The following is a 56,858-nucleotide window of genomic DNA, read 5'->3' as shown; positions in this document are numbered from 1 at the left end:
CCCTACGCAGTGGCCAGCGTGGTGCCAATGTAATGACCCTGATCCAGTCGGCGAAGATCAACGGTCTGGACCCGCAGGCTTACCTGCGTGACGTCCTGGCGCGCTTGCCGAGCGCGCGGCAGTCAGACCTCGATGATCTGCTGCCGCATAACTGGGCACCTGGGATCAAGGTGTAATCACCGGACGCATACCAAAAAGCTTCGGGTTCCCAAACCCCACCTGGCTATTGAGCCAAGATCAAAGCCGGAAAACGGCTACGAAGGGCATTACTGAAGGCATTCAGCGAACAACTCATCGAACGCCGGAAACGAAAAGTCTGACAGACGCAGATAAAACGGGACTTGGTCAGATTGTCGCCGCTAAAGGCGTTAACTTTAACCGCTCAAAGCCTACCTCTCGCCGTTGAATAGGTTTCCAAATGAAATAATAATCCCTAGCCGAGAAACTTTTATTCTCTGTCCGGGGCTTTGCTGGCGGACACTCCGGCTCTCAGTCATCTGGACCAAAGAACGTTTTCTGTACAAAGGCAACTACATTTAAGAGCCGCTTCTCAACACCTACGGGTTCCCTGCCGAGTATCGTTGACCGGTCAATCGAAAAATTAGCGCCAATTAGAGCAGCAGCAACTACGTGGGCCCGCACGATGTTCCCCGAGGCGGCGCCTCCCTCGTCCAATATTGCACGCGTAAGGGCCAATTGGTATTTTGATTGAATCCTCAGCATGCCAGCCTCAAGCACCTCTTCGCTGTAGATCATGCCTCTTATTTTGTTCTGGTCAGGTGAGGTTAGCTTCCCCGCCTGTTCAGCAACATGCCTTTCCCAGACTTTCACCGCTGGCACGCCTGGTTCTCGCGTTTCCAATAGCACCATGAATTCTCGCAGACCGAGTTCGTATCGCCAAAGCATCAGATCAGCCTTAGAGGGAAAGTAACGGAGGAGCGTGCGCTTGTGTATTCCCGCCGATTCGGCGATTTCCTCCAGAGTCACGCCGTGGAAACCTCGGTCTAGGAACGCATTGATCGCCGCATCCTCTATTTTTTGCTGGGTGTGCGCTTTCTTGATATCTCTTCGCGAGTGAGTCTCGGCCATAATAGATACAACGTCCTTTTGTTTAACGACCTGATTGAGCACTTGCGAGACTGTTTTTAGATATGATTTAGGTCTATCCGAGTCGGCAGTCCCTACAGGGACTGCGTAGTTGTCCTTGTTCTTAAAAGCAGCCGCGTGCGAATGTCATTCGCGGCACAGCTTACTGATGGGAAACCTGTTGTCACCAACCACCAGCAAATAACAACAGTATCTCGCCCATTCTACGGGTTTTCTGCGGTTTGCAGGAAAACATACCAATCTCGGGCCGCCACTTTAGTCCGTATTGTAGCTTCTCACTAGAAGTATGACTATCGGCTGATCACCCTTTTCGCAGGAAACGCTTCTCGCCACCTAAATGAGACCAGACGCTGGGACTAGGGGGTTCTCGAAGGCGAAGTCGCCACTTTTGTCGGTGGCCCCGCACTTCTTATTATGTACCTGAAAGACACTATTGGCTGTGCCATCTCCAGCCAAGTACGAGCTGCAGGCCCTCTTACAGCTTATTACACTGTAAATAGACTGGAAAATGATACAAATGTATTTGAGAATCTCTTTTTCCAATGATAGCATCACATGCCACCGAGTGGCACTTTAATAACATTCGAGCATGATTAGAAACTAATATGTCGACCGACGATTATGTAATAGTTCGCTTGGATTCCGCACGTATTGGGCTTCGGGCGTCCGCCGTCGACAGGGTTGTACAGCCCGTTGAAATTACTCCGCTCCATCAGGCCCCAAAGATCGCCCTGGGCGTGATCAACGTACACGGCACCATCATCCCCGTAGTCAACTTCCGCAGCCGCTTCGGCTTGCCCCATCGAGAAATCGCTCTTAACGACAGATTGGTGATTGCCCGCACGGCTCTGCGTTCTTTGGCTTTCGTTGCCGATGTTGTTGAAGGCGTCTTTGAATACCCCGAGTCTGACATTACTGATTCGTCCACGGTAGTGTCTGGCCTAGAAGCAATCAACGGGATAGCGAAAGGTCGAGGAGACATCGTCTTCATTCACGATTTAGAACTCTTCCTTTCCGCAGGGGAAGCCAACTCACTGGACAGCGCCGTGGCCACCCTGCGCAGTGCAACGGATGCTGAAGAGCGAAATGCTTCCTGAATACCTGCAGATGTGTCTGAAAGACCTACTCACAAAGAAAATAGGTCTGAACTTTGCCGGAAGTGGGTGGCAGGACTTCGAGCTAAGAATTGCAGCAGCAGCGAAGGACGCCGGCGCGGCCGACGCTCTCACCTATATCCAGCTGTTATTGGATTCCCCGCCGTCACCAGCAAACATGGGAACCTTGGCCCGGCACTTTACCGTCGGAGAAACCTACTTCTTCCGCCACAAAGCCAGTTTTGATGCCCTGGCTGCCCATGTGCTGCCGGAACTTCTGCAACGTCGCGAGTTGGACCAACGTCAGCTGCGTATTTGGAGTGCTGGTTGCTGTACCGGTGAAGAGGCCTACTCGATAGCCATTCTGCTCGACCGCTTACTGCCGCAGCAAGAAAACTGGGAAATCAGCATAGTAGCGACGGATATCAACCCGCTCTTTCTGCAGAAGGCAGAGCGAGCCGTTTATGGCGAATGGTCGTTCCGTGGAACGCCGGAATGGGTGAAGGATCTCTATTTTACCAAAGGGCGAAACAATACCTACGAATTAATCCCAAAGATTCGCCAGCGAGTCCAGTTCGCATACTTGAATCTCGCGGAGGGTACGTATCCGTCTGCTCAATCCGATACCGACCGGCTGGATGTCATAGTCTGCCGCAATGTATTGATGTACTTTTCGACCGAAGAAGCTCGCCGTGTGGTGAGCCGGTTTCGGGCCGCCCTCCAGGAAAATGGCCTTTTATTGGTGAGCCCGGCAGAAACCTCTTCCACCTTGTTTCCGGATTATTCCCTGGTGCATTACGTCGGCACAAGCTTTTACCAGCCGCGCGAAGCAGTGGCCCCCAAGAAACCAGCTCTTCTATCACTGAAGCAAGCACCGCAGGCGGCAACGCAAATAAAGAACATGAAAACGGCAGCAGTTAACGTGCCACGAATAAGACCAGCGGCAAGGCCCGAGCAAAAGAGTAGCGCTGTATCGTGGTCTAGAGCGAGCAAAGCCAGGATTACGCCGACACGAATCGGCGGGAACAGCGAGAGCGCCGTCGAATTGGCGCGCCTGGCCCGCGCGGCGGCCGACAAAGGCAATCTGGATAATGCCGCACAGCTATGTGAGCAAGCCATCGCCGCGGAAAAACTTAACCCGGCGTTTTATTACTTGCTGGCAACAATTGATCAGGAGCGGGGCCGAATAGATGCGGCGGTTCAGGCACTGCAGCGGACGCTTTACCTTGACCATCGATTTGTTCTGGCCCACTTCGCGCTGGCCAACCTACGGCTGGTGGAAGGCCGCCGCAAAGATGCTGCACGATATTTGGAAACTGTCCGACGATTACTGCAGGACTACGAGGCAGATGAAACATTAGCCGAATCCGATAGCCTCACTGTCGGTCGGCTCGACGATATAGCAGCCACCTTGGCTGCAAGCCTGAATCAAGATCGACATACGGCGGAATATGGATGAAGGGTTCCCACGGCTCTCAATTTGACTGGCAGTCGATACGGCGAAGGCTCGATGCGGCCTTGGCTTACATCGATCACGAGACCAAGGTTCCGGTCTCCGAAGTAAATCGCATACTGAAAGCGCGGGCCCAGGTCCTTGCGCAGGAGTCGACGGTCAGTGAATCAGACGAATCCCTGGAGATTCTTGAGTTCCAGCTTGGCCATGAGCGTTACGCTGTGGAGACCTGCTATGTGCGCGAAGTCTATCAACTGGACAACCTGACTACCCTGCCAGGCGTTCCACCTTTTGTCATGGGTGTGGTGAATATTCGCGGCGAAATTGTTTCGGTGGTGGATATCAAGCATGTTTTGGGTCTACCGGAAAAAAGTATAACTCATCTCAACAAGGTCATCGTAATGGAACTCCACAGCATGGTGTTCGGCGTTCTGGCCGATGAATTCGAAGGCGTTCGGCGTCTGCCGATGTCAGAGCTGGATGCATCAAGACAGGGATCCACCAGAATTGATGGTAGTTATTTTCGAGGTATTACCACATCCGGCTTGGCAATTCTGGATGGCCAGGTGCTACTTAACGCTGAAAGCATCATCGTGAAGTAAACAGAAGTGCTTTGTAGTCCGGACACGAAGCTGGGCTAAAAATATGAACTACGAAATAAACTATCGTAAATAAACACAGTTTGAGGGGAAGGGCTATGACTATCAGCAAAAAATTGTTGTGGGGCTACGGTTTCGTCCTTGCACTGCTGGTCGTCGTCACCATGGTTGCGATTTCCGCGTTACAGCGCACCCAACTAACTTACGATGAGCTGGTGGATAGAAATGCCAAAATCGTGGACATGGCGAACACCATGGCCCGGTCCGCGCGGGAGCAGGTCAGTGATTACCGCGGTGCCGTGATCTACGAAAGTGATCGGGCTGGCTACATTGAACGTTTAATGGAGGCCCGCCGAATATACAGCACCGCCCAGGACAACATCGAGCCATTGATAGTTTCAGGTGTGGGCCGTGGCCTGCTCGACAAGATCAAAGCGTTGCACGCGGAGTTCGAGGCCACACAGGATCGGGGGCTAAGCCTGGTAAGAGAAGGCAGGTTAACGGCCAACACCAAACTTGCGGCGGAAGTGTCCCCCGCGAGCGACCGCCTGGTGGAAGTCGTGGACCAGTTTCGCAAGGACCAAGCCGCAAGGGTGGAATCCGCACGTGCTGATCTTGCGGGCGAAGCCAGCCTGCTGACGCTGATCATGATCATTGTGTCTGGGGTGGCTATTGTCGCCGGGCTGGCCATTGCAGTGTTGCTCGGACGGGGGATCACTCGACAGTTGCAGGAAAGCTCTGGGTTGCTGTCATCATCGGCGGCGGAGATACTCGCCACGACCACACAACTGGCAGCGGGCGCCACTGAAACCAACACGGCCGTCAGCGAAACTACGACCACAGTTGAAGAAGTCAAGCAAACCGCCCAACTGGCCAGCGAAAAGGCCCGGCAGGTGCTGGACAGTGCGCAGAAAGCTGCTGAAGCTTCCGATTCCGGTCAGCAATCCGTCGATGACGCCATCGAGGGAATGCGCCACATCCAGGTGCAGATGGAAGCTATCGCCGAGAGTATTGTGCAATTGTCCGAGCAGAGTCAATCCATCGGAGACATTATTCTGGTGGTAAGCAACCTGGCCGAGCAATCGAACCTGCTGGCAGTAAACGCTGCGATTGAAGCAACCCGCGCCGGAGAGCAGGGGAAGGGTTTCGCCGTAGTGGCCCAGGAAGTGAAAAGCCTCGCAGACCAGTCCAAGCAAGCCACCGGTCAAGTGCGTTCCATACTGGCTGATATCCAGAAAGCCACAGGCAGCGCCGTGCTTGCCACCGAACAGGGCAAAAAGGCCGTAGACGCCGGTGTAAAACAGTCCACCGATGCAGGAGAAGTGATTCGGCTGCTTGCGGAAAGTGTAACCGAGGCCTCGGACGCGGCTACTCAAATTGCCGCCTCAAGCCATCAGCAAATGGTGGGTATGGACCAAGTGGCCATAGCCATGGAAAACATCAAGCAAGCCAGCTCACAGAACGCAGCTGGGGCGAAGCAGGCAGAAGACGCAGCAGAAGGCCTTCACGATCTGGGGCGTAAACTCATATCGATGGTTGGCGGCGCAGGCACGGACTGAATGAGCGGACCACAAAAATAACCGGGACCTACCGAAACCATGGCCGACAAAAACAACGAGCTATTGGCGCGCCTTTTAGCAATGTTTCGTATTGAAGCTGACGAACATGTCCGAGCTATGTCGAGCGGACTCCTGGCAGTGGAAAAACTGCCGGCGAGTGGACCAGAGCAGCAGGAAGTCGTGGAAGCGATTTTCCGGCAGGCACATAGTCTCAAAGGCGCCGCCCGGGCGGTAGAATTCACCCAGATTGAATCCATTTGTCAGCCGCTGGAAAGCATCTTTGCGGCAGTGAGAGGTCGACAGTTAACGCTTTCAACGTCACTGGTTGACCTACTGCACCGTGCCGTCAGTCTGATCGAAGACTTGGCTAATGTTGGTGTGGATGAGGCCCGGGAGAAGCAGCCGGAAGTGGTGGCTTTAGTTCGCCAGTTGGACCGATCATTGATGCGCACTGGTCGCGGTAGCGGCAAGCGCGGCGAAACAGATTCCCCTGGGCCGCCTGCGACAAGTAAAACGGCGCGAAGTGGCGACCGTGGGACGTCAGTCGCGGTCACACCGTCGAATTCCAGCACCAGGGTAAGCCAGGCAGTAGCGGACAACGCTAACGCCGCACCGGCTTCCACCCAGTCAGCGGCTACCGCAACTGTCCGTGTATCGACCAAGAAGCTAGATGCGGTGATGCGTCTGTCTGAAGAGATGCTCGGATCGAGACTGGCGGCAGCGCAACGAGCCGCCGAAGTTCGACGCACCGTCGGCGAACTCATCATCTGGCGTAAACGTTCAAAGGAGATGCAGAACCTGTTGCGCCCCCTGGAACGGGAGCTGTCCTCCTCGTCGCAGGCATCCGACCAACTCCGCAAGCTGCTGGCCTACTTCACGGATGAACAGCTTCAGGTGGACGCACTGGAAGACCAGTTGGCGACCATTAGCCGGTCCACCGACAGTGACTGCCGCAGCTTGGGGTCCATGACTGACGATCTCCAGCAGCGTGTAAGAGATATGCAGTTGCTGCCCTGCAACACCTTGCTTGATCTATTTGGGCGGCAAGCTCGCGCTTTGGCGCGGGAACAGGGCAAGGACGTGGAACTCAGCGTGCAAGGCAGCGATATCGAAGTGGATCGCCGGCTACTCGACGAGATCAAGGATCCGCTGATTCATCTGATGCGTAACTGCATCGACCACGGCATTGAGAAACCGGCGCAAAGGCGGCAAAGCCACAAGCCTCCACAGGGCGCTGTCGGCATTTCGGTGGTGCAAAAAGAAAGCGGTAAAATTGCCATCACCATTACCGATGATGGTGCCGGTATCGACATTCAGCGCCTGAAGGCGGTTGCCATCGAGTCCGGCACGCTCCCGGCGAACGAAGCGGATAGCATCAGCGATGCTGAGGCCCTCGATCTGATTTTCAAATCCGGTCTCTCCACCAGCCCGCTCATTACCGATCTGTCCGGTCGCGGTTTGGGTATGGCCATTGTGCGAGACAAAATCGAGCAGTTGGGCGGCTCTATCGGCGTGTCATCGACGGTCAAGGTCGGGACCCGTTTCGACATCCTCGTGCCCATTAGCCTGGCCACGTTTCGCGGCACCCTGGTACAGGCAGCAGACAAAACGTTCATCATTCCCTCAGCTAACGTTGACCGCGTACTACGTGTGTCTTCGGACAGCATCCACTGCAGCATCAACAACAGCGATACGATTGGCATTGACGGCCAGGCGCTGGCGCTGGTCTGGCTGCACGACACTCTCAAGTTAGCGCGCCAGCCCCGGAATGATACCGAATCAGCTTTGGTTATCGTTCTCGGGCGAGGCATCCATCGTGTTGCTTTTCGAGTCGATACGGTTATCGGCGAGCAGGAGGTGTTGGTGAAGGCACTTGGGCCCCAACTGCGCCGGGTGACCAACGTGACAGGCGCCAGTATCCTGGGCAACGGGGAGGTAGTTCCCGTGCTCAACGTGCCGGACCTGCTGGAAGCCGCCAGCCGCCAGCCATTGTCAACGACACCTCCGGCTTCAGCCGTGGCGGCTGATCACGTCCAACGATCGATTCTCGTTGTGGAAGATTCCATCACTTCACGTGCCCTGATGAAGAATATACTCGAGGCCGCTGGCTTCCACGTTGTTACCGCCGTGGATGGCATAGATGCTTACGCGACCTTGAAACGGCATTCCTTCGATCTAATGGTTTCCGACGTGGACATGCCGCGTATGAATGGTTTTGACCTGACGGCAAAGCTCCGCGCCAACGACGAGCTATCTCATATACCGGTGATTCTGGTTACCACACTCGATTCCCGCGAAGATCATGAGCGCGGAGTGGACGCAGGTGCGAATGCCTATATCGTGAAAAGCAGCTTCGATCAGAGCAACCTGCTTGAAGTCATCCAGCGCATAATATGAGGATAAGCTCGTGATCAAAGTCGTGGTCATTGACTGCGCCCAGGGGCCGCAGGAGGCAATTGCCAAGCTGTTCTTGAATCGCCATGACATGCAAGTGGTGTCCACGGCGCAGTCCTGCGACGAAGCTGTAGAACTGATCCGCCGTTTGCGTCCCACTATCGCGGTCGTGTGTCACCAGCCGCCGATGCTGGATGCTCTGGACGCGACCCAACAAATCATGCAGCTCTGCCCCTTGCCCATCATCATTCTCACTGCTCGCGGCAGTCCCGGTGAAGTCGCTTCCACCTTCGATGCGGTGGCTGCGGGCGCCCTGGCGGTCATGCCGCGCCCCCCCAGAGAATCTGGGCCAGGCCAGAACTCGGCGGCAAAGGAGTTCCTGCAAACCGTACGGGTGATGTCGGAGGTCAGGGTCGTACGTCGTTGGCCGAAAAAACACCTGGAGCAGGTACGCCCTCCCCACAACCCGGTGTCCCATTCACCCGGTCAACTGAACATGGTCGCCATCGGTGCCTCAACGGGTGGACCACTTGCCCTCGCGGCAATCCTCGCAGGCCTACCCAAGGATTTTGCGGCCCCCGTTATGGTGGTCCAGCACATGGCGGCTGGTTTCATACGCGGATTCGTCGACTGGCTGGCACCCTCCTCCGCGTTGCCAGTGCATATAGCCACTCACCACGAACGCATGTCTCCCGGCCATGTTTACATGGCGCCGGACGGCGTTCACATGGAGGCAGCTCGCGGCAACAGAATTGCACTGGTGCCGGGCTCCCCGGAGCACGGTGTACAACCGTCGGTCACTAGCTTGTTCCGTTCAGTGGCGCAGCTGTATGGGCCCGAGGCCGCCGCGGTCCTCCTCACCGGAATGGGACGCGATGGCGCCGCCGAACTACTACTGTTGAGAGACAGGGGCGCCATGACATTCGCTCAGGACAAGGCAAGCTCCGTTGTCCACGGCATGCCGGGGGAGGCCATCAAGTTGGGCGCCGCTGCGCATATACTCACACCACAAGCAATCGCCTTGGCGCTTACCAAGCGATCGGTGGCTCAGCGCGAGGGGCTCAATCATGACTGAGCGGTATCAACAGAAGAAAACGCAGATTTTGGTCGTTGAAGACAGCATCACGCAAGCTGAACAACTCACTGCCACTCTGCAAAGTCATGGCCATGAGACGCGTGTCGCGCAAAATGGCGAGCAGGCCTTGGTCATGATTCAGGAGCAAGAGCCTGGGCTTATAATCAGCGATGTTGTGATGCCCAAGATGGATGGCTACCGTCTCTCTAGCATTATCAAGGCAGACGATGGTCTCAAGCACATCCCTCTGATCCTGGTTACAACCCTTTCCGACCCAAATGACGTGCTCCACGGCCTCGAGTGCGGTGCTGACAACTTTATTCGCAAACCCATCGATGAGCGCTATCTGATCACGCGCATCGACTATTTGCTAATGAACCGTGAATTGCGCCTGCACCAGAAGACGCAACTGGGTCTGGAAATCGACCTTCGTGGCAAGCGCTTCTTCATCAATTCCGACCGCCAGCAGATACTCGACCTCCTAATTTCGACCTATGAGCAGGCGGTGGACCTAAATCAGGAGCTGTCCCGGCGCGAGCGCGAACTGGCCAAATCCAACGAAGTGCTGGACAGCCTTTACCAAATTGCCGATGACATCAACAGGGCGGTGACCGCCCGGGACGTACTGGATAGAGTCATCGATCGCGTGATGGAATTACCCGACGTCGCCGGGGCCTGGATTACTCTTCCGGTACAGGGAAACACGGATCTCTTTAGTATTCAGGCAGTGCGCAACCTTTCATTTGAGATCGGCGACCAATTTGGAAGTGGCAGCTGCCACTGCCTGGCTGGATTGATGAGTGGCGACATTAGTTTCCCGGTCAATATCTCCAACTGCGAATGCCTGAGAGCACTGCTCTTTACGGCTGAAGCGACCTGTCACGCGACGGTGCCCTTAACCTTGGCCAGTGGTCGCAAGATGGGCGTAGTGAATTTTCTCTCGCCGGACGAGTATGGTTTTGACGAGGCTCAGCTGCAATTGTTTTCGGGTGTGGGCAATCAACTCGCTGTCGCTCTGGAGCGCGCCGAGCTGCACGAAAACTTGGAGCGCCTCGTTGAAGAAAGGACCTTGCAGGTAAAGCGCCTCAACCGGCTTTACAGCGTACTTAGCGGAATCAACCTGGCCATCGTACGAACCCGTACGCAGAGCGAGCTCTTCGATGAAGTCTGTCGCATAGCTATCGACGCGGGGGCGTTCGCCTTTGCCTGGATAGGCACCGTTGACAGTAACGGGGAGGGCAGCGTCAAGGCCTCCGCCCATGCAACAGGCTCGGGTCCAAGTTATGAGGAAATCGAGGAAGCGGTGAAAGCGGCAGAACATCCCTTGTCTGCCGAACAACAACTGCAAAGAGGCGAGGTCTTCATCCTCAACAACATCGCGGGTCGAAACAAAATCACCACTCCGTGGCGTGATGAATACCAGTCAACCGCCATTCTTCCCCTGTTTCGTGGGGAGTCACTTGAGGCTGTCTGCACACTATATTCGATGGAACCCGACGCCTTTGACGACGAAAAGGAGATGAATCTGTTGAGGGAAATTGCCGGCGACATCAGCTTTGCGCTCGATTTCCAGGACAAGGATCGGCGCCTGAACTACCAGGCTTATTATGACGGCGTGACCGGTTTGCCCAATCGCACATTGTTCGTCGATCGCCTCAACCAGGCTGTTCTAGACGCGCGCCAATCCGACGATTTTGGCGCGGTTCTGGTTCTTGATTTAGACCGGTTTAAAAATGTTAACGATAGTCTCGGCCATGCCGCCGGTGACGCACTCCTGAAGGCCATCGGGGAGCGACTAAGCAGCGTTACCCGCGACAAGGATACAGTCGCGCGACTCGCCAGTGACGAATTTGGTCTATTGTGCCCCGCTCTGGAGCACCAAGTCAGCGCCAGTCAAATCGTCAGCATGCTATTAAACTGCTTCGACCAGCCCATTACCATTGCCGGCAATGAGCTCTTTATAAAGGCGAGCCTTGGCGTCTCGGTGTTCCCTTCCGACGGGGCGGCAGCCGACATAATTATGCAGAATGCCTACGCAGCAATGAATCGAGCGAAAATGAATGATGGCAGCGACTATCAGTTCTACTCCTCCGAAATGACTTCCAAGGCGCACGAACGTTTGACCTTGGAAAATGATCTGCAACGCGCATTGGACCGAAATGAGTTCGTGTTGCATTATCAGCCGATCATCGATGCGTATACCTGTCAGATACTCGGTGTAGAAACTTTGATTCGCTGGAGCAGCCCCGAACGCGGGCTGGTACCTCCTTTCTCGTTCATTCCAATTGCCGAAGAGACCTCTCTCATCGTTGACATCGGCGCATGGGTGATGGAAGAGGCCTGTCACCAGGTTGCGAGCAAATGGAAAGTGACTGCACCCGAGCTTCGGCTTTCTGTGAATGTCTCCACCCGGCAGTTCCTGCAGAGTGACTTTTTTGACATGATTACAGGCGTTCTTGATCGCACAGGAATGGATCCCTCACGCCTGGCGCTTGAAATCACCGAGAGTCATTTAATGGAGAACATCGATGAAATGATTGCCATTATGCACAAGCTCGGCAACCTGGGCATCGTCTTTTCGATCGACGATTTCGGAACTGGCTATTCGAGTCTTTCGTATTTAAAAAATCTGCCGATTGCCAACCTCAAAGTCGACCGTTCCTTTGTAATGAACCTGCCTGACAATGTCGACGATGTAGTTATCGCAAAAACCATCATCTCCTTGGCCCACAATCTCAAGCAAAAAGTTATTGCCGAAGGGGTTGAAACGAGGGAACAACTGGAATTTTTGCGAGCACAGTCCTGCGATTTCATACAGGGCTATTACGTCAGTAGGCCACTACCTGCCGATGAGCTGACTCCACTGCTCGAAAAAGGCTACCTGACCCAAAAAGAACCGGCTAAGTGAACCGGATGCACCGAGCGGAATTAAGTTAATGGTCCTGCAGCTAATGGGCGAACTGCTCAATGGTGTGGTACCTTGCCGTAATTTTTTTTTACCACGGGTGAAGCGCCATGCATGAAGCAGCATCGCATCTGTCAGACAGCGTCATCATTGTTCCTGCCATTCCTTCTGACGTCACAGAATCCTACAACAGTGACAACACAGGTAAATGGTACAAATTCATTGAGGCGCACGTTGATCCACTTAGAACCGAATTGCGCAAACAGATACCCGAGAGCATGTTTGATTCAGTTACTGAGATCTATAAAAAACACACACCAATAAGTGGCTCACTCGTATCACTGCACTGGCTTAATCCTGATACTAAGTTCGTGCTCAGTGAAGTTCTACGACACCAATTCGGGGACACTGCTATAGATCGTGGATTTGGTGAGACTGCGCCACAGTATACCCAGATGAAAGAAACTTTTTGTGCTGCGATTCGATTGTTTTGGGAGCATGCAAGTTGGGTAGCTTTACACCTAGGAACCGAATACGAAATGGATTTTCCTTTGAAACAAGCAACTGACAACTACTTTAACGTAGTCGATCCAAAGCTCGCCAAAATGATGTTCGACCACGCGTTCAGTCAGATGTGCGTTGACGATCGCACTCCACATCATGCGAAACTGAAAGATATCTATGAATCCGAGTTTTGCAAAACACTCGATATCGAGAAGCTATCAGGCCTTGATAGCTATCTAGCAAAATTGATATCAGGTTACGTCAAGACCTGCGCTGATTATTGGAAACTGGGAGGCTACAAACAATACACTTGGTAAAACGTCCAGCTGTGCGCGGCCACAATTTCCGCGCATAGACCTGAGGCTCCGCGCGGTAGCCTGTGCCAGCTTGGTGCAGTGGGCCTTGCGTCGCTCCACCGGATCAATGCCCTGCCGTACCTGTTCCTTAAGCTCCCGGACCTTGTTGCTGGCTTCCGCCAGTGGCACCTCGGGGAAGCCTCCCAGCCCAATCTCGCGGCGGCGTTCGCCCACCATCGTGCGTAGAGTCCAGCACTTTGCACTCGTGGGGGTCACAACCATATGCAGGCCAGACACTCCCGCCTCTTTTCTATATAATTCAGTAACTTGCACACACATTCTTTCGATATTCCTCGAACAGCCCCATATAACGTCTATGGCCTGAAGAGGCTCCGCAAATCTATAACACACGCTAAGTGTGAGCACCGGCGTTGAATGCCGCCCAAAATTGACTAACCTGTAAAGTGAGCCCCTTTACGGTTGGGCGCTTGATGCTTCGTCTGCAGTTGCAGAGGGGGCGCGCCGGGGCAAGGTGGCTCGAACTACCCTGGCGGATCAAACGGCTCCCTGCCCGCTGGACCGGGTCAACCGGCAGCTCAAGGCCGACAGACCGAACCAGCTGTGGGTGTCGGACCCCACCTATGTCCCGACCGGGCTGGGTGTATCCCCCCGGCCGAAGCAGAGTCATACTACAGGCGCCTGCCCTGTGCACAGGCAGAATCAGGGGTGACTGGTGAATTCGAACCACGAAATCGAAAACAAATTATCCAAGCTCGGCACTGTCATTTCGGTGCGCGGCAGTGTCGTGGATGTGCGGTTCGACGCGGCTTTGCCGCCGATCTACACGGTGCTGCGCACGGGGCCGGACAAGAAGATCGTCATCGAAGTACTGGCGCAACTGGACGCACGTCACGTGCGCGGAATTGCACTGACGCCGACCCAGGGCTTGGCGCGCGGCATGGCGGTAGAAGACAGCGGCGGGCCACTGCAGGCGCCGGTCGGCAAGGGCACGCTCTCGCGCATGTTCGACGTGTTCGGCAACGTCATCGACCGCGAAGCGGACCTGACCGATGTCGAGTGGCGTTCGGTGCACCGGGCGCCACCACCGCTGGCGCGACGGTCGACCAAGTCGGAGGTTTTCGAGACCGGCATCAAGGCCATCGACGTGCTGGTGCCGCTGGAACGCGGCGGCAAGGCGGGTCTGTTCGGCGGGGCCGGCGTCGGCAAAACGGTGCTGCTGACCGAAATGATCCACAACATGGTCGGCCAGCATGAAGGGGTCAGCCTGTTTTGCGGCATCGGCGAACGCAGCCGCGAAGGCGAGGAGCTTTATCGCGAGATGAAGGCCGCCGGGGTATTGCCCAACATGGTGATGGTGTTCGGCCAGATGAACGAGCTGCCTGGGGCCCGCTTCCGGGTCGGCCATGCCGCGCTGACCATGGCCGAGTACTTTCGCGACGACGAGCGCCGCGATGTGCTGCTGCTCATCGACAACATCTTTCGGTTCATCCAGGCTGGTATGGAAGTGTCCGGCCTGATGGGCCAGATGCCGTCGCGCCTGGGCTACCAGCCGACCATGGGAACCGAGTTGTCGCAACTGGAAGAGCGCATCGCCAATACCGATAGCGGCGCCATCACCTCGATCCAGGCGGTGTATGTGCCGGCGGACGATTTTACCGATCCGGCGGCGGTGCACACTTTTTCGCATCTTTCCGCCTCCATCGTGCTATCGCGCAAACGCGCCAGCGAAGGTTTCTATCCGGCCATCGACCCGCTGCAATCCAGTTCCAAGATGGCCACGCCCGGCGTTGTCGGCAGCCGCCATTACGCTTTGGCCCAGGAAATCCGACGCACCCTGGCGCAATATGCGGAACTCAAGGACATCATCGCCATGCTGGGCCTGGAGCAGCTTTCGCAGGATGATCGCAAGGTGGTCGCCCGCGCCCGCCGTCTGGAGCGTTTTCTCACCCAGCCTTTCTTCACCACCGAGCAGTTCACCGGCCTCACAGGCAAGCTGGTCAGCCTGGAAGACTCGCTCGACGGCTGCGAGCGCATTCTGCGCGATGAATTCAAGGATACCCCGGAGAGCGCACTCTACATGATCGGGGCGATCGGCGAGGTGAAGCAAAAATCGAAACCCGAGGCGAAGGACGAGCATGCCGCAGACACACATGAACTTTAAGGTGCTCTTGCCTTTCGAGGTCTTCGCCGAGAAAACCGGCGTGTCGCGCATCGTCGCGGAGACGCGCGAGGGCGCGTTCGGCCTGCTGCCGCGCCGTCTCGATTGCGTGGCGGCGCTGGTACCGGGCATCCTGATCTACGAATCCGAATCCGATGGGGAAGTTTTTCTGGCCGTGGATGAAGGCGTGCTGGTCAAGACCGGCCCGGACGTGATGGTGTCCGTGCGTCGGGCGCTGGGCGGAGCCGACCTCGGCCAACTGCGCGATGCGGTGGCGCAGGAGTACCTGACCCGGAACCAGCAAGAGCAAAATGTGCGCGCGGTCATGGCTAAATTGGAATTGGGATTTCTGCGTCGCTTCGAGGCTTTTAGGCATGAATGACGCGCCGAAGGATCCCTCAAGCAACCAACCGGATCTGGCCAGGCAGGTCGGTGCCAAGGCGACGCGCAAGTTGAGGGCGCGCCGGCACACTGCCGCGGGCATCTGGTTCGGCCTCGGCATGATGGGACTGATCGGCTGGTCGGTGGCGATCCCGACGCTGCTCGGTGCAGCGCTCGGGCTGTGGCTGGACCAGCACTATCCGGGTGGCCGCTCCTGGACGCTGGCGCTGCTGGTGGCCGGGCTGGCGATCGGCTGTTTCAATGCCTGGCGCTGGATCGCCCGGGAAGACCAGGCCATGCGAGAAGAACAGGAGGCAAATGATGAGTGAAGCTTTGATGCTGAGCCTGGCGGCGGTGGTGGCAGGCCTGCTCATGGGCGCATTTTTCTTCGGCGGCCTCTGGTGGACGGTGCGCAAGGGCGTTTCTTCCAAACGGCCGTTGCTTTGGTTTCTGGGCAGCTTGCTGTTGCGGACAGGTGTAGTCGTCGCTGGATTCTATGTTGTTGCGGACGGTCATTGGCAGCGGCTGCTGGCATGTCTCTTCGGATTTGCCGTCGCGCGTTGCATCGTGACCTGGCTCACCCCGCCACCGATCGCCGCCCCCAACGCACGAACAGCGGAGGTCCGACATGCGCCTTAGCCCAGACGAGATGATCTTCTGGCAATACGACTTTGTGAAGCTCAACGCCACCATCGTGTTCACCTGGGGCTTGATGTTCGTGCTGGCGGTAGGTTCAAAACTCGTCACGCGTAAACTATCCAGAGATCTGCAGCGCTCCCGCTGGCAGAATCTGCTGGAAATCGTCGTCACCGCCATTGAGAAACAGATCGAGGAAGTCGGCCTCAGCCAGCCACGGAAATATCTCGCCTTTATCGGCACGATCTTCCTGTTCATCGCTGCGGCGGCCCTGTGCACCATCATCCCCGGCTTCCAGGCGCCCACGGCTTCGCTGTCGACCACGGTGGCGCTGGCGCTGTGCGTCCTGGTGGCAGTGCCACTATTCGGCATCGCCGAGCAGAGCCTGGGCGGCTACCTCAAATCCTATGTGAGTCCGACGGTGATCATGCTGCCGTTCAACCTCATCAGCGAAGTCTCCCGCACACTGGCGCTGGCGGTTCGCCTGTTCGGCAACATGATGAGCGGTTCGATGATCATCGCCATCCTGCTGGTCATCACGCCCTTCATTTTTCCCATTGTCATGACCCTGCTTGGCCTGCTCACCGGCATGGTGCAGGCCTACATCTTCAGCATTCTAGCCGCGGTTTACATCGCGGCCGCCACGCGGACGCACCAGCCCAGGCCTGAAACAGAATCCGTGCCTGCGCACGATGTTTGAAACGATCCACTTACCAATCAAAGGACACAATAATGGACAGCTTGACCCTTATCGCGGTGGCCTCGATTGTCACCGCCGGCATCACCACAGCTTTCGGCACCATGGCCCCGGCGCTGGGCGAAGGTCGCGCAGTTGCGACGGCGCTGACCTCGCTGGCGCAGCAGCCCGACGCCTCTGCCACCATCACCCGCACCCTGTTCGTCGGACTGGCGATGATCGAGTCCACGGCCATCTACTGTTTCGTGGTCTCAATGATCCTCATTTTCGCCAACCCGTTCTGGAATAGCGCCATTGCCCAGGTCGTCGGGAAATAAGCCATGCTCATCGACTGGTTCACTGTCGGCGCGCAGTTGCTCAACTTTCTCATCCTGGTGTGGTTGCTGAAGCGCTTTCTCTACCAGCCCATTCTCGATGCCATCGACGCGCGGGAGGCCCGGATTGCGGCTAAACTCGCGGATGCCGAAGCAAAAAAGATCGAGGCGAAATCAGAGCGCGATGCGTTCGCCCACAGGAACGAGGAATTCGACCGGCAGCACGCTGAACGCTTGAGTCGGGCAAAAGAGGAAGTCAAGGCCGAACATCAGCGGCTGATGAACGAAGCGCGACAGGCGGCCGACGACATGCGCGTCAAACGACAGGACGACTTGGAGCGAGAACAACAGGCGTTGAACGACGAAATCACGCGGCTGACGCGCAAGGAGGTTTTTTCCATTACGCGCAAGACGCTGGGCGATCTTGCCGAAACCGGTCTGGAAGCGCGCATGGGCGAGGTGTTCATGCGCCGCCTGCGGGAGATGGACGCGCAGACGAAGGAAGGCCTCGCCGCGGCCCTGCAGAACGCGGCGGAACCGGCCATTGTGCGCAGCACATTCGAACTGCCCGAGTCGCAGCGTGCGGCGATACAGAATGCGCTCAACGAAACCTTCTCGGCTGAAGTCCACGTTCGCTTCGAGGCCGCGCCGGACCTGGTCAGCGGCATCGAACTCAGCACGAATGGACAAAAGGTGGCCTGGAGCATCGCGGATTACCTGGCCACGCTGGAAAAACAGGTCGGCGAACTGCTGAAAGCACCCGCCAGGGCCGAACCGGAAAGCTCATGAGCGTCCCGCCCGCCACCCTGCAGCACGTTTTCGACCGCGCGTTTGCCGGCATCGGCAAGACGTGCGAGGCATTCACGCCAGAACTCGCCCTGCGCGAGGTCGGCACGATCAGCAGCCTTTCCACCGGCATCGCCCGCATCTCCGGCCTGCCCGGCGTGGGTTTTGACGAACTGGTGGAATTTCCCGGCGAGATATTCGGCATCGCGTTCAACGTGGACGCGGACGAAGTCGGCGTCGTGCTGCTCGGGGAATACTGGCAGTTGCACGCCGGCGATGAGGTCAAGCGCACTGGCCGGGTGATGGACGTGGCAGTGGGTGACGGCTTGCTGGGACGCGTGATCGACCCGCTCGGCCAACCCCTCGACGGCAAGGGACGGGTCGCATCGGACAAGCGCCTGCCGATCGAACGCACCGCCGCACCGATCATGGATCGCGCGCCGGTCAGCGTACCGCTGCAGACCGGCATCAAGGTGGTCGATGCGCTGATTCCGATCGGGCGCGGCCAGCGCGAATTGATTCTGGGTGATCGGCAGACCGGCAAGACCGCCATTGCCATCGATGCCATCCTCAACCAGCGCGGCAAGGATGTCCTCTGCGTCTATTGCGCCATCGGCCAGCGCTCGGCCGCCGTGGCCAAGGTGGTAGCCACCTTGCGCGAGAAGGGAGCACTCGACTACACGGTGGTGGTGGTAACAGAAGGCAATGATCCACCGGGCCTCACCTACATCGCGCCCTACGCCGCGACCAGCATCGCTGAGCACTTCATGGAAGCAGGACGCGACGTGCTCATCGTTTACGACGACCTGACCCATCACGCCCGCGCCTATCGTGAGTTGTCCCTGCTGTTGCGCCGACCACCGGGGCGCGAAGCTTTTCCCGGCGACATTTTCTATATCCATTCACGTCTGCTGGAACGGTCGACGCATCTCAGTGACGAACGCGGCGGCGGCTCGCTCACCGCCCTGCCCATCATCGAGACCGAGGCGCAGAACATGTCCGCCTACATTCCGACCAATCTGATCTCCATCACCGATGGCCAGATCTACCTCTCGCCGTCGCTGTTCGAACTTGGTGTGCTGCCCGCGGTCGATGTCGGCCAATCCGTGTCGCGCGTCGGCGGCAAAGCCCAGCGGGCGGCCTACCGCATGGTGGCGGGCGACCTCAAGCTGGCTTACGCCCAGTTCGAGGAACTCGAGAACTTTGCGCGCTACGGCGCCCGACTGGATGACGACACCCGCCAGAGCATTACCTACGGACGCCGCATCCGCGCCTGCCTCAAGCAGCCGGAATTCGCCCCTGTCTCGGTGCCTGAGCAGATTGCCGTCCTGCTGGTATTGACCGCAAAATTATTCGACCCGGTGCCGCTCGACCAGATTGCGGCCGCTGAGCAGGCTGTGCGCGAAGCGGCGGTGGACATTCCGGACGAGGTAAGCGCGCGCTTCGATGGTGCCGACAAGCTCAGCGACGAAGACCGCGCAAATATCGTCGAGATAGGCCGCGCCGCGCTCGAAGACTTCCTGTCCAAAGCTGCCCCCCAGATCTGAGCCAATCGTCAATTCAACGCAATCAAAGGAGCAAACCATGCAAATCCAGATCAACACCGACCGCAACATTGAAATCGACAAGACGATGGCAGCGAGTCTGGACAAGGCTGTGGACGGCGCCGCCGAGCAGTCATGAGCAACACCACGGCCAGCCTGCGCCGCAAGATCGGCAGCGCCGGCGATCTGCAATCCGTCGTACGTACGATGAAGGCCCTGGCCGCCTCGAACATCGGCCAATACGAACAATCGGTGCACGCCCTGAGCCACTACTATCGCAGCGTGGAACTGGGCTTGAGCATCTGTTTCCGGAAAAATGCGGCGGCGCCGATCACGGAAAGCACAGCACATCCCGATGAAGGGTCCGTCGGCGCGGTCGTGTTCGGCTCGGATCAGGGTCTGGTTGGACGCTTTAACGATGTGGTGGCTGATTTCGCGTTGCAGGCCCTCGCCGAGTTGCCCGGCAAACACCGGGTGTGGACAGTCGGCGAGCGCGTGCATGCGCGCCTGGCGGATACGGGCCTGGCGCTGGCCGGGCGCCACGCCGTGCCGAATTCCGTTCAGGCCATCACTCCACTGGTTGGGCGGATTCTCATCGAGAGCGAGGCTGACCAAAGCCAGGGGGAAATCGGTGAGCTTCATCTTTTCTACAACCGCCCCACCTCCAGTGCGATTTATGAACCTGTTCAGCAGCGATTGCTGCCCCTGGATGAAACCTGGCGCCAGAAACTTGTCGAGTTACCCTGGCCGACTGGGAACCTGCCCGAGGTGATGGGCGACGATACCGCGACTCTGCGGGCGCTGATCCGCGAGTATCTGTTCGTGTCTCTGTTCAGGGCCTGCGCTGAGTCGCTGGCCAGTGAAAATGCAAGCCGTCTAGCGGCGATGCAACGCGCTGACAAGAACATCGACGCCCTGCTGGAAGACCTCAACGGAAGTTTTCACCGGATCCGCCAGAGCGGCATTGACGCGGAACTTTTCGACGTCGTATCCGGCTTCGACGCATTGACGGGGCCAGCATCAATCTGAAACCGTAAGCCTCGTTTTCCATCGGCGGGATGAATGAATACGGGTGGTGACCATACACAGATGGCCATTTTTAGATGGCCATTATCTGGCTGCCGAATGGACACGCGTCGAGCAAGCTTCGACGCCTTCCTGGAGGGCTTCCTGTTCGGCCTTCCCTGGATTTCCCAGATCAAAGCCAATATTGCGCTGCGGGAAATCAAGCTGGAGACGGCGCTGCGTCAGAGATGCCCGGACAGCCTGTGCAGTTCGATGGCGCTCAATTCTCGCGCTTGCTTGGGCATTCCCGTCTCCTGCGCGGTGATTTCGGGCCCGCGGTAGACCGTGACCGCTACCGAATGTCTACGACGGTGCGCCCCGCACCAACAGGTCGGCCCCGGACACCAACAGTACCGGACCCAGAGCAAGCATTATCCACGCCATACTATGATCCCCCGTAGATGTAGAAAAAAGCGGCTTTGATCGCGACACAGGGCAACGCGGTACGCGCCGGGCCGTCAGGGCAGTTGGTCATCGTGATCAAGCCCCTCCTTCAGCGGCACCACCAGATCCTGTCGGGTCACACCCAGTAGCAACAGGAGGCTGGAAGCCATATAGACAGAGGAGTAAGTCCCAACAGCCACTCCCACCAGCAATGCCACCGCAAATCCGAAGATCATGTCGCCTCCCAGGAGTGCCAGCGCCGCTAGCACCAGCACGGTCGTCAGTGAGGTGACCAGTGTTCGGCCCAGGGTCTCCGACAGGGAGATATTGATGGTCGCGACCACTGAGGTATCCCTTAGCTTGCGGAAGTTTTCCCGAATCCGGTCAAAGACCACAATGGTGTCATTGATCGAATAGCCAATCACCGCGAGTATTGCGGCCAAAACCGTCAGGTTGAACTCCAGTCCGGTCACTGAGAAAAACCCCAACGTGATGACCACATCGTGCACCAGCGCGATGACGGCTGCGAGGGCGAACTTGGATTGAAACCGGAACGAAATGTAGAGCATGATCATGCCGGAGGCCAACAGCATCGCCAGGCCGCCCTGTTCGCGCAGTTCGTCGCCGACCTGCGGGCCGACAAACTCAGTCCGACGCAGCTCCACTTGTCCGGCAAAGCCGCCTTGGAGAGCCTGTAGCAACGCAGGCCCGTCAGCCTCCGACGCACCCTGGGGCAGGCGAATCATCACGTCGCGGTCGCTGCCGTAGGCCACAACGATGGCACCGGCAAAGCCGCTGTCCTGGAGCAGGGTGCGAATGCTACCAAGGTCGGCGGTGTCGCTGTAGTGCACCTCCACCAGGGTCCCGCCCGTGAAGTCCAGCCCCCAGTTGAGTTGGCGGGTAATAAATGAACCTATCGAAACGAGGATCAGCAGTAGCGATACTGCCAGGGCCAGCTTGCGGGAACCCATAAAATCAATGATTTTCATGAGTAGAACCCCAGACTGTTCAGCAACAGGTAGTCATGAGTTGCGTTTTCGGCCGGGTAAAGGGCCGCTTCGGTCATGTTTATCCACACCGGATGAAGGCGATTGCTCATTGTCGATTTCTCACTCAGATGTCAGACGGCACGTCCAGCCGTCCGCTGGCCTGGGCCAGTCGCTAACTCAACATGCGGGAAAAGAGATCAGGTGAGCGCGGGGGGCGCCTGTGGCAGCACTGGGTACTTGGCTATCCGGATACGGTGGGCAACAGCAGGGCGTGTGCCTTCCACCACCAATACGGAGGACGCCCGAACAGTGAATGGGTAGTTCTCGCCACCGACGGAGGGGGCATCCTTTGACGGGCTGTCGTCGGTGCCGACCAGAAAGGGGGGTGAGCAGTCCCCAAGCTGTTCAAGGAGTCCTTTTTCGGCTGCCGGTGCGCTCCAGGTCGTAGACCACACCAGCATGCCGGTGACCAGCAGGACGCAGAAGCCCAGCTGGAACAGTGTCTTGCCGCGGATGGAAGATGTCACGGAGGTGCCTTGAAAAAATATGAATTGCTCAGTGCAACTTTTAGCACAATCGATCGCCGCGGCGGTAACGCTATTTTTGTCACTTTAGCAGGACTACTGGTTCCAGTATCTAATGGGCCCTCCAGTTGCATTCATCCTGCCCCTGGTGCCGGTCCTGAACCTGAACATAGGGTCTGGTGTCCGGGTACTCCGTGGGCTGTCGCACAGATCACCGAGCCATCCGGCTTTAGCCTTGCTAACCTGCTGTCAATAGTCCTCCGCTACCCAGGCCTCAGCGTGTTGCGATTGTCCCCTCCCCGCGATCACGCAACCATGGAATACGCCCATTGCAGTGGGAGAGAAGATGAACACCAGCGAGATGTTCTACCAAAACTGGAGCGCGCTCCTGCACACGGTGGTCGCGTCCGCGCTGTCGTTTCTCGTTCTGGTTATCCTGCTGCGTTTTTTTGGCAAGAAGATGCTGCTTGCAACATCCGCCGGAAGCTTCGTCATCATCGTCGCGCTTGGTAACGCTCTTGCGACCGCCGCCCTTGACCAGAGCATTGGACTAGCGGAGACGACCACGGGATTCGTCATGCTCATGACCTTGCAGTGGATCATCATCAAGTCGGCAGCCAGATTCCCCTGGCTCGGACTAATGATGCGTTCTTCCGCAGCGATCGTGTTCTTCGAGGGAAAACCGTTGCCGGAGGCGCTCCGCAAGCAGCGCGTCGCCTTGGAGGATGTCCATGCCGCCATTCGCGAGAAGGCTATCCCGAGGTCGAACAGGTTGGAGCGGTCGTGTTCGAGGGCAGCGGCAAGTTGAGCGTCATTCCTCGTTCCGGCGACGCGGAGTATCCCTTCCTGGAGCCCTTGCTGAAGGAGGTAAAGCGGTGCCGGAAACGATCACGGACATCTTTTTCGGGGGTTGGCGCGGCGTCTTCAATGCCGCTGTCATCGGAGGGCTAGCGTATCTGGGATTCATCGCGCTGTTGCACGCGTTCGGCAAGGCGATGCTGATGAAGGCCTCCGCAGCGAGCCTGGTCATGACCACGGCGCTGGGGAGCGGGCTGGCTACGATCGTTCTGGTGGAGAAGATCAGCCTGATCGACGGTCTCGCCAGCTTCACGACGATCATGGCGCTCCAAACCGCCTTCATTGGGGCGTCCGCCCACTCCAAAGGTCAGCTCGGTGGCTACCCGGCCGTCGTCATCCGCCTCTACATTTCCCATGTCCCCCACGTGATGCTCGCCGGCGTCCAGGGCGCCGTGGGGGGTATCATACGGATTGAAATGGCCTCCGGCAGATGAGCCGTCATCCGCTGAGCAGTCACCTACCTCGTGGACATGAAAGCCGTGAGGGCCTGGCTCGAGCCCTTCGAGGTCGACTTTGACCAGCATGCCACCGCCATCTTCTGCAGCCGAGAAGGTCACGGTGCCCTCGGCGTTGCCCTGACCGGTTGGCATAATCTGCGCTGCCGCCGATCCCCCCAACGAGAACTGGGCATTGCTCGAAGCCTCACCCGATCTTTCGGCGACGCTTAGGTCGCGATCGATGGCTTGCCCCTCGCTTGAGGTGACGCGATCAGCGTTGCCAGGTCTGGTATCACCCGCAGCACCTTCTGTCGGCGCAGGCTGCGTTGGATGTGCAACATCGTCAGTGTCCCGGCTGCCATCGCAACCCATGATGGCCACCAGAACGGCGAAAGTGACAGCGCGAGGAAGCAAATAGCCTGTTGTGCCTTGAGTCCACTCTTTCGGCGTCGATAAAATGAACAAACTGTGCGCTAGTACGCGCGTGCCCTGCAATTGTACGCCTGCCTACGAGTTTCGCCCCGAGTGAAACCCGTGAAGGCCACTGACGCTCCAACATCAAATGGAAAGGGCGCGGTAAAGGGAAAGCGCGCTGGGCTTCCTGAAATTTCGTTTCAGATACCGCACAGACGAACGTCTCCCGTTATTGATAGAGTGAGCGTGCGGGGACTTCAAGTACTGAGGCAAGGCTCTGCGCGGGCACTCTCCGACGTCCCTCGGAAAGCGGAACCCCGATCGTGACGCTTTAAGAACCTTACTGGCACGCGTCAACATACGACGTAGCAGGCCTCTTGCGATGAAGCTGGCCCAATTTATCCGAACGAACATGGAGTTGCTACTCCAGGACTGGGAAGATGCCGTGCTTGAAATCGCCCCTGAAATGAAGGGCGACGACAGTCGTGTCCTGAGAGACCATGCCCGTGCGATGCTGGAGTTCATTTCCCAATATATTGAGCCCCCCCAGACCACGGGTGAATCGGCAAGCAAGACGCTGGCTAAGAACGCAGCCCTGCTTTCAGGCATCGGCAAGGCCCATGCTACACACCGTCACCAGCAGGGCATGTCCATGGTTCAGGTGGTACAGGAACTCCGCGCCCTACGTGCACGGGTTACCGAGAACTGGGGCGATGAACAGAAGGGTCTCACCGAAAGAGACATCGGTGAACTGGTGCGGTTTAGCGAGGCCATCGACCAGTTGATTGCGACCGCGGTGTCCAACTTCTCAGCCCGAAAAGAACAGGAAACGCGCCTGATCGAGACCATGCTGAAGGCGTCACTTGACCCCGCCGCCATATTCGATCCCGCTGGCAGGCTCATGTTTCTCAATACGGCGATGGCCGCTCTCGTTGAGGCGCCGGCCCAGGAGGCCATTGGTAAAACCCCACGTGAGCTGGGCCTGGACTTTGCCACTGAGTTTCAAGAAGATATCGTCAAAACCGTCACCAGCGGCCGGCCCCAGCGCAAGGAGCTTCATCACCGTCTGTCTTCAGGCCGTGACGTGTATTTTGACTGCCAGCTTGTCCCGGTTTTCAACGACCGAAGCGAAGTTGAAGCTATCGTCAAGACTTCGCGGGACATCACTGAGCGGAAACAGGTTGACCATCACATCTGGCGAAGCGCCAATTTTGATTCGCTCACTGGCATCCCCAACCGGAGGCTGTTCCTCGATCGGCTTGAGCAGACCTTGCTGGAGGCCCAACGAAAAGACAGCTCCTTTGCGCTACTATTCATTGACCTTGACCGCTTCAAGCAAGCCAACGACATGCTCGGCCACGAGGCCGGTGACCGGCTTCTGGTGCAGGTGGCTCAACGGATAAGCACCAAGGTTCGGGCCATGGACACCGTCGCCCGCCTCGGCGGAGACGAGTTCACCCTTATATTGAAGGAAACGGGCAGGAAAGGTGCGACAGACGCCGCCAAGGCACTTCTGACCCGCCTTGAACACCCGTTTGAGGTTGATTCTCACCGGTTACACATTTCTGGCAGCATCGGCCTGACCGTGTTCCCTGAGGACGGCAAGAACGCCGACCAGCTGATGCACAATGCCGATCAAGCGATGTACGCCGCCAAAAAGCATGGAGGCCAACAGGTTAAGATTTACGAACTCTGGATGGCGCAGAGCGAGTCAGAGCATATGCGGTTGAACAGAGAGCTGGATGATGCCCTCAGGGAGAACCAACTGGAGGTTTACTACCAGCCTATAATCGACACCCGCACTGGCGCCATATCCAGGGCAGAAGCTTTGCTGCGATGGAATCATCCATCCAGAGGACTATTGACTCCGACTGCCTTTCTCAGTAACACGGAACTAAACCGCATGACCGATAGAATCAGCGCCTACGTGCTGGCGGAGGCCGTGACGTGTTCGTTTCGATGGCGCGATCTGAGCGGCAGCGCCTTTCCGATCAACATCAATGAATCACCGGCTTCCTTTGACACCCGAAGCCTTATGGACCAATGGCAAGCACAACTGGAAAAAATTGCCGTCGATGAAAGCTCGATCACCATGGAACTGACGTCGGCCTCACTCAATAACATTCAAGCTTCCGGTTCTAATTTGGTCGAGCGCCTGGGTTTGGCAGGTTCGCGGCTAAGCTTTTCGATCGACAAATTTGGCATCGAACCGTTCTCACCATTGGCTCTTCAGGAGTCCAGGATAGGCAGTGTCAAAATAGACAGAGAGCTGATCAAAGGCGCTGGCGAGGGTGGCGCCTCGGACCGCATAGTAGAGGGCATAATCGCAATGGCGCACGCGATAAACATTGAGGTGGTTGGCGTGGGCGTGGAAAAGGAGGATCAATTGCAATTCCTCTCTTGTACTGACTGCGACTATGCTCAAGGCTACTTGTTCTCCAGGCCTCTTCGCCAGGGTGATTTCGAGGCAATGCTACAACGGGACAGGCACAAAAAGGCATCGTGAAGGGATCCGGTGCAATGAGGCAGCGATCGATGCCTCAGACGCGAAATTTCATTAGTGGCCTTGACCGGCCAGCGCTTCGATCAGTTTTGCCTTGGACATAGCGCTGCGCCCCCGGACGTCCATCGACTGGGCCATTTCGTAGAGCTCAGCCTTGCTTTTCGACTTCAGCTCATCCACCGCAGCCGTTGCAGGCTTGCGTGCATTGCCTGCGGGAGCTCTTCGTGCGCGCAGCTTGCCCTGCAGCCGCTCTTTCAACACCTCCATCAGATCTACCACGTTCGTTGAGCTTTCTTCGACCTCCGTGGCATCCGGACTGGCCAGCACGACATCGGTGCCAGCGCGCAATTTCTTCTCGGCGAGTTTGACGATGCGTGCGCTGCGTTGATCCTCAAGTTCGGCATGATCCAGTGTCTTCACTTTCAATGCCTTGATGGCTTTGGCGAATCGAGCTACGGCTGCAACATCGCCCTTAACCCTGCCCGGCAACCCTATCGCTTCCGGGCTGCGCACTTCGTCGGCAAAACGCAGCGTCTGCGCGCTCAGGATCCCACGCTCGGCGATAATGGCGCACAGATATTCTTTGCCCCGCATCACAAATGTCGCAATGCCGGCACGCTCTTCCCGCGTCAAGGTCTCGGCGAGGAGTCGATAGGCTTTTGTGGTGCTGCCATTAGGTACCAGGAAGTAGGCCCGCTCGAAATACAGGGGGCTCAGCGCATCCAACTCAACGAACTGTTTGAGGTCAATTTCGCGAGATTTTTCGGGGTCGAGTGCATCGAGCTCATCGTCCTCGACAGTGACGAAACGATCTTTTTCGAATTCGTAGCCACGGACGAGGTCTTCAGCATCGAGCGGCTTGCTGTCGTCCGTGCCGAAGAATCGACGTTGGAGAAAGCTACCCTCCGCATCGACCATACGCAGGCGCAGCGTTGTACCGCGGGTCGCTGGGAACAGACTCACGGGGACACTCACGAGGCCAAAGGTAACCACTCCCGACCAGAACGGCTTAATGATCTCGTTTTCTTCGGTAGTATCTTCTGCCATAACTCGACCTCAGGCGCTCTTGCGCGCGGACTTGAGGCTCGCATGCAATGCGCGCTCCAGATCGTCGCTCGGTTTCTTCGGCGATCCTTTGACGAGTTTCAGCCGAGGCCCACCTTCGGCTTTTGCCTTGACCAGATTAAGCACGCGGTCGCGATATGCATCCTGAAAGGCAGACAAGTCCAGTTCAGCAGCCAGCATGCCGATCAACTGACGCGCCATGTCCAGCTCCTTCGGGTTCAGCACCGCGCCGCCCGGCGCTTCCAGATTCTCCACAGCAACGACTTCGTCAGAAAGTTTCAATGACATTAATAACGGATAACCCTGATGCAGGCGCAGCGCGCCCATATAGGCCTTGCCCCGCATCACCCAACGAGCGAGTCCCTGCAATGCGCTGCTCTCGATGGCTTCGGTGAATGCAAAGTAGGCTGCGCCATTGCCGTCGGGCCCAAGATAGTACGGCCTGTCGTACCAGTGGTGATCAATCAGCTCGTTCGGCAGGAAGGCAACAATGTCTATGTTTCGCGACGGTTCGGGTTCCAGCGCCGTGAGCTCCGACGCATCCAGGATGGCCCGGTCGCCGTTGTCAGCCACATAGGCTCGGCGCGTTTCGGCATGCGGTACTATCTTGCCGGTTTCCGGGTTCACCATGGCCCCGTGAACAGGCTGTTTGTCCTTGCGGCTGAGGACACGGAAATGAATATTCCGATCCTCGATCGCGGAGTAAAGTTTCACCGGTACCTCGGACTGGCCGCACTGGATAACCGCTTTCCACATCGCACGTGCTGCCATCACTTTTCTCCTGAAGCACCATCACACATGGGGCAGCGGGGATCGCTGCCCAGGCTGATGCGCACGCAAACAGCGCAGACACTGGCGTCGCATTCGCTGCAGTAGAGCATCGCTTCGACATGATGGGGCTGCTCACACCAGGGACATAGCGCCGGGCCAGGCGCCATCCACCAACCCTTCGCAGTGCCGGGGGCATCATACTTCTTGTTCGCCGTCACAACCCTACCGCCTTGCGCATACGGGGCGTGATTGCCACCTGTGAGTCGTAGAATTCACCCCACGGGTCATTCTTGAGAAGTGCGAGGCGCCGACGCAGGTTGGCAACCGTATAGCGATCCGGACGCAGCGACGCCTTCAACTCATCCCAGCGCACCGGCACCGCCACCGGCGCCCCGGGCCTGGCCCGGGTCGAATAGCAGGCGATGGCGGTAGCGCCTCGTCCATTGCGCAGGTAGTCGATGAAGATTTTGCCGCGACGCTGCGCTTTGGGTAGCTTTGTGGTCAGGCGGGAAGGGGCATCAGCAGCGTGTCGTTCGGAAACAGCTTTGGCGAAGGCCTTGACTCCGTCCCAGTCTGTCGTTGGACGCAGCGGCACAACGATATGCAGTCCCTTGCCACCGGTCGTGCGCACAAACGCGTGGAAACCGAGTTTTTCCAGGCGCTCGCGCAACCCTCGCGTGACCCCGAGAATGTCCTGCCACTGCACACCAGGCGAGGGATCGAGATCAAATACCATCAGGTCCGGATGCTCAAGGTCAGTGATCAGGCTGCCGAAGGGGTGGAATTCGAGCACTCCCGACTGCACCAGCGCGATGACATGTGCTATCGACTGGACGTAGGCATACGGCTTGAGGCCCTTGCTCTGTCGAAAGTCCTGACGCGGTACGTTGCGCGCCTGGCTCGCGAGCAAATGCTTCTGGAAGAAACATTCCTGTTGCCTCCCGTCCGGACAACGGACCAGAGAAAGCAGACGATTGGCGAGCAGCGGCAGCAACCAGTCCTGAATGTCTGCATAGAAGCGGGCGATGTCGAGTTTGGTGAGGCCGGTGTCCGGGTAGACGACGCGCTCAGGATGGGTAATTCGAATGCCCTCGACTACATCGCCGCCCCGCGCACGCGCCGGCGCACGGGATGCGGCAGCAGGCGATACCCTGGCAGCTGCCACGGGCGTAGCAATATCCCTTGGGTTGCGGTCTTCGCGTACCCCGCGAAATGTCGCATGGCGCAGACGCCCCTCTCGCGTACGTTCACTGAAAGCAACGTTGACGACGAGCTGTGGCGCAACCCAGGTGACACCGCGCGTATCGGGCACTGGGTCCGCGAAAGGCGATTTCGGTTTACGGGCTTTGCTCAGAACACCATGCAGGTGCGCCAATTGTTTAACGCTGAAACCGGTTCCCACACGGCCACGGTAGCAAAGCGCAGAGCCTTCCCAACTGCCGAGCAACAAAGCACCGAATCCCTTGCGCGAACCGGACGGCCTGGTAAAGCCGCCAACGACAAATTCACCGTCCTGCGAGCATTTGATCTTCAGCCATGCTTTGCTGCGTCGGTTGCCGTAGCCCGATTCGGCGCGCTTCGCCACGGTCCCTTCGAGGCCGAGCTTGCAAGCCTCTGCAAAGAATTCCCGCCCATGTCCCGTGACGTGGGCCGAGTACTGTATTTTCGATCCCGTGCCAGCGAGGCCGCTTTGATGCAACAGACTTCGTAACGTGGACTTGCGATCGAGGAGCGTCGCCGCGGTCAGATCATACCCATCCAGATACATGAGATCGAACATCTGCAGGACCAGCGAGCCGGTATCCTTCTCTCTGATCAGGTCTTGCAGTACGCCGAAGCTGGGTTTCCCACCCGCTCCCAATGCCACCATCTCGCCGTCAAGAATCGCATCCTCCACAGTGAGCGCTGCAAGCTGCTGTGCTTGCGCCTGAAAGCGTCCAGTCCAATTGAGGCCGTTGCGCGAGAGTAATCGGACTTTGCCTTTGTCGATGCGCACGATGATCCGATACCCGTCAAACTTGATTTCGTGTACCCAGTCGTCACCATCTGGCGCTACGCCTGTCAGCGTCGCGAGTTGAGGAGCAAAGCTTTTCGGTAGAGGCTGACGTCGGGCAGCGGGAATGTTGGCAGGCATAACTGGAGCATCATCCAGCGTCGCGATTGCGGCCCGATCGAAGTCGGCACCGCGCGCGATCTCTGTCATGGTCCTTCCGCTGTGGATGCTGCGGTTGTGTGCCTGGGCAGCGCTGATATCGTTGCTGCCACGTTTGATCAGAAGCCAGTTGCTTGCCGGCCTGCCGGACCCGGACCCGGTGCGTACCAGTGTCCATGCACCCTTCAACTTACTTCCGTCAAGCATGAAGTCAATGCGGTCGGCATCGTGCTTGCCGTTTACAACCCAGCTGCCGGCATCCCAGAGCATTATGGTGCCGCCACCATATTGGCCCGGCGGAATGGTGCCTTCAAATTCACCGTATTCAATGGGATGGTCCTCGACTTCAACTGCCAGGCGCTTCTCGCCGCGCTTCAAGCTCGGGCCTTTGGGCAACGCCCAACTGCGGAGGACACCCCGTTCCTCGAGGCGCAGATCGTAATGGAGGTTACTCGCCGCGTGCTTGTGCATCACATAGCGCTGGCCTGGCGCTGGCGATGTATTGCCCCTGGGCTCTGCTGTCTGGCCAAAGTCGCGCTTGCGGTGATAGGCGGTCAGTGACCGATTTGAGGCGATGGTCATCCTGATGAACCCGCTGTAGTTGCTCTGCGATCAAGCGGCGGCCGACCTTGCTCAGGGCGTTCAGCAGCCTACAATCCTGGGGCCGCAACATGCGTTAATGGGTGAAGCCTACGTCTTCAAATCAAGGGGTTCCGTTCGATACCACACAGGTACTGCCGACAAAGAACACTATCTCAATGCTTTCACGCCGTTGCTTTTGGGATGGAGTCAGGATTTGGAATCACCTGACGCTGCGGCACGTAATCAAGCAGCAAGTCTGTTTCTTTCTTGACCACGCTGTAGCACTCGCAACTGAGTGTTTCCAGTTTCGGCCGGTCGAGGACAGTGATCTTTCCCCGCGAGTATGAAATCACACCCTGCTCCTGTAAATTCAACGCTGCCGCAGTGACGCCTTCGCGGCGCACCCCAAGCATGCTGGCGATGAATTCCTGTGTCATCGTCAAGTGCTCACCTGCCAGGCGATCCAGGGAAAGCAGGAGCCAACGGCAGAGCTGCTGCCCGATCGTGTGCTTGCGGTTGCAAACTGCGGTCTGCGATATTTGCGTGATCATCGCCTGCGTGTAGCGCAGCATCAACAAGAGCAACTCCCCGTGGCGCTTGAACTCGTCTGCTACCTGCCTTCTGGGAAGTCGATAAGCGTAACCGGCGCTCTGTACCAGCGACCGGCTGGGCGTGAACTCGGCGCCAAGGAGCAGGTTGAGGCCGAGCAGCCCCTCGTTGCCCACGATCGAGATCGCGGTCGATGACCCATTCTCAAACAAGTACTGCACCGAGATTATGGAATCCGTGGGGAAATAGACGTGATGCGTGCGGCCTCGGGTTTCATACAGGACCGCCCGTAATTTCAATGGCACCAGTTCCAGATCTGAATACAAACGGTTTTGAACATCAGGCGACAGCGCTGCCAGAAGATGATTCTGCTGGGGTTCGGGTTTGGAGGACATCAGGCTCCTTCTCGAGCGTGGGATCAAGAAACTACCGGTTGGTTTGGGGAACTCATGACGCACGATTTGTCACAGCTGACAATCGGCACGTTTCTGGCTGACCAAGCCTACGTGTTCCGATCCGCGGCTACTGTTCGATACCACGCATATGGCCGGTTAGCCCGGATGGTGTACGCCACCGACAAGCCCTGGCCCACCGCCAAGCAAAATTTGCTTCGCGGGAAGTGCTACTTTGGGGGCTTCCGGGTCCGCTTCCGGGTAGAATCGCCAGACAGGACAGCCACAATCGAATCGAAGGGACTTCATCATCGCAATCAAACAACCACCCAGCGAAACCATCAGCCCGTTGATCGAGCAGTTCGACGCGGCGCTGGACCGTTTGGCGCAAGCCCGGCAAACCGACCCCAGGGCGCCTTCTGCCGAGGTGCTCGAGGCGGCGAGAACGCTGCTGCCGGCCCCGCCAGGGCTGGATGCGCTCTACGCCCGCGTGGCACAAATCGAGTCAGCTGGCGTCTTTGGCAACAGTGACTGGGGGCAGCCAGCCATTCTCCAGCCGGCACTGGCGGTACGCTCTCTGCGCCACGGCGACGCTGCAACGACCGCGATCGAAGCGCTCAGTGAACTGCGCTTGCTGGCTGTCACGGTGGGCGATTACTTTCACTCCGGGATTTCAGCGGAACAGGCCGGGCACTTTCTGAACCAGGTCATGGCGCTGAACCTGGACCTGCTGTCCGGTCAGATGAGCGAGGCGGACCGCGAGCGGCCCGATGGGCTGTCCGCTATCGTACTGTCGTTGTACCAGTACCTGCTCGACAAGCTGGGCTATGAGAGCATTCTCGAAAGCCTGGTCGGCGAGGTCTGGCGGCTGCTCGCCCAGCGCCCGGTACAGACCGACAGCATCAAGCAAATGATCATCCAGATCGCCGGGTGTCTGTTCAACCCCGCAATCGAAACCGACGGCATGCATCGCGCGGCGCGCCTGGTCAGCGCCTTGTTCGGCCCGACCCGGGGTAGTCGGGACGATCCGGGGCTGGAGATATACAGTCAACGCCTGTCGACAATGGACGCCACCGCCCTCGCCGCGGAGGCGGCCGACTTCGCCCATGCCATGCATGGCACCGGCCTGGTGTCTTCCTATCATCCGCTGTTGCTGCGGTATCTGCGTGGCCAGCGGGACGATCTGCTGCCGGCGGCGCTGGGGCTCAGCAGCACCGGCAACGAGGTGTTGCGGTGTTACCCGGCGTTGGTGCATACGCTGATCGATGAGGCCATTTTTCCTGAAACCAGCCACGCGGTCTACGGCCTTGCCCTGCTGCTGGAACGCGGCACGCTGTTCACCCCGCCGGTGGCGACGTCACTATGGCGGCAGCTTGCGCTGCCCCTTTCCGCGGAGTCAGCAGCCAAACTGGTGCGGCGCTTCGGCGAGGCGCAACCCGCGCGGGTGTATCTTCTGGCCGGGATAATCAGCCTTCTGGGGCAGCCGCTGGGTGTCGGTCAGGGTAATAATCCGACCTGCCAATCGGTGATCGGCGTTTCCATGTGGGCCTACAACGACCCGGATTACCTGCTGCAACTGGTGGCCCGGGCCGCGCGCGACGATGGCGTGCTGACTCGTTTCGAAGGTGCCCGCGTGTCGTCCCGCAGCCTGGAGGCGGGTCTTGCCAAAGAGCCACCACTCGACGTGGATGCCGTGTCCCTGATCCTGGTCCCGCACCTGGACCGCATCTACATGGAAATGGCCCGCCTTTGTGGCCAGCGCGAGGATGACCTGCACCGCTGGATCAACCCGGAATTTTACGGCTGGTGGGTCGGCGAAGGCTTCCGCGTGGTAGTGAGCATACAAACCGGCAAGCTTGACGACCATGCGGGCTTTATCCGCAAGTTTTATGTCAGCTACCACCCCTACTACAACGGCAACCTGCCGGTGACTCACCCCCAACCGGCGGGTATTGCCGTCACCGACAGTGCGGCCCGTTTCGTTGGGCGCCATGCGATCACCATTCTGCGGGTGGCCCTGGATCTGCAGGGCGAGATGCGCGTTTACTTTTTCAACCCCAACAACGACAGTGGCCAGGACTGGGGGCAGGGAATCACCTGTGCCACCCAGGACCATGGCGAACGCCCCGGAGAGGCATCCCTGCCTTTCGCCGAGTTTGCCTCGCGGGTCTACGTGTTCCATTACGATCCGCTGGAGATCGGTGACACCGAAGCGGTTCCGGCGGCGGAGGTGGCACACGTGGTGGAACTGGGACACACCAGCTGGGCGGCTGATCTTTAAACGACAGATCTCTGGCTCCCAGGCAGTTCATGACCGTTTTGTGCCATTTTTTTTGTCACGACATGGAAGAACTGCAGCCGTATTGGTTGCGGTCATCGCCGGTAGATCAGCCCCCTGCGCCGCAGCAGCTTTTCCGACTCCACAGCCAGCAGCAGCGGCTTGTTGCTGAACAGGCCCTGCCGCCACAGTGACTCGGATTCCGAACGAATGGCCAGCACATTGACCAGCTGGCAGAACACCAGCACGGTGAATACCACGGTCTGCCAGTGCGCGGTGCCGATATCCGCCTGTTTCAGCGCGGGGGCATCATTGACCCCGTCGCCGGTCATGGCGCAGAACTCACCGGTTGCCTGCAAGGCCTTGACGATGCGAATCTTCTGCTGCGGGCTGACCCGGGCGTACACTCGCAGTTCGCGTATCCGCGCATGCGATTTTCGGTCAAGGTCCCGGTCTTGTGGGTACAGATAAAGGTGACCGACCCCAGGGTCTCAACGACTGGCAGATTCCGCACCAGCGCTCGCTTGCGCCCCATGCTCAGGGCACCCAACGCCAGCGCGACGCTGATGACCGCTGGCAGGGCCTCCGGGATTGCAGCCACGGCCAGGCTGATGGCGGTAAGCAGCATCAGCATTGGCGGCTCGCTCCGCGACCGGCAGGTCGGGCTCTGGCAGCGGCTGCACGTGTTTCAGCACGGCAGTGGACTCACCGGTCGACATGGATTCGTCAACCTGCAGGTCCGCGGCCTGGAGCAAACGCAGATCCGCCGGCACCAGGCTGCCAGCCTCCAGCAGAACCAGGTCCCCGGTTACCAGTTCAGTCGCGGGCAATTCCACCACTTCGCCACCGCGCCGCACCACGGCGACGGGTGCTGCCATCGCCCTCAGGGCCGCAGCCAGCAGGACCAGAATCATGAAATCTCGGAATTGCTCGAGAATTATTCCCCACATGGGGCGCAGCCCGGAAACGGCGAGCTGATTCGGGCCGTGGCGGGCAAGCCGTTCCGCGGCTTCCTGCGGGTGCAGCCCCGCGCTGGCGTCGACCTGCAGTCGCTGCTCCAGTTCAGTTGTGGAAAGGGTGTGCCAGTGGCGTTCGCTCACACAAGCCAGCTCAGAAGTTCAGGCAGAAAACCGCGTGCGCCCGCTGGGGTGCGGGCACCGAAGTCACACAGAGGTCCCCAGGCCGAGATTGCGCAACGCGGTACGAAACGCGTTGAACGGGCTGATAATGGCGTCACCCAGGACGATGGCACCGCCAAACCAGTGGAAATAGTTGAGCTGCTGCCAGCTCTCGCCGGCGCCACCCGCGGACTGGCCCTGCAGCAGGAACCAGGTCATCAGGGCAGTCCCCAACATTACCGCGACCAGGGACCAGAACAGGTCCAACAGGAAGGACACGGCATTGATGTCGCCGGACTTGAAAAATTCCACGAAGAGTACAAACACCCCGATACCGATGTAGATAAAGCCAAAGTGAATCTGCTCCGTCATGTCGATCTGAAGCTGGTACATGACCACCGGAAAAGCAATGACCAGCAATACCCAGGGGAATTTGCCCAAAAACGCTACCATACCGCTACCGCCTTGTTTCTCAGTTTGGAATTGTCCCATCATAGGACGGTTGGCAGAAAAAAACAGCTTCGAAAAACGCACCCGTCCGACGCTGACAGCTGCAGGCAACCGGGAAGCCCGAGAGGCTGCTAGACTGTACCAATAATAGTCTGGAACCTATTCCCCGAGGAGCAACCGATGCCCGACAAACCCCGCATTCTCGACCTGATCGGCAACACGCCCCTGCTGTACCTGCGGGAGGTCTCAGAGCGCACCGGTTGTCATATCTACGGCAAGGCAGAGTTCATGAATCCTGGCGGTTCGGTGAAGGATCGCACCGCGCTGGGCATTATTCGCGCCGCCGAGGCAGCAGGAGAACTCCATCCCGGTGGGGTGATCGTGGAGGGCACGGTGGGCAACACTGGCATCGGCCTGACGCTGGTGGCCAACGCGCTGGGCTACCAGTCGGTAATCGTGATGCCACAGACTGCCAGCCGGGAGAAAATCGACCAACTGGAAATGCTGGGAGCGGACCTGATTCTGGTGCCGTCGGCTCCGTACGATAGCCCACAGCATTACATCCATACCGCCGAGAATGTGGCCCAGGGTCGGGCCCACAGCGAACCCAATGGTGCCACCTGGGCACGCCAGTTCGACAATCCCGCCAACCAGCTGGTGCACTACGAAACCACAGGTCGCGAGATCTGGGCGCAGACCGGGGGCAATGTGGACGGTTTTATCTGCGCAGTGGGCACCGGCGGTACCTTGGCCGGGGTTGCTGCGGCTCTGCGCGAGTGCAATCCGGCGGTGAAAATCGGCCTGGCGGATCCGCTGGGCTCGGCGCTGCACAGCCATTTCAGCGGTGGCCCGTTGCGAGGCGAAGGCAACTCCATTGTGGAGGGCATCGGCGTATCCTTCATGCCAGGCAACCTGGATGGTGTGACACCGGATTTCAGTTGTCAGGTGGACGACGACACCGCCCTGCCGCATATCTTCAACCTGCTCAAGCACGAGGGGATCTCGGTAGGCGGCTCCTCGGGCATCAATATCGCCGGGGCCGTGGCCATGGCGCGGGAACTGGGCCCGGGGCACACCATTGTAACGATCCTGTGCGATGCGGGCAGCCGCTACCACAGCAAACTGTTCAACCCCGACTTCCTAATGCGCCACAAACTGCCTTTCCCGGCCTGGATGGCCAGCTAAGCCGATCTGGTCAACTCAGGCTTCCGGCGCCGGCAAAGCAAACGCCAGCACCTCCGGGAAAAACGCGAGAAAGGCAGCCTCCAGTTCGGCGTCCTTGTGCGCGATGACCGCGCCCGCCAGGGGCAGCGGGTTTTCCCGCCGCAGGCGCCGGCCAATGCTGCCCAGGGTTGCCTCCACCCCTTCCATGGTGGCGCACCGGTCCAGCCAGTCATGCCCAATCAGGCGCGGCAGATAGCCGGCCAGCGGTTCGGGCAGCAGCTGCCGATGGGCAGAGAGTGTAGTATAAACCCGGTCAATGAAGGCGCGCCGTCCGCTGCTAGCGAAAATTGACCAGTGACGAATCAGGTAGTGATCAAAGGCAACATCCAGCACAATGCCCGCATAGCGGCGTTGGGCGGGCGGGAACCCGCTCCTGAGCTCGGTCATCATTGGGTGCCCGTCGACGAAGGCATCGATCCGTCGGTGCTGCTGCACCCCCCGCCGAATCCCGGGAACCAGTTCCAGCGCATCCAGCGGGCCCTTGAGGAAGTCTCCGGCCACATTGCCGACAAGATGCCGGGGATTGGCGCCGGAGAGGAAAGCATGGGCAAGGTGATTCATGGCAAAGGACAGCGGCAAGGAGCGAAACAGCATACCATGCAGCCACACGATCATGATCCCTCGCACTATGGCAAGGCGTTTGCCATTGGCATTGGACTCAATGCGGTCTTTGTCGCGATCGAGGCGTGGTATGGCTGGCAGGTGCAGTCTCTCGCGCTACTTGCCGATGCCCTCCACAATCTGAGCGATGTGGGCGCCCTGTTGCTGGCCTGGGCTGCCTTTGCCGCCGCACGAATGGCATCAAGCCGGCGCCACAGCTACGGCTGGCGCCGCGGCTCCATTCTCGCGAGCTTCACCAACGCAGTCATCCTGCTGCTGGCCATGGGGTCGCTGTCATGGGAAGCCTTGCAGCGTCTGCAGACCGGCAGCGACATGGCCGCGACAACTGTCATCGTCGTGGCCGCTATCGGCGTTGTCATCAACGCCGTTACCGCGTGGCTATTTGTCGCCGGTAGCAAGCAGGACCTCAATTTGCGCGGCGCCTTCCTGCACATGGCCGCAGACACCCTGGTTTCGCTGGGCGTGGTGGTCGCCGGCCTGCTGTACCTGTGGCGAGGCTGGAGCTGGATAGACCCGGTCATGAGCCTGATCATCGCCCTGGTCGTCATCATCAGCACCTGGTCCCTGTTCCGCCGCTCACTGCACCTGCTCTTCGACGGCGTTCCTGAAGGCGTAGACCTGGACGCCGTACACAACTGCTTGCTCACGGTGCCGGGGGTAGTGTCAGTGCACGACCTGCATATCTGGGCTCTGAGTACATCCGAAAATGCGGTCACCGCCCATCTCGTGCTCGCGGATGCCGCATCTGCCGACGACGAGGTATTGCAGCAGGCAACCACGCTGCTGGGACGGCAGTTCGACATTCACCATGCCGTACTGCAACAGGAGTCCGCGGCCTATGCCGCAGCCTGTGGTGTTGCCTGCAACTAGCCACAGGCAAACGGGTGTGAAACTGCATACCGGCGCGAGATCAGAACAGCTGCGACTATGCATCGCGGCAGCGGGGTGCGACCATACCGGTAGCATCGCGCCCCTGAACCAATGCATGAGACCTTAACGTTGTTGCGAGTAATCCCCCGCCGTCCGTGGCTCCACTTCCTGCTCCTGGGTGCCCTGCTGTTCTGGCTACAAAGCCAGCTTTTTCCCACGCCGAAGCCCGTTGTCGGACCCCTCGGCCAGGCGCGCATTGAAGGCTTGCTCGGGCAATGGCAGGCAGCCACCGGGCGGCGCCCGGAGGGCGCGCAGCTGGAGCGGATACTGCGGGCAGAGCTTGAGCGGGACATGCTGTTCCAGCATGCGGTCAGCATGGATCTGCACCGGCAGGACCCGGTTGTTTTCCAGCGGCTGGTGTTGAACATGCAGTTCCTGGGCCTTGCGGGGGAGGAAGATACCGATGCCGAACTATTTGAGCGGGCCCTGGAACTGCGCCTGCACCTGGGCGACGAGGTGGTGCGGCGACGCCTGCTGCAGGTCATGGAGCAGCTGCTGCTGGCCAGCAACCCGCCGCAGCCGGCGTCTGCCGCAGCAATAGCGGATGCCTTTGCACAGCGCGCCGAGGAGTTCCGGCAGCCACTCCGCTACACCTTCCTGCAGCTCTTTTTCGACCGCAACCGGGAGGCGGAATTAGCGGACCTGCCAGCGCGAATCGAACGCGAGAATCTGGATCCCGAAGCCGCCCTGAACCTTAGTTCACCCTTCATGCACGGCTACACCTTCCGCGAGCAGACCCCGGATCAGCTCGCCCGTATTTTTGGAGCGGTATTCGTCAGCAACCTGCTGGCGGCGGAGCCGTCACCGAATCGCTGGCACGGTCCCCTGCGTTCCGCCTTTGGCTGGCACTACGTTTGGGTGAAAGACGTCACCCCGGCGCGGCCCGCCGAGTTGGAGGAAGTCCGTCCCATTCTGCGGCGCGACCTGGAGCTGGAGGCCCGTAACCGGGCGCTGGCGAGTGCTATTGCCGGGCTCGCGGAGCGCTACGAGTTGCAGCCATGAACCGTCGTTTGCATCTGCTCCGGATCGCCATCCTGCTGCTGGCAGGCTGCCTGGGCACAGCAGCCCAGGCACACCGCTTCGCCCCCACCCTGTTGCAGCTAAGCGAACTCGGGTCCGGATCCTACAACGTGGTCTGGAAGACACCGGCCCAGGCCACCAGCCCGGTACCGCTGACACCGGTCTGGCCGGAGGGCTGTAACGTTGTCAGTGCCAGTCCGCCCCAGCCCGAGGGCACCGGGCTGGTCACCAGCCTGCAGTTGCGCTGCCCGGGCCTGGGGGACGAAGGACTGGTGGGGCAGACACTCGGGGTGAACGGCCTGGCCGCCAACCAGGCCACGGTCATGCTGATGCTGACCCTGCTGGACGGGCGCCAGTACCAACAGGTGCTGAATGCGGAGCAGCCAAGGTACACGGTACCCGAGGAACCCGGCGCCGGCCGCGTCATGAAGGACTATACGGTGCTCGGGGTCGAGCACATCTGGACCGGAATCGACCACCTGCTGTTCGTTTTCGGCCTGTTGTTGCTGGTCGGCAGCGGTGTCCGTTTACTCTGGACCATCACCGCTTTCACCGCCGGTCACAGCATCACCCTGTCCCTGGTAACCCTGGGCTTTTTCGATTACCCGGTAGCACTGGTGGAGTTCACCATCGCCGTCAGCATTTTTTGGCTGGCGGTGGCGTTGACCCAGCGCGGTGAGCGCAACCTGTTCCGGCGCCATCCCTGGTGGCTGGCGGGCGGGTTCGGCCTGCTGCACGGCATGGGCTTCGCCGGCGCCCTTGCGGAGACCGGGCTGCCTGCGGACAATGTGCCCCTGGCCCTGCTGTTCTTCAATATCGGTATCGAACTGGGCCAGATCGCTTTCATCCTGCTGATGCTGCTGCTCTGGCGCAGCCTGCGGCGGATACCGGGAGAGTGGCAGCCGCGCCTGCGCCCGGTACCGGTCTATGTGCTGGGTACCCTGTCGGCCATGTGGTGCATTGAACGCGGGCTGGAAGTGCTGGTCTGAGGCAACCCCCTACCTCGTCCAGCGCCGCGCCCGGGCGCTCGCCTGGGCCAGGCTGGAGGCCCAGGCCAGTTGGCCCCTGTGCTGGCGAATCCCCGCGCGCTTGAGCTTGAGAATAATCCGCGCCGGCAGCCCCGCCATGATCAGGGCAATCCCCTGGCTGTTCATATCGGTGATAAGGGATTGCAGCGCGACTATGGCGGTGAAATCCATGGTCGACACATCGCCCATGTCGATGATCACGATCTTTACCTCCGGGTCCACCACCCTGAGGGCCGCCAACGCCCGTTCAGCCGCGGCAAAAAACAGGGGCCCGTTCATGTCGTAGACCGCGACGCTGTCCGGCAAATCCTGCAGCAGCGGCTCGTCGCGTTTCTGCACTTGTCGGGTATGGCTCAGCCCCGCCATACGCCCGATCAGCAGCGCCGCCGCCAGCCCGATACCCACCGCCACGGCAATGACCATGTCGAACAGCACCGTGAGCAGGAAACAGACCACCAGCACGGCAACATCGCCGGGCGGGGCCGAGCGCAGGGTATGGCTGAAGTGGCGGGATTCACTCATGTTCCAGGCTACCACCAGCAACAGTGCCGCCAGCGCGCTCATCGGCACCAGCCCGAGCAGGCCCGCCAGGAAGGTCAACGCCGCCAGTACCACCAGCGAGTGGACCAGCGCAGCCACCGGGGAACGCGCGCCACTGCGAATACTGGTAGCGGTTCGCGCCAGTGCCGCGGTGGCGGTAATGCCGCCGAACAGGGGCGCTACCAGGTTGCCGATGCCCTGGCCCACCAGCTCGGCGTTGGAGTCGTGACGGGTTCGGGTCAGGCCGTCGGCGACGACCGCACACAGCAGCGATTCGATTGCCCCCAGAATGGCTATCGCGACGGCGGGACCCAGCAGGGCACGAAACAGGTTGAAGTCCACCACCAGCGGTTGCCCGTCCGCCCCCGGCAAGCGCCAGGGCAGCGCCAGCTGGGGCAGTACTGGCGGAATACCGCTGCCGGACTGGCCGCCGATGGACCAGCTGAAGCGGGATGCAATGGTCTCCACCGAGAACAGGGAGGCACCCAGCAGGCGCTCCAGCCCCCAGCTCGCCGCCGCAGCCAGGGCCAGGGCTACCAGCGGCGCGGGAACCGGTAGCCGCAGCCGCGGCCAGGCCAGCAATATGGCCAGGGTAAAGGCACCCACACCCAGCTCGGCCGGGTTGATGCCCGGCAGCGCCCTGACAATGCCGATGACCTTCTCCGGAAAGTGCTCTCCGGGCTGCGCAATCACCAGGCCGAGGAAGTCCGGTAGCTGCAATACCGCAATGACCACGGCAATGCCCGCGGTAAACCCCAGTACCACCGGGTAAGGGATGTACATCACCAGGCGCCCGAGACCGCTGACCCCGAAAACAACAAGGATGGCGCCCGCCATCATCGTCGCCAGCAGCAGACCGCCCAGGCCGAACTGCTGCACAATGGGAATCAGGATGACCACAAATGCGGCGGTGGGGCCGGAAACGTTGAAGCGCGAACCGCCCGTCAATGCTATCAACGCCCCGGCAACGATGGCCGTGTACAGACCGTGCTGGGGCGCCACGCCGATGGCGATCGCCAGGGCCATGGACAGGGGAATGGCGACCGTGCCGATGGTGAGCCCGGCCATGACGTCCGCGCGCAACCCGGCCAGACCGTAGCCTCCCGCAATACCCGCACGCAGTCCCGCACCGAGGGCGGGCAGGCGGGCTCGCAATGAACGGTCTACCACAGACAATTCCCTTTCAGCGTAGTGTTGATGCCTTGTTCAAAGCACAAGCATACGCCAAAAATAGCTGCTTGCGGAGTCTCCTAGCCGCCGAACGACGGCGCCCGCAGCTCACGTTCGTCCTGGGCAACAACGGTGAGATCGCGCTGCAGGTAGCGGCCCTCACCATCCCGCACTTCGATGACATCCTGATAGCGGATATACATCTCGAAACACAGCGGACGCCCTTCTCGCTGATAGAAATGTGAGGCTACGCACCAGGTCTCGCCGCGATAGCTGTTGCCCTGCCACTCGCCGGTGACTTGCCCGAGCAAATGGAACGTGCTGTCGAACTGACGCAGGAACTCGAGGTTGGCGACAAATACCGCGCGGGATTCAGCCCGGAAGCCCGGACCCTGCTGGGTGAATTCCTGCCACATGATGCTCTCCATCGCGACGAAATCGCGATCGTCCACCGCCCGCGCATAACGCGCGGCGAGGTCAGCGGGCAGCGCCTGCAGGTTCATTGCCGGGCCCCGTAATGCGCCACCAGTTCGGCGATGACCGCGGCCACCCGGCCCGTGCCATAGCCCAGTTCCTGTACCCCCTCCGGCTGGTAGCTGACGGTGGCGCCGCGGCCGGCGAACATGATCATATCCGGCAACAGCGGATGTTCCTCGCTGCGCACCTCAAGGTCCTGCGGGTTGCCCACGGCAGTACACCACAGCTCGAAGTACGCCTTCCAGGTCAGGTTTTCGTCACCCACCAGGTAGGCCCGCCCGCCCTCGCCGTGCTCCAGGGCACCGAGCACCGCCTCCGACAGGGAGGGCGTGGTGATGTGGTTGGTGCCGCCCTCCGGCGCGAACATCGGCACACCCTCCATGAAGCCCTTGGCATACAGGTAGTTGTAGTACAGGTGCTCTACCTCCAGCCCGGGCAGATGGCCCAGCACAAAGGGGGCATTGAGACTGCAGACGGCAAAACTGTCGTCGCTCATGGCGCGGATGGCCTCGTCAGCCTGGGCGCGCGAACGCACGTAGGGGCTGGTCTTGATCTTTTCCGGCGCCACCTGCGGATAGAAGGTGCCAATGTAGGCCACACGCTTGATCCCCGCCGCCTTCGCCGCGGCGACGAAGCGCGGAATGCCCTCCGTGTTGTAGCGGGTGTAGAAGTCCTCCTCGGTAACGGAACCGTCCCGGGGCAGTTGGCGGATGTCGACGCCGGCGGCGAACACCAGCCAGTCAAAACCCTTGAGCCGGCCGTCCGCAACATCATCCTCCACGTAGTGCGTGGGGATGAAGGGCAACTGTGCCAGCGCGGGCACTGACGGCGCCGAGCGCGCCATCAGGGTGACATCGTGTCCCTTGTCAGCCAGATACAGCGCCGCATGCCCGCCAATCAAGCCCGTGCCACCCACAACCAATACTTTCATAATCCTTCATCCCCGTGGTGTATTACAAAATTTGCACAGCCACGGCCGCAACTGTGCACTCAAACGACAGTCTAAGTTGGTTGCCCGCCCCCTGCGAAGCTGCAGCGGTCGATGTGGAGAGTCAGTCAGGCAAAAAATGCCGATCGGACTACCAATCCATACGGATCGGCGCGGCGTAGCAATTTGGGTCCGAGCCGAAAGCGCTTCGACGCCATAGCGGCAATCCGGGAATAACCATTTGATTTTCATGGCTATAGTCCCCATAGTAGTGAGCGGAAACAGTTGGTTTTTGGAAACTTTGGCTCTAACATTGAGTCCAAGTGTTCAACGCACCTCGTGTGCACAGCAATGGAGCAGCAAGCGATGCAAGAGAAAGGCTTCTACAATCTGAACACAGCGGGCGCAGAGTCTGTGGTCAGCACCAACAAGGTGCTGAAAAACACCTACATGTTGCTGGGCATGACCCTGTTGTTCAGCGCGATCACGGCCGGGATTTCCATGGCCATGGGCCTGCCCCAGGGCGCTGCGCTGGTGCTGATGCTGGTGGGCTTCGGGCTGCTGTTCGTGGTCCACAAGATGGCCGATACCAGCAAGGGCCTGCTGGCCATCTTCGCCTTCACCGGCGTCATGGGCGCTTCCATCGGCCCGATGCTGAACCACTACCTGGCCATGCCCGGGGGTCCCGCCCTGGTGATGCAGGCCTTGGGCGGCACCGCACTGGTATTTTTCGGCCTGTCCGCCTATGCGCTGACCACCCGCAAGGACTTCTCCTTCATGGGCGGTTTCCTCATGGTGGGCCTGCTGGTGGCCGTGGTTGCCATGATAGCCAACATCTTCCTGGCTATTCCGGCGCTGTCCCTGACCATCTCTGCCGCAGTAGTGATGATCATGTCCGGCCTGATCCTGTATGACACCAGCCGGATTATCCACGGCGGCGAAACCAACTACATCCGCGCCACGGTGGGGCTGTATCTGAACATCTACAACCTGTTCATTCACATGCTGCATCTGCTCACCGCCCTGGGCGGCGATGACTGAAGCAAAAGCCCTGAACGCCCCGAACCCCGGCCACTGCCGGGGTTTTTTGTTGGGCAGCTGACGTGGCCCTGGACTACGCCCTGCTGGTGCTGGCAGCCCCCGCGTCGGGCCACTCCAGCCTGACTGCGGTCCGCTTTGCCCGCGCCCTGCTGGCGCGCGGCCACAGCCTGCAACGGGTATTCTTTCTCGACAATGGCACCCTGACCGGCCTTGCCGCCGCGGTCACCCCCCAGGACGAACACTCACCCCTGCAGCAGTGGGCACAGTTGGCCGAAGAGCACCAGACCGAGCTCATCCTCTGCATCAGCTCTGCCCTGAAACGTGGCCTGCTCGACAGCACCGAGGCCACCCGCCACGAGCGCCCCGGGGCTACAGTGCACCCGGCCTTCGAGCTGGGCGGCCTGGGGCTACTGGTGGAAGCTGCCCAGACCGCGGACCGGCTGGTCACTTTCGGATGAGCAGGATGACCGCGGCTGCGCGCAAGTCCATCCTGGTGGTCAGCCGCCACGCCCACCCCGGCAGCAGCCTGCCCCGGTCGGCGCTGGATACGGCACTGGCGGCGGCGGCTTTCGACCAGCCGGTCGCGCTGCTGTTCCAGGGCGAAGGCGTGCTCCAGCTGTTGTCGGAGCAGGACAGCCGCGCAGCCGGGGTGCGCAACCTGCGCAAGGTGCTCGACTCGCTGCCACTTTATGAGATCGAGACACTCCATGTGGACGCCGCCGCAGCAGCCGCTTTCGGGCTGGATCGGGACGCCCTGCCCGCGGGCGCCGAATGGCTGGATGCTGCTGGTATACGGGCCCTGCTGGCCCGCCACGACCACGTCCTGGGATTCTGAGCCATGCTGCTGCACACCCTCAGCCGCTCCCCCGCCCACAGCGCCCTGCGCGACTGCCTCGCGGTACTCGGGCCGGACGATGCCCTGCTGCTGCTGGGCGACGGTGTCTATGCGGCACTCGCCGGCAGTGAAGCCGCGGAATTGCTGGCCGCCAGCGGCGCTGCCCTGTTCGTGCTCGACGCCGACGCCGCCCTGGCGGGCGTGCGGGAGCGATTGCTGCCCGGCGCGACCGTAGTGGACGATGACGGCTTCGTCGCTCTCAGCGAACGCTACAGCCGCCAACTGGCCTGGTACTAGCAGCCCGTGCTGCCGATCAGCGCCTTCGACCCGGAGGGCTTCCTGCGGGAGCTCCAGGACTGGACTCCTGAGGTCGCGGAACAGATTGCGGCGGGCGAGAATATCCACCTGACCCCCGCCCACTGGGAGATCCTCGAATTGCTGCGGGCCTATTACCAGCGCTTTGACAGCTCCCCCGCCATGCGTCCGCTGGTGAAATGGGTGGCGCAGCAGTTGGGGCCCGACAAAGGCAGGAGTATTTATCTGCTGTCCCTGTTCCCCGGTTCACCGGCCAAGCTGGGCAGTAAAATCGCCGGCCTCCCGAAACCCGACAACTGCCTGTAGGCGCCCATGCCCCTGAGTTCATTTGATCCCGACCGTTACAGCGAACTGCTCGCCGCCAAGACCGCGCGGGTGCAGGACTTGCTGACGCCGTTTGGCGTACCCGACCCGGAAGTCATCCCATCGCCGAGTACGGGATTTCGCATGCGTGCCGAGTTCCGCCTGTGGCACGATGGCGACGGCCTGGACTATGTCATGTTCCGCCGCGGCGAACCCGATACCCCGGTGCCAGTGCGGCACTTTCCCATTGCCTGCGAGCGTATCCAGCAGCTGATGCCGGCGCTACTGGCACAGCTGCGGGACGATACCGAACTGCGTCACAAGCTGTTCCAGGTTGAATTCCTGAGCACCCTGGCGGGCGACACCCTGGTCACGCTGGTCTACCACCGGCGGCTGGAGGAGGCCTGGCGGTTGAGGGCGAAAACCCTTGCGAATGACCTGGGAATTGCACTGGTCGGGCGCAGTCGCAAGCAGAAGGAAGTAATCGGCCGTGACTACGTCACCGAACAGCTGCAGATCGAGGGTCGGGACTACCAGTACCGCCAGTACGAACAGGCCTTCACCCAGCCCAACGCCGCGGTCAACATCCGGATGATTGAGTGGGCCTGCCGCGCCGCGAACCCCCTGACTGGGGATCTGCTGGAACTGTACTGTGGCAACGGCAACTTCACCCTGCCCCTGGCAGGACACTTTGACCAGGTAATCGCCACCGAGCTGGCCAAGACTTCCATTCGCGCCGCACAGTGGAACCTGGAAGCCAACGCCGTTGGCAACGTGCAGATGATCCGGCTGGCGGCCGAGGAAGTGACCCAGGCGATGAATGGCGAGCGGGTATTCCGGCGCCTGGCCGACCTGCCCCGGCCGCTGGCGGACTATCGGTTGGACACCGTCTTTGTGGACCCGCCGCGAGCGGGGCTGGACCCGGCCACCACGGCAATGGTGCAGCGCTTCCCTACCATTCTCTACGTGTCCTGCAACCCGGAGACCCTGGCCGCCAATCTGTCGGTTCTGACCGACACGCACCGGGTGCAGGCGCTGGCCCTGTTCGACCAGTTTCCCTATACCGACCACATGGAGTGCGGAGTACTGCTCCAGCGTCCGTCCTAGCAGCGGATACCGAAGGCGAGCAGACCGCGCCCGAGAACTTCGTCCAGGCGTTCGGCGTCGCTGTCCTTGACTTCCAGATAGCGCAGCCCGTGTTCCTTGCAGACTTCCTTGTTGCGCAGTTTGGCGGACAGGCGGGACGGCGCGGCTTCCTCCTGCCAGCAGTCGATGTAGACGCTGCCCGCGGGCAGGAAGAAATCCGCATGCAGGGATTCTTCCACCGGCAGCGCACGCTGGGTGGCGTGAGCCAGCTGCGCCAGGTACAGCCAGTTGCACACCAGCGCCTGCAGCCGGGAGCCGGTGCGGTGGCCGTCGATGCCGCTGCACCCGGGCCCGGGCCCTGCCGCCGCTTCACCGGGGGTCTCTGCGGCAAACAGGTCAGGAGCCACGGGGTCCGAGTCCGGCAACAAGCCCTCGCCGCTGGCGCAATCGGGCTCGCCTGACAAGTGTCCCAGTTCCCGGTGAATGACCGGGTGGTCGACAATCTCATGGGGCCAGTTGACATAGAACGCGCCGGTGCTCTCACTCTCGGTCTGCTGCCCCCCCAACTGGCGGCCAAACTCCGTCAGCTCCCAGCCCAGAATACTGTGCTGCTGCAATCCCAGCTCGGCCAGGGCCCGGTTCAGCTGCCGCGGTTGCAGGCGCGGGTAATAGCGCCGCATCTGGCTGGCAGTGATGCGCTGGTTGGATTCGATGGCGCTGAGCAGCGGGTGCTGCACCAGCGCCGGCGGCCATACGATATAGCGCCCATAGCGCTTGCTGTCGCGATAGCGGCCGCCCTCGTACTCGCCCTTGGGGGTCAGCAGCCAGGTGTCGCTGTGGCGCTGGATCCAGCCGTAGTCCTTGAGCGTGACAAACAGCTGTTGCACGGGAATCTCCAGGGCGCGTGCCAGGGCGGTGGTGGACAGGCGCTCCTCGTCGTTACTCATGCGCGGGCGGTCACCACAGTGCCGGGGTAACGTGCCTGCAGGGCAGCGTAGACACTGTCCGCGAAATCAGGCGAATTGCTGTCCAGTGCCGCCAGCACCTCCACCAGGTGCTCGTTGTCCTCGCGCCCCTGCCACAGCTTCTGGTAGCTGCCATCCTGGTAACCGTGGTCCTGGCGGAAAAAGTTGAGCACGTTCTTGCCGACATAGGCGCTGTAAAGGCGCTCGAAGTCCAGCCCCGAGGCCAGCATCAGCTCCCAGAAACGAGCCGGAGAAAACCCCTTGCTCTGCAGGGCATGCAGGGCGAGGGCCTCGGTGGCTTCGCGCACACCCAGCCCCGCCGGCTGGAACTCGCCGACTTCCGCCGCAATGTTCGCGGCCATGGTGTCAATGCTGTCACCGCTGGCGAACAGGGCAGAGAGCCCGAAATGCCAGATATCGATCACTTCCAGCTGCACCTGCTCCAGTTCTGGCGACTGCTTTTTCCACCATTTATAGCCATAGTGTTCGATCAGCTCCGCGCACTCTATCCATAGCGCGCGATACCAGGCGAACTGCTGGCCGATCCAGTCCGGATGGACCCGGGTGTTCATCCGGTCCTGCATGGTCAGCATGGTCCTGAGTGCCTGTTCCAAGGGTAAGCTCCTGTGCTGGTGTTTGGCGTGCGCAAAGGATAACAGCTTCTTCCCAAACCGCGACAGGCAGACTACCCTTGCGCGTTACCAATGCTGGAAGTGGTGCCCATGTTCAGGTTTGGCCGATTTTTTGCCCCGCTGTTGCTCACCTGCGGCCTCTCACCGCTTTCCAGCCCTGCCATCGCAGCCGAGCCCAGCGTCGACTCCCTGCAGGAAGAGCTGCAGCAGACCGTCGAAGCCAGCCAGTCCGATACTGAAAAGCAGGAGCTGCAGGAGCTGTACCAGTCAGCAATAGAGCTTCTGCGCAAGCGTGACGCGCTGCTGGAAGACCAGACCGCCCTGAGCACCCGGATCGAAGAGGCTCCCGCGCAAATACGCGAATACCGGCAGCAGCTGGAGAGCCTGGTGCCTCCCTCCCCGGAAAGCATTCGGAGCGAGTTCGGTGAGGCAGACCTGGCTACGCTCGAGGAGCGGCTGCGAGAACAGGTCAGCGCCATGTTTGAGCTGCAGGGGGAACTGACGGCAGTCAACGCCGAGCTGATTGCCGCCAAGACCCGTCCTGAGACGGCGCAGGCGCAGATCACCGCCAACCAGGCTCGCGAGCAGGAACTTAACGAGGAGTTGCGCCAGCTGGAGCGGCAGCCGGACGGCCGGCTCAATCAGGCCAGGATCGTTCGCCTGCAGGCAGAGCAGGAGCACCTGAGTGAGACCAGCAAGCTGTTGCGGCGCAAGCTGCTGAGCAACGCCGTTCTGCAGGAACTTGCGGAAGCGGAGCGGGCGCTGCTGCGAGGTGAGAACAAGGCGCTGGAAACAGTTATGGACACGCTGCAGCGCCTGCTTGACGAGGCCCGTCGCAGCCAGTCGCTGCAGGCTGTTTCCGAGGCCACCGACAGCCTGGCACTGACCAGCGACCACCAACTGCTACGCAACCAGGTCAAACTCAACCGGCAACTGAGCGAGGAACTGCTGACCGCCTCAGGCAATGTCGGTGAAATGACCCGCAAGAGCATCGCCGCGGCCCAGCAGATCGAAAATTTGCTGCAGGTCGAGCAGGCCCTGGAGCAACAAATCGATGTCCTGCGCGGCAGTGTCCTGCTGTCGCGTGTCCTGCACCAGCAAAAACGGGCGCTGCCGCAGATTCGCGGCGCCCTCGCCGCGACAGACCAGATTGCCGACCTGAGACTGCGTCAGTTCGAGCTGAACGAGATGAAGCGCGAACTGGATGACCAGGAGCAAATGGTCAGCCGGCTTCTATCTGCCCTGCCGGAAGATCAACTGGACGCACTGCGGCCAGATATGCAGCAGGTCATCAGCAATCGGGCAAACCTTCTTGCGCAGCTGGAGCCAATTATCAGTTCCCTGCTGAGCCAGGCCATCACCCTGCAACTGAATCAGCAGCGCTTGCGCTCCCTGAGCAAAAACCTGCATAGCAGGATTGATGACCAGTTGATCTGGGTCGCCAGCACACGTCGCGTCGACAGCGATTGGCTGGCAGCCCTGCCGGTGAACCTGAAGGCGCAATGGCAGGATATGGGCCTGCAGGAACTTGCGGCCAGTCTCCTCATCAACCTGCGCGAGAACTGGCCCTGGTTGTTGCCGTCACTGCTATTACTCGGGGCCTACGCGCGACTCCGCCGCAGGCTCCGGCTGCGGCTGGCAAAGCTGCATGAGGACGTCAGGCATTTCCGTCGGGACACCACTTTCCGTACTCCGCTGGCCTTGCTGCTGACGTCGATACAGGTGGCCCCCGTGCCGCTGGCCCTGGTGACTGTCGGACTGATCTGCCTGCGGCTGGAACCAGTGCTGCCGGTAACGGGCGCGGCGCTGATTCAGCTGGCGCTGGCCTGGTTTGTACTGCACCTGCTGTATCGGGTGCTGGACCCGGCGGGCCTGGCGGGACGCCACTTCCGCTGGCAAAACGTCCTGGTGCAACAACTCCATAACCTGGTGCGGAATGTCGCCTGGATTTTGTTGCCACTGGTGTTGGTCACTACCATCAATGTTGAATTGGCCGATTACCGCGAGCAGGACGCGCTGGGGCGGCTGTTTATCATCATCGGCATGACGCTGCTGGGCGTGCTGCTCGGGCGCAGCATGTGGAGCACGCAACCCCTGTACAGCTCGAAAACCGCCCACTTGGGCATCACCCTGGCGCTGGCGGCCACGCCCCTTCTCCTGGCCGGCATGACGTTCTGGGGCTTCCAGTACACGGCGGTGAATCTCGCCCACAAATACTGGTACACCCTGTACCTGATCGTTGTCTGGATGCTCGTCGAGGGCACCATCGTCCGCAATTTGAATGTTGCCGGACGCCATCTCGCCTACCAACGCGCCCTGGCCCGGCGCGAAGCAGAACTGAGCCGGGAGGGCGCAGAGAGCGAGGTCGCAGTGGAAGTACCGGAGCTCGACATGGCCCAGGTCAATGAGCAGTCGCTGCGTCTGGCAAAGCTGGCTATCCTGGCACTGTTTTCGGTCCTCATCTACCTGGTCTGGTCCGACCTGGTGAGTGCTACCGCCTACCTCGACTCCATCACCCTCTGGGAGTACAACGCGGGCACCGGGGACGCGCCCGAACTGGTACCGATGAGTGTCGCGGATGTCCTTGGCGCCATGATCATCATCATCTTTACCGTGACCCTGGCCCGCAACCTGCCCGGGTTGCTGGAAGTACTGGTGCTGTCGCGAATTAATTTGCAGCAGGGCAGCAGCTACGCTGTCACCACCCTGCTGAGCTATGTGATCGTCAGCATCGGCTTCATCAGCGGACTGGCCGCCCTTGGGGTGAGTTGGAACAAGTTGCAGTGGCTGGTTGCCGCGCTCAGCGTGGGCCTGGGCTTCGGGCTGCAGGAGATTTTCGCCAACGCGGTCTCCGGCATAATCATCCTGTTCGAGCGCCCGGTGCGCATAGGCGATGTTGTCACCATCGGCGACCTGTCGGGTACCGTCAGCAAAATTCGCATCCGCGCCACCACAATTACCGACTTTGACCGCAAGGAAATCATCGTTCCCAACAAGAATTTTGTCACCGGGCAGCTGATCAACTGGTCACTGCACGACACCATCACCCGGGTGACAATCAGTGTCGGTGTCGCCTACGGCTCCGACCTGGCGCTGACGCGAAAGCTGCTCGAGCAAATCGGCAGCGACAATCCGCGCACCCTCAACGACCCTCCCCTGCAGGTACTGTTCCTCCGTTTTGGCGACAGCACCCTGAATCACGAACTGCGTGTGCACGTCAAGGATGTGGTCGACCGTCTGCCAGCCGTCGATGAAATGAACCGGGAGGTTGATCGCCTGTTCCGCGAAAACGGCATCGAAATCGCCTTCCCGCAGGTCGATCTCAACCTGCGCAAAAGTGAGGGACTCGACCAGCTGACAGCGCGGCCGGCGCCGGATTCGGGAGCATAGAATGCTCAGGTTTCTTGCCCTGCTGTTGCTGCCACTCTGGGTGCAGGCCCAAACCGTGGCCGTGCCGGAGCCGCTGCGGGACTGGCAGGAGTGGGTGTTGCGGGACATTCCCGAACACCGCTGCCCCCTGCTCCACTCTGCGCGGGCCCCACAGCCGGAGGCCTGGGCCTGCGCCTGGCCGGGGCGCCTGGAGCTCAACGTGGACAGCAGCGGAGCCGTTTTCCGTGGCGCTGCCACGCTCTACGCCGAAGACTGGCTGCCACTGCCCGGGAGTTTTGAGCTGTGGCCGCGCGCGGTGCTGGTCGACGGCCAGCCCTGGCCGGTGGTGCGGCACAATGGCCTGCCAACCCTGCGCCTGCCGGCGGGAACCCATCGTCTAGAGGGCCGCCTGGACTGGCCCGAACGGCCCAATTACCTGCCACTGCCCGCACTCTACGGCTGGGTCGCGCTGTCCGTGGACGGTGTGGCCCGCGTTGCTCCCGAACACGGCAAACAGGGCCTTTGGCTGGGCTTGCCGCGAGCAGACACTGCCAGCGCGGTGCCCGCCGACGCCCTCGAGATCGAGGTGTTCCGGCGGGTTGTAGACGGCGTCCCGGTGCTGCTTGAAACGCGGCTCCGGCTGACCGTATCCGGCGCCTTGCGGGAGCTGGCGCTGGGAGCGGTGGTGCCAGCGGATTTCGAGGCCATGAGCCTGACTTCATCCCTGGAAGCGGGCCTCCATCCGGAGCAGGGGCTGTTCCTGTTGCTGCGACCCGGAGAGCACAGCGTGACTATATTAGCCCGCGCCCGTTCCCCCCTGCCCGCATTGAAGGCGATCACCGGCGCCGCGCCCTGGCCCACCAGTGAGCTCTGGAGCTATACCGCGGACCCCGCCCTGCGGACCCTGGAGTTGAGCGGTGGCCGCGCTGTAGACCCGCTGCAGGAGAATATTCCGCCAGCCTGGCAGCAGTTTCCGGCCTGGCGCTTGAGTGCCGGTGAGGCACTGACCACCGAGCTTCGCAGCCGCGGCCTCGGCAATACCGGGCAACCTCGGCTCACCCTGCGGCGGCAGGCCTGGATGGACTTCCACCAGCCCGCCCTGCATGTCACCGACACTATTACCGGCACCACGGGGGGCCTCCAGCGCCTGCAGCAGAGCGCGCCCTGGGCCCTGCTCCGAGCCGAGCTCGACGGCGTACCCCAGCCTCTCAGCGCGAGCGCAGACGGCAGCAGCGGCGTCGAACTGCGTACGGTGCAGCTTGCCCTTGAGGCCAGTGCCAGGGTGCCAACCGGCGGCAACATCCGGGTCAGCGGCTGGGATCAGACCTTTGACCGCGTCGACATGACCCTGCACCTGCCCCCGGGGCAGATCCTGCTGGCCGCGCCAGGCGCGGACCGGGCGCCGGACACCTGGCTCGCCGGCTGGAACCTGCTCGACCTGTTCCTGGTGCTGGTGACCGGCATGCTGCTGGGACGCCTGCTGGGTCGCGCCTGGGGTCTGCTGGGGCTGGTGTTGATGGCCCTGGCCTACCCGGACTACCCGGCCCTGCTCTACCTGCTGGGTGGCACCGCCGCAGTGCAATTGCTGCGCCAAGCGGTCGGTGGCAGTGGTGTGTTCGCGCACGCTATCGGCGTCGTGTATCGGGGCCTGGTGATCGGGCTGGTCCTGGTCGCCCTGCCCTTTGTCGCCGGACAACTGCGGCTGGCACTTTTTCCCCAGCTGGAGCTGTACCAGATTGATCACGCCCAACCACTGCATCGCAGCATCGCCCAGACCGGTCAGGACATGGCTGAGGCGGCCGCCCCGGCCAGCGCGGAGAGCAGGAAATTCGCGGTTGGCGAGGTAGCCTATTCAAGAGTCGGGCCTGATGTCGCCATGGCCCGCGGGCCGCTCCCCGCTGCGGAAATCAGCCCCCAGGCACTGGCCGGACCGGGGCAGCCGGATTGGAGCTGGCACCGCGCCCAGCTCAGCTGGAGCGGCCCTGTGCTTGCCGAGCAAACCATGCGCCTGGTAATCCTGCCGCGCTGGTTCACCGCCCTGCTGCGCGTACTCAGCGTGCTGGCACTGGCCGTGCTGTGCTGGCGCTGGTTCCGGGCTCAACCGCCCTCCCCACGACCCGGCATGGGCAGCGGCGCTACGGCGTCCCTGGCATTGGTATTGCTTTCGACCCTGCTGCTGGCGCCGCCACAGGCCAGCGCGGCGGATAGCGCAGTTCCGTCCCCGGAACAGCTGCAGGAACTGCGCGACTGGCTATTGCGACCACCCGCCTGCGCGCCTGCCTGCCTGGAACTGCCCGCCTTCGCACTCACTATCGACGGCACGACTCTACGCCTGCGGATGGATGTGCACGCCGAGGCCGACGCGGGCCTGGCGCTGCCCAGGGTACAACCGGGGTGGCAAATACTGGAACTACGGGTCGACGGCGCGGAGGCGAGCAGCCTGCGCCAGAGCGCAAACCAGCGCTGGCTGTGGCTGGAACGGGGCGTGCATCGGGTCGAGCTGCGGGCAGCATTGACACCCGGAGCAGACAGGGCCTCGCTGCAGTTTGCCACTCCGCCGCGAGCCGTCCTGGTGGATACCGGCCCGGGCTGGAGTGCGGCAGGGATCAGCGCTGGCCGTCTCGCCGGCGATACCCTGGAGCTGCGCCGTGAGACGCCCACGGCGGGCACCGCCTCGGAGACCCCGGTATTGAGCCGTCGCGGTTTCGACCCCAGCCCGTTTTACCGGGTAGAACGGCAGCTGCACCTCGGTAGCGAATGGCGCCTGCTGACCCGGGTGCAGCGGCTCGCCCCGGCTACCGGCAATCTCGTTCTGACGATTCCTTTGTGGCCGGGTGAAAACCCGCTGGACGATAGCCTGGCCGTGCGCGATGGCGTGGTTGAACTGACGCTGCCGGCGGGCACGGGGCAGCGACAATGGCTGTCGAGCATCGCGCCGGTGACCCGCCTGGAGGTGAGTGCTCCCGCGTTGTATACGCGCAGCGAGCAGTGGCGGATCAGCAGCTCTGGCCTGTGGCGGGTGGAGGCCAGTGGCACCCCGCTGGTCGCCACCAGCGATCCCGGCGGCCGCCAGCATTTCAGGCCGCTGCCGGGGGAAACCCTGGTGTTGGATATTGCGGCAATAACGCCGCTGGAGGGCTCCTGGCTGGCGGCGGACCGGGTGGGACTGGATATACGCCTCGGCGCTCGCAGTGCCGAATACACCCTGCACACCAGTCTGCGCGCCACCCGCGCGAGTACCCATACCGTACAGCTGCCGCCGGAGGCGGAGTTGCTGGAGGCCAGCATCGAGGGCCGGGCGCAAAACCTGCAGGCAGAGGACGGCGCGCTGCGCCTGGCGCTTGCTCCGGGCGAGCAACATCTGATGGTGCGCTGGCACCAGCCGGAAGGCACGGCGCTGCTCTGGCAGAGTGCCGTCCCGGACCTCGGTGTTGCTTCAGCCAATGTCAGCATCACCGCTACCCTGTCCGACCGCCGCTGGGTGCTCTGGACCGGTGGGCCCCTGCTGGGGCCGGCAGTGCTCTACTGGGCCGCCCTTGCGGTGATGCTGCTGGTCGCCTTCGGGCTCTCACGCAGTGGCCGCACACCGCTGCGCCTGCATCACTGGTTGCTGCTGGGCCTGGGATTCTCAACTGTTTCCTGGCCGGCACTGGTACTGGTGGTGGGCTGGCTGCTGGCGGTGGACTGGCGCGAACGCAACGGCGCCGAGCTCACGGGCAAGCAGCGCAACAGTGCCCAGCTCGGCCTGGGCCTGCTGACCGTGCTGGCGCTGGTCGTGCTGGTCAGCGTGATTCCCGCCGGACTGCTCGGGCAACCGGACATGCAGGTCGTGGGCAACGGCTCCAGCAGTAGCGAGCTGCGCTGGTTTGTCGACCGCAGCGCGCCCCGTTTGCCCGAGACCAGTATCGTCAGTGCGCCACTGTGGGTGTACCGCCTTGCGATCCTGCTGTGGGCGGTCTGGCTGGCCTCGGCCCTGCTCGGCTGGCTGCGCTGGACCTGGCAGGCCATGGGCAGCGGGGGCTATTGGTGGCGCAAGCCGGTGGTGGAGAATTCGGCTGCGGTGGGTAAGACGAAGCAATGAAACTTTTGAATAAGTCTCTCGAAGGCGTCGATTCACAGCTCTGGGGAAAGTAGTGGCAGGGAAAAGGAACCTACCCGTTCAGTTTGATCTCCCGCCCGAGAGGTGGCTGAAATTGATGTAACGCGGTTCTTGGGGTGGCAGTGCGGCTCGGCTAATATACTGGTTATACATGGGTCTTCCCCTATTCGGGTGGATCCATAGCCATTTTTCTGCTCTCCCCCTAAAATTCCAGGCTCCTA

The 56,858-nt window shown here is 60.4% G+C and carries 52 protein-coding genes and 2 pseudogenes (1 of these 54 running past the window's edge); 35 read left to right on the top strand and 19 right to left on the bottom strand.

Going from position 1 to position 56,858, the window contains the following annotated elements:
• Positions 1 to 176 (top strand): annotated as a pseudogene (locus tag Q6D67_RS17910) (transposase domain-containing protein); its annotated part reaches 25 nt to the left of the window's first position; the annotation flags it as partial.
• 313 nt (positions 177 to 489) lie between these two features.
• On the opposite strand, the gene Q6D67_RS17905 reads toward Q6D67_RS17910, so the two are convergent.
• Complete coding sequence (locus Q6D67_RS17905) at positions 490 to 1,089, bottom strand: TetR family transcriptional regulator (RefSeq protein WP_304707041.1); 600 nt, start codon at positions 1,087 to 1,089, stop codon at positions 490 to 492.
• 623 nt (positions 1,090 to 1,712) lie between these two features.
• On the opposite strand from Q6D67_RS17905, the gene Q6D67_RS17900 reads away from it, so the two are divergent.
• The 8 genes from Q6D67_RS17900 (at position 1,713) to Q6D67_RS17865 (ending at position 13,007) form a co-directional block, all read left to right on the top strand.
• Positions 1,713 to 2,204 (top strand): chemotaxis protein CheW, encoded by a 492-nt coding sequence (locus tag Q6D67_RS17900; RefSeq protein ID WP_304707040.1) that lies wholly within the window; start codon positions 1,713 to 1,715, stop codon positions 2,202 to 2,204.
• Entirely contained in the window at positions 2,179 to 3,660 is a 1,482-nt protein-coding gene (locus Q6D67_RS17895) for a CheR family methyltransferase (RefSeq protein WP_304707039.1), read from the top strand. The genes Q6D67_RS17900 and Q6D67_RS17895 overlap by 26 nt, the downstream gene beginning before the upstream one ends.
• Positions 3,657 to 4,256 (top strand): chemotaxis protein CheW, encoded by a 600-nt coding sequence (locus Q6D67_RS17890; protein ID WP_304707038.1) that lies wholly within the window; start codon positions 3,657 to 3,659, stop codon positions 4,254 to 4,256. Before Q6D67_RS17895 ends, Q6D67_RS17890 begins: the two co-directional genes overlap by 4 nt.
• Positions 4,257 to 4,351: 95 nt before the next feature.
• Positions 4,352 to 5,812: a methyl-accepting chemotaxis protein gene (locus Q6D67_RS17885; protein ID WP_304707037.1), complete on the top strand. Its 1,461-nt coding sequence runs from the start codon at positions 4,352 to 4,354 to the stop codon at positions 5,810 to 5,812.
• A gap of 39 nt (positions 5,813 to 5,851) precedes the next feature.
• The gene (locus tag Q6D67_RS17880) at positions 5,852 to 8,209 is read left to right on the top strand and encodes a hybrid sensor histidine kinase/response regulator (RefSeq protein WP_304707036.1); all 2,358 of its coding nucleotides are present in this window, start codon (positions 5,852 to 5,854) and stop codon (positions 8,207 to 8,209) included.
• Positions 8,210 to 8,219: 10 nt separating this feature from the next.
• A complete protein-coding gene (locus Q6D67_RS17875; protein WP_304707035.1) occupies positions 8,220 to 9,281 on the top strand; it encodes a chemotaxis protein CheB in 1,062 nt (353 codons plus the stop codon).
• Complete coding sequence (locus Q6D67_RS17870) at positions 9,274 to 12,189, top strand: EAL domain-containing protein (protein ID WP_304707034.1); 2,916 nt, start codon at positions 9,274 to 9,276, stop codon at positions 12,187 to 12,189. The genes Q6D67_RS17875 and Q6D67_RS17870 overlap by 8 nt, the downstream gene beginning before the upstream one ends.
• Positions 12,190 to 12,296: 107 nt before the next feature.
• Positions 12,297 to 13,007, top strand: a complete 711-nt coding sequence (locus Q6D67_RS17865) for a hypothetical protein (RefSeq protein WP_304707033.1) — start codon at positions 12,297 to 12,299, stop codon at positions 13,005 to 13,007.
• Here Q6D67_RS17865 and Q6D67_RS21870 read toward each other — a convergent pair.
• Positions 12,942 to 13,325 carry an Arm DNA-binding domain-containing protein gene (locus Q6D67_RS21870; RefSeq protein ID WP_370551986.1) on the bottom strand — a complete coding sequence of 128 codons (384 nt, stop codon included), beginning with the start codon at positions 13,323 to 13,325 and terminating at the stop codon, positions 12,942 to 12,944. The genes Q6D67_RS17865 and Q6D67_RS21870 overlap by 66 nt on opposite strands.
• A 122-nt stretch (positions 13,326 to 13,447) precedes the next feature.
• On the opposite strand from Q6D67_RS21870, the pseudogene Q6D67_RS21865 reads away from it, so the two are divergent.
• The 11 genes and pseudogenes from Q6D67_RS21865 to Q6D67_RS17810 all read left to right on the top strand — a co-directional run.
• Positions 13,448 to 13,647, top strand: a pseudogene (locus tag Q6D67_RS21865) (IS3 family transposase); the annotation flags it as partial.
• A gap of 90 nt (positions 13,648 to 13,737) precedes the next feature.
• Positions 13,738 to 15,168 carry a F0F1 ATP synthase subunit beta gene (atpD, locus tag Q6D67_RS17855; protein WP_304707044.1) on the top strand — a complete coding sequence of 477 codons (1,431 nt, stop codon included), beginning with the start codon at positions 13,738 to 13,740 and terminating at the stop codon, positions 15,166 to 15,168.
• Complete coding sequence (locus Q6D67_RS17850; RefSeq protein ID WP_304707032.1) at positions 15,158 to 15,547, top strand: F0F1 ATP synthase subunit epsilon; 390 nt, start codon at positions 15,158 to 15,160, stop codon at positions 15,545 to 15,547. Before atpD ends, Q6D67_RS17850 begins: the two co-directional genes overlap by 11 nt.
• On the top strand, positions 15,540 to 15,875 hold the full coding sequence (locus tag Q6D67_RS17845) for an AtpZ/AtpI family protein (protein ID WP_304707031.1): 336 nt from the start codon (positions 15,540 to 15,542) through the stop codon (positions 15,873 to 15,875). The genes Q6D67_RS17850 and Q6D67_RS17845 overlap by 8 nt, the downstream gene beginning before the upstream one ends.
• A complete protein-coding gene (locus Q6D67_RS17840; protein ID WP_304707030.1) occupies positions 15,865 to 16,185 on the top strand; it encodes an ATP synthase subunit I in 321 nt (106 codons plus the stop codon). Before Q6D67_RS17845 ends, Q6D67_RS17840 begins: the two co-directional genes overlap by 11 nt.
• Positions 16,175 to 16,882 carry a F0F1 ATP synthase subunit A gene (locus Q6D67_RS17835; protein ID WP_304707029.1) on the top strand — a complete coding sequence of 236 codons (708 nt, stop codon included), beginning with the start codon at positions 16,175 to 16,177 and terminating at the stop codon, positions 16,880 to 16,882. The genes Q6D67_RS17840 and Q6D67_RS17835 overlap by 11 nt, the downstream gene beginning before the upstream one ends.
• Before the next feature lie 32 nt (positions 16,883 to 16,914).
• The gene (locus Q6D67_RS17830) at positions 16,915 to 17,196 is read left to right on the top strand and encodes a F0F1 ATP synthase subunit C (RefSeq protein WP_304707028.1); all 282 of its coding nucleotides are present in this window, start codon (positions 16,915 to 16,917) and stop codon (positions 17,194 to 17,196) included.
• Between the two features lie 3 nt (positions 17,197 to 17,199).
• Positions 17,200 to 17,982: a F0F1 ATP synthase subunit delta gene (locus tag Q6D67_RS17825; RefSeq protein ID WP_304707027.1), complete on the top strand. Its 783-nt coding sequence runs from the start codon at positions 17,200 to 17,202 to the stop codon at positions 17,980 to 17,982.
• Positions 17,979 to 19,526 carry an alternate F1F0 ATPase, F1 subunit alpha gene (locus Q6D67_RS17820; protein WP_304707026.1) on the top strand — a complete coding sequence of 516 codons (1,548 nt, stop codon included), beginning with the start codon at positions 17,979 to 17,981 and terminating at the stop codon, positions 19,524 to 19,526. Before Q6D67_RS17825 ends, Q6D67_RS17820 begins: the two co-directional genes overlap by 4 nt.
• A 132-nt stretch (positions 19,527 to 19,658) precedes the next feature.
• A complete protein-coding gene (locus tag Q6D67_RS17815) occupies positions 19,659 to 20,552 on the top strand; it encodes a F0F1 ATP synthase subunit gamma (RefSeq protein ID WP_304707025.1) in 894 nt (297 codons plus the stop codon).
• 96 nt (positions 20,553 to 20,648) lie between these two features.
• Complete coding sequence (locus tag Q6D67_RS17810) at positions 20,649 to 20,870, top strand: hypothetical protein (RefSeq protein ID WP_304707024.1); 222 nt, start codon at positions 20,649 to 20,651, stop codon at positions 20,868 to 20,870.
• A gap of 176 nt (positions 20,871 to 21,046) precedes the next feature.
• On the opposite strand, the gene secF is transcribed toward Q6D67_RS17810, so the two are convergent.
• Both secF and Q6D67_RS17800 read right to left on the bottom strand, forming a co-directional pair.
• Positions 21,047 to 21,961, bottom strand: coding sequence for a protein translocase subunit SecF (gene secF, locus Q6D67_RS17805; RefSeq protein ID WP_304707023.1), 915 nt, complete (start codon positions 21,959 to 21,961; stop codon positions 21,047 to 21,049).
• Between the two features lie 197 nt (positions 21,962 to 22,158).
• Positions 22,159 to 22,488, bottom strand: coding sequence for a hypothetical protein (locus Q6D67_RS17800; protein WP_304707022.1), 330 nt, complete (start codon positions 22,486 to 22,488; stop codon positions 22,159 to 22,161).
• Between the two features lie 343 nt (positions 22,489 to 22,831).
• On the opposite strand from Q6D67_RS17800, the gene Q6D67_RS17795 reads away from it, so the two are divergent.
• Positions 22,832 to 23,293 (top strand): DUF421 domain-containing protein, encoded by a 462-nt coding sequence (locus Q6D67_RS17795; RefSeq protein WP_304707021.1) that lies wholly within the window; start codon positions 22,832 to 22,834, stop codon positions 23,291 to 23,293.
• A 139-nt stretch (positions 23,294 to 23,432) separates the two neighbouring features.
• On the opposite strand, the gene Q6D67_RS21860 is transcribed toward Q6D67_RS17795, so the two are convergent.
• A complete protein-coding gene (locus tag Q6D67_RS21860) occupies positions 23,433 to 23,867 on the bottom strand; it encodes a superoxide dismutase family protein (RefSeq protein ID WP_370551987.1) in 435 nt (144 codons plus the stop codon).
• Positions 23,868 to 24,576: 709 nt separating this feature from the next.
• On the opposite strand from Q6D67_RS21860, the gene Q6D67_RS17785 reads away from it, so the two are divergent.
• A complete protein-coding gene (locus tag Q6D67_RS17785) occupies positions 24,577 to 26,700 on the top strand; it encodes a bifunctional diguanylate cyclase/phosphodiesterase (RefSeq protein WP_304707019.1) in 2,124 nt (707 codons plus the stop codon).
• Positions 26,701 to 26,751: 51 nt separating this feature from the next.
• Here Q6D67_RS17785 and Q6D67_RS17780 read toward each other — a convergent pair whose 3' ends face one another.
• From Q6D67_RS17780 to Q6D67_RS17765, 4 genes are all read right to left on the bottom strand, one after another.
• On the bottom strand, positions 26,752 to 27,744 hold the full coding sequence (locus tag Q6D67_RS17780; protein ID WP_304707018.1) for a Ku protein: 993 nt from the start codon (positions 27,742 to 27,744) through the stop codon (positions 26,752 to 26,754).
• 9 nt (positions 27,745 to 27,753) lie between these two features.
• The gene (locus Q6D67_RS17775) at positions 27,754 to 28,533 is read right to left on the bottom strand and encodes a Ku protein (protein WP_304707017.1); all 780 of its coding nucleotides are present in this window, start codon (positions 28,531 to 28,533) and stop codon (positions 27,754 to 27,756) included.
• A 214-nt stretch (positions 28,534 to 28,747) separates the two neighbouring features.
• On the bottom strand, positions 28,748 to 31,267 hold the full coding sequence (gene ligD / locus Q6D67_RS17770) for a DNA ligase D (protein ID WP_304707016.1): 2,520 nt from the start codon (positions 31,265 to 31,267) through the stop codon (positions 28,748 to 28,750).
• A 182-nt stretch (positions 31,268 to 31,449) separates the two neighbouring features.
• Positions 31,450 to 32,211, bottom strand: coding sequence for a Crp/Fnr family transcriptional regulator (locus tag Q6D67_RS17765; protein ID WP_304707015.1), 762 nt, complete (start codon positions 32,209 to 32,211; stop codon positions 31,450 to 31,452).
• A 346-nt stretch (positions 32,212 to 32,557) separates the two neighbouring features.
• Here Q6D67_RS17765 and Q6D67_RS17760 point away from each other — a divergent pair, with 346 nt between their 5' ends.
• On the top strand, positions 32,558 to 34,489 hold the full coding sequence (locus Q6D67_RS17760; protein WP_304707014.1) for a hypothetical protein: 1,932 nt from the start codon (positions 32,558 to 32,560) through the stop codon (positions 34,487 to 34,489).
• A 92-nt stretch (positions 34,490 to 34,581) separates the two neighbouring features.
• Here Q6D67_RS17760 and Q6D67_RS17755 read toward each other — a convergent pair whose 3' ends face one another.
• The 4 genes from Q6D67_RS17755 to Q6D67_RS17745 form a co-directional block, all read right to left on the bottom strand.
• The gene (locus Q6D67_RS17755; RefSeq protein WP_304707013.1) at positions 34,582 to 34,893 is read right to left on the bottom strand and encodes an HAD-IC family P-type ATPase; all 312 of its coding nucleotides are present in this window, start codon (positions 34,891 to 34,893) and stop codon (positions 34,582 to 34,584) included.
• Positions 34,815 to 35,087, bottom strand: coding sequence for a hypothetical protein (locus Q6D67_RS21855; RefSeq protein WP_370551985.1), 273 nt, complete (start codon positions 35,085 to 35,087; stop codon positions 34,815 to 34,817). Before Q6D67_RS21855 ends, Q6D67_RS17755 begins: the two co-directional genes overlap by 79 nt.
• Positions 34,978 to 35,586 (bottom strand): cation-transporting P-type ATPase, encoded by a 609-nt coding sequence (locus tag Q6D67_RS17750; RefSeq protein WP_304707012.1) that lies wholly within the window; start codon positions 35,584 to 35,586, stop codon positions 34,978 to 34,980. The genes Q6D67_RS21855 and Q6D67_RS17750 overlap by 110 nt, the downstream gene beginning before the upstream one ends.
• 63 nt (positions 35,587 to 35,649) lie before the next feature.
• Entirely contained in the window at positions 35,650 to 36,057 is a 408-nt protein-coding gene (locus tag Q6D67_RS17745; RefSeq protein ID WP_304707011.1) for a hypothetical protein, read from the bottom strand.
• 177 nt (positions 36,058 to 36,234) lie between these two features.
• Between Q6D67_RS17745 and Q6D67_RS17740 the strand changes: the two genes are divergently transcribed.
• Entirely contained in the window at positions 36,235 to 37,239 is a 1,005-nt protein-coding gene (locus Q6D67_RS17740) for a cysteine synthase A (RefSeq protein WP_304707010.1), read from the top strand.
• Between the two features lie 15 nt (positions 37,240 to 37,254).
• Here the strand turns inward: Q6D67_RS17740 and Q6D67_RS17735 are convergent, their stop codons facing one another.
• On the bottom strand, positions 37,255 to 37,887 hold the full coding sequence (locus Q6D67_RS17735) for an ACP phosphodiesterase (RefSeq protein ID WP_304707009.1): 633 nt from the start codon (positions 37,885 to 37,887) through the stop codon (positions 37,255 to 37,257).
• On the opposite strand from Q6D67_RS17735, the gene Q6D67_RS17730 reads away from it, so the two are divergent.
• The 3 genes from Q6D67_RS17730 to Q6D67_RS17720 all read left to right on the top strand — a co-directional run bounded on the left by Q6D67_RS17730 (position 37,876) and on the right by Q6D67_RS17720 (position 40,838).
• Complete coding sequence (locus Q6D67_RS17730) at positions 37,876 to 38,769, top strand: cation diffusion facilitator family transporter (protein WP_304707008.1); 894 nt, start codon at positions 37,876 to 37,878, stop codon at positions 38,767 to 38,769. The genes Q6D67_RS17735 and Q6D67_RS17730 overlap by 12 nt on opposite strands.
• 129 nt (positions 38,770 to 38,898) lie before the next feature.
• Entirely contained in the window at positions 38,899 to 39,831 is a 933-nt protein-coding gene (locus Q6D67_RS17725; RefSeq protein WP_304707007.1) for a peptidylprolyl isomerase, read from the top strand.
• Positions 39,828 to 40,838, top strand: coding sequence for a HupE/UreJ family protein (locus Q6D67_RS17720; protein WP_304707006.1), 1,011 nt, complete (start codon positions 39,828 to 39,830; stop codon positions 40,836 to 40,838). Before Q6D67_RS17725 ends, Q6D67_RS17720 begins: the two co-directional genes overlap by 4 nt.
• A gap of 9 nt (positions 40,839 to 40,847) precedes the next feature.
• Here the strand turns inward: Q6D67_RS17720 and dauA are convergent, their stop codons facing one another.
• The 3 genes from dauA to Q6D67_RS17705 form a co-directional block, all read right to left on the bottom strand.
• The gene (gene dauA, locus Q6D67_RS17715; RefSeq protein ID WP_304707005.1) at positions 40,848 to 42,587 is read right to left on the bottom strand and encodes a C4-dicarboxylic acid transporter DauA; all 1,740 of its coding nucleotides are present in this window, start codon (positions 42,585 to 42,587) and stop codon (positions 40,848 to 40,850) included.
• An 80-nt stretch (positions 42,588 to 42,667) separates the two neighbouring features.
• On the bottom strand, positions 42,668 to 43,090 hold the full coding sequence (locus Q6D67_RS17710) for a nuclear transport factor 2 family protein (protein WP_304707004.1): 423 nt from the start codon (positions 43,088 to 43,090) through the stop codon (positions 42,668 to 42,670).
• A complete protein-coding gene (locus tag Q6D67_RS17705) occupies positions 43,087 to 43,995 on the bottom strand; it encodes an NAD(P)-dependent oxidoreductase (protein WP_304707003.1) in 909 nt (302 codons plus the stop codon). The genes Q6D67_RS17710 and Q6D67_RS17705 overlap by 4 nt, the downstream gene beginning before the upstream one ends.
• A 363-nt stretch (positions 43,996 to 44,358) precedes the next feature.
• On the opposite strand from Q6D67_RS17705, the gene Q6D67_RS17700 reads away from it, so the two are divergent.
• The 6 genes from Q6D67_RS17700 (at position 44,359) to trmA (ending at position 47,593) form a co-directional block, all read left to right on the top strand.
• The gene (locus Q6D67_RS17700; RefSeq protein ID WP_304707002.1) at positions 44,359 to 45,033 is read left to right on the top strand and encodes a Bax inhibitor-1/YccA family protein; all 675 of its coding nucleotides are present in this window, start codon (positions 44,359 to 44,361) and stop codon (positions 45,031 to 45,033) included.
• 62 nt (positions 45,034 to 45,095) lie between these two features.
• The gene (gene tusD / locus Q6D67_RS17695) at positions 45,096 to 45,491 is read left to right on the top strand and encodes a sulfurtransferase complex subunit TusD (protein ID WP_304707001.1); all 396 of its coding nucleotides are present in this window, start codon (positions 45,096 to 45,098) and stop codon (positions 45,489 to 45,491) included.
• Positions 45,488 to 45,868 carry a sulfurtransferase complex subunit TusC gene (gene tusC, locus Q6D67_RS17690; protein ID WP_304707000.1) on the top strand — a complete coding sequence of 127 codons (381 nt, stop codon included), beginning with the start codon at positions 45,488 to 45,490 and terminating at the stop codon, positions 45,866 to 45,868. Before tusD ends, tusC begins: the two co-directional genes overlap by 4 nt.
• 3 nt (positions 45,869 to 45,871) lie before the next feature.
• Entirely contained in the window at positions 45,872 to 46,165 is a 294-nt protein-coding gene (tusB, locus tag Q6D67_RS17685) for a sulfurtransferase complex subunit TusB (protein ID WP_304706999.1), read from the top strand.
• 6 nt (positions 46,166 to 46,171) lie between these two features.
• Positions 46,172 to 46,489 carry a TusE/DsrC/DsvC family sulfur relay protein gene (locus Q6D67_RS17680; protein WP_304706998.1) on the top strand — a complete coding sequence of 106 codons (318 nt, stop codon included), beginning with the start codon at positions 46,172 to 46,174 and terminating at the stop codon, positions 46,487 to 46,489.
• A 6-nt stretch (positions 46,490 to 46,495) separates the two neighbouring features.
• Complete coding sequence (trmA, locus tag Q6D67_RS17675) at positions 46,496 to 47,593, top strand: tRNA (uridine(54)-C5)-methyltransferase TrmA (RefSeq protein ID WP_304706997.1); 1,098 nt, start codon at positions 46,496 to 46,498, stop codon at positions 47,591 to 47,593.
• Here the strand turns inward: trmA and Q6D67_RS17670 are convergent.
• Together Q6D67_RS17670 and Q6D67_RS17665 are read right to left on the bottom strand one after the other, a co-directional pair.
• A complete protein-coding gene (locus tag Q6D67_RS17670) occupies positions 47,590 to 48,519 on the bottom strand; it encodes a hypothetical protein (protein WP_304706996.1) in 930 nt (309 codons plus the stop codon). The two genes, trmA and Q6D67_RS17670, sit on opposite strands and share 4 nt — an antisense overlap.
• Positions 48,516 to 49,151 (bottom strand): dUTP diphosphatase, encoded by a 636-nt coding sequence (locus tag Q6D67_RS17665; protein WP_304706995.1) that lies wholly within the window; start codon positions 49,149 to 49,151, stop codon positions 48,516 to 48,518. The genes Q6D67_RS17670 and Q6D67_RS17665 overlap by 4 nt, the downstream gene beginning before the upstream one ends.
• A 108-nt stretch (positions 49,152 to 49,259) precedes the next feature.
• Here Q6D67_RS17665 and mscK point away from each other — a divergent pair, with 108 nt between their 5' ends.
• Together mscK and Q6D67_RS17655 are read left to right on the top strand one after the other, a co-directional pair.
• Complete coding sequence (gene mscK / locus Q6D67_RS17660) at positions 49,260 to 52,559, top strand: mechanosensitive channel MscK (protein ID WP_304706994.1); 3,300 nt, start codon at positions 49,260 to 49,262, stop codon at positions 52,557 to 52,559.
• 1 nt (position 52,560) lies between these two features.
• The gene (locus tag Q6D67_RS17655) at positions 52,561 to 56,619 is read left to right on the top strand and encodes a hypothetical protein (protein ID WP_304706993.1); all 4,059 of its coding nucleotides are present in this window, start codon (positions 52,561 to 52,563) and stop codon (positions 56,617 to 56,619) included.
• Positions 56,620 to 56,858 lie beyond the last annotated feature (239 nt).

The sequence above is a fragment of the Haliea sp. E1-2-M8 genome (assembly GCF_030649675.1).
Classification (GTDB): Bacteria; Pseudomonadota; Gammaproteobacteria; order Pseudomonadales; family Halieaceae; genus Haliea.
This window is presented reverse-complemented; position numbering and strand designations above follow the sequence as displayed.

What these genes read in the sequence shown, in the direction of transcription:
- Q6D67_RS21870 (WP_370551986.1), bottom strand. Translation starts at nt 13,325, where the DNA reads ATGTGTGTGCAAGTTACTGAATTATATAGAAAAGAGGCGGGAGTGTCT.
- Q6D67_RS17705 (WP_304707003.1), bottom strand. Translation starts at nt 43,995, where the DNA reads ATGAAAGTATTGGTTGTGGGTGGCACGGGCTTGATTGGCGGGCATGCG.
- Q6D67_RS17810 (WP_304707024.1), top strand. Translation starts at nt 20,649, where the DNA reads ATGGACACGCGTCGAGCAAGCTTCGACGCCTTCCTGGAGGGCTTCCTG.
- Q6D67_RS17885 (WP_304707037.1), top strand. Translation starts at nt 4,352, where the DNA reads ATGACTATCAGCAAAAAATTGTTGTGGGGCTACGGTTTCGTCCTTGCA.
- Q6D67_RS17850 (WP_304707032.1), top strand. Translation starts at nt 15,158, where the DNA reads ATGAACTTTAAGGTGCTCTTGCCTTTCGAGGTCTTCGCCGAGAAAACC.
- Q6D67_RS21860 (WP_370551987.1), bottom strand. Translation starts at nt 23,867, where the DNA reads ATGCTGGTCAAAGTCGACCTCGAAGGGCTCGAGCCAGGCCCTCACGGC.
- Q6D67_RS17710 (WP_304707004.1), bottom strand. Translation starts at nt 43,090, where the DNA reads ATGAACCTGCAGGCGCTGCCCGCTGACCTCGCCGCGCGTTATGCGCGG.
- Q6D67_RS17845 (WP_304707031.1), top strand. Translation starts at nt 15,540, where the DNA reads ATGAATGACGCGCCGAAGGATCCCTCAAGCAACCAACCGGATCTGGCC.
- Q6D67_RS17840 (WP_304707030.1), top strand. Translation starts at nt 15,865, where the DNA reads ATGATGAGTGAAGCTTTGATGCTGAGCCTGGCGGCGGTGGTGGCAGGC.
- Q6D67_RS17655 (WP_304706993.1), top strand. Translation starts at nt 52,561, where the DNA reads ATGCTCAGGTTTCTTGCCCTGCTGTTGCTGCCACTCTGGGTGCAGGCC.
- mscK (WP_304706994.1), top strand. Translation starts at nt 49,260, where the DNA reads ATGTTCAGGTTTGGCCGATTTTTTGCCCCGCTGTTGCTCACCTGCGGC.
- Q6D67_RS17740 (WP_304707010.1), top strand. Translation starts at nt 36,235, where the DNA reads ATGCCCGACAAACCCCGCATTCTCGACCTGATCGGCAACACGCCCCTG.
- Q6D67_RS17730 (WP_304707008.1), top strand. Translation starts at nt 37,876, where the DNA reads ATGCAGCCACACGATCATGATCCCTCGCACTATGGCAAGGCGTTTGCC.
- trmA (WP_304706997.1), top strand. Translation starts at nt 46,496, where the DNA reads ATGCCCCTGAGTTCATTTGATCCCGACCGTTACAGCGAACTGCTCGCC.
- Q6D67_RS17905 (WP_304707041.1), bottom strand. Translation starts at nt 1,089, where the DNA reads ATGGCCGAGACTCACTCGCGAAGAGATATCAAGAAAGCGCACACCCAG.
- ligD (WP_304707016.1), bottom strand. Translation starts at nt 31,267, where the DNA reads ATGACCATCGCCTCAAATCGGTCACTGACCGCCTATCACCGCAAGCGC.
- Q6D67_RS17720 (WP_304707006.1), top strand. Translation starts at nt 39,828, where the DNA reads ATGAACCGTCGTTTGCATCTGCTCCGGATCGCCATCCTGCTGCTGGCA.
- Q6D67_RS17700 (WP_304707002.1), top strand. Translation starts at nt 44,359, where the DNA reads ATGCAAGAGAAAGGCTTCTACAATCTGAACACAGCGGGCGCAGAGTCT.
- Q6D67_RS17890 (WP_304707038.1), top strand. Translation starts at nt 3,657, where the DNA reads ATGAAGGGTTCCCACGGCTCTCAATTTGACTGGCAGTCGATACGGCGA.
- Q6D67_RS17670 (WP_304706996.1), bottom strand. Translation starts at nt 48,519, where the DNA reads ATGAGTAACGACGAGGAGCGCCTGTCCACCACCGCCCTGGCACGCGCC.
- Q6D67_RS17785 (WP_304707019.1), top strand. Translation starts at nt 24,577, where the DNA reads ATGAAGCTGGCCCAATTTATCCGAACGAACATGGAGTTGCTACTCCAG.
- Q6D67_RS17825 (WP_304707027.1), top strand. Translation starts at nt 17,200, where the DNA reads ATGCTCATCGACTGGTTCACTGTCGGCGCGCAGTTGCTCAACTTTCTC.
- Q6D67_RS17880 (WP_304707036.1), top strand. Translation starts at nt 5,852, where the DNA reads ATGGCCGACAAAAACAACGAGCTATTGGCGCGCCTTTTAGCAATGTTT.
- secF (WP_304707023.1), bottom strand. Translation starts at nt 21,961, where the DNA reads ATGAAAATCATTGATTTTATGGGTTCCCGCAAGCTGGCCCTGGCAGTA.
- Q6D67_RS17780 (WP_304707018.1), bottom strand. Translation starts at nt 27,744, where the DNA reads ATGGCAGAAGATACTACCGAAGAAAACGAGATCATTAAGCCGTTCTGG.
- Q6D67_RS17895 (WP_304707039.1), top strand. Translation starts at nt 2,179, where the DNA reads ATGCTGAAGAGCGAAATGCTTCCTGAATACCTGCAGATGTGTCTGAAA.
- Q6D67_RS17870 (WP_304707034.1), top strand. Translation starts at nt 9,274, where the DNA reads ATGACTGAGCGGTATCAACAGAAGAAAACGCAGATTTTGGTCGTTGAA.
- Q6D67_RS17865 (WP_304707033.1), top strand. Translation starts at nt 12,297, where the DNA reads ATGCATGAAGCAGCATCGCATCTGTCAGACAGCGTCATCATTGTTCCT.
- tusC (WP_304707000.1), top strand. Translation starts at nt 45,488, where the DNA reads ATGAGCAGGATGACCGCGGCTGCGCGCAAGTCCATCCTGGTGGTCAGC.
- Q6D67_RS17745 (WP_304707011.1), bottom strand. Translation starts at nt 36,057, where the DNA reads ATGGTAGCGTTTTTGGGCAAATTCCCCTGGGTATTGCTGGTCATTGCT.
- tusB (WP_304706999.1), top strand. Translation starts at nt 45,872, where the DNA reads ATGCTGCTGCACACCCTCAGCCGCTCCCCCGCCCACAGCGCCCTGCGC.
- Q6D67_RS17775 (WP_304707017.1), bottom strand. Translation starts at nt 28,533, where the DNA reads ATGGCAGCACGTGCGATGTGGAAAGCGGTTATCCAGTGCGGCCAGTCC.
- Q6D67_RS17900 (WP_304707040.1), top strand. Translation starts at nt 1,713, where the DNA reads ATGTCGACCGACGATTATGTAATAGTTCGCTTGGATTCCGCACGTATT.
- Q6D67_RS17765 (WP_304707015.1), bottom strand. Translation starts at nt 32,211, where the DNA reads ATGTCCTCCAAACCCGAACCCCAGCAGAATCATCTTCTGGCAGCGCTG.
- Q6D67_RS17815 (WP_304707025.1), top strand. Translation starts at nt 19,659, where the DNA reads ATGAGCAACACCACGGCCAGCCTGCGCCGCAAGATCGGCAGCGCCGGC.
- Q6D67_RS17830 (WP_304707028.1), top strand. Translation starts at nt 16,915, where the DNA reads ATGGACAGCTTGACCCTTATCGCGGTGGCCTCGATTGTCACCGCCGGC.
- Q6D67_RS17835 (WP_304707029.1), top strand. Translation starts at nt 16,175, where the DNA reads ATGCGCCTTAGCCCAGACGAGATGATCTTCTGGCAATACGACTTTGTG.
- Q6D67_RS17820 (WP_304707026.1), top strand. Translation starts at nt 17,979, where the DNA reads ATGAGCGTCCCGCCCGCCACCCTGCAGCACGTTTTCGACCGCGCGTTT.
- Q6D67_RS17795 (WP_304707021.1), top strand. Translation starts at nt 22,832, where the DNA reads ATGAACACCAGCGAGATGTTCTACCAAAACTGGAGCGCGCTCCTGCAC.